Here is a 56,072-nt window from a genome sequence, read left to right on the forward strand (position 1 = left end):
CAGCTTGGTGGCGTCCACCTTGGCCTCGCTGAAGCGCACGGCCAGCGTCAGCAGTTCCTGCGAAAGTCCGGCCAGGTCACGCGTGGCCGCCGAGGCCTGCACCGCGCCCGTTTCCGATTCACCGGCCACGCTGGCGATGGCCTCCACCGCGCCGGTGACCTCTTCTGCCGAGGCGGACTGCTGTTCCGCCGCCGTGGCGATCTGGGCCACCCGCTCCACCATGTCCTGTATGCGCACGGTAATGCGGCTGATGGCCTGCCCCGCCTCGTTGGAAAGGCGCGTGCTTTCCGTCACCTGCCCGCCCGTGACCTGCATGGACTGCATGGCGTCGTGCGAGCGCTGCTGGATGGTGCGCACGGCCTGTTCCACTTCCTTGGTGGCGGACATGGTCTTTTCGGCCAGCTTGCGCACCTCGTCGGCCACCACGGCGAATCCGCGCCCGGCGTCACCGGCGCGCGCCGCCTCGATGGCGGCGTTGAGCGCCAGCAGGTTGGTCTGGTCGGCTATGTCGTTGATGACCCCGATGATGCGGCCTATCTCGCCAGCCTGCCCGTCCAGCTGGTCCAGTTCCGCGGCCAGCCGTTCGGCGGACTCGGCCACGGCGTTGATGCCCTCCACGGCATGCTGCACCAGCGCCGCGCCCGCCGTGGCATCGTCACGGGCGCCCCGCGCGGCATCGGACGTGGCAGATGCGTTGCGGGCGACCTCCTGCACGGTATGGCGCATCTGCTCCATGGCCGTGGCCACCGACGAGGCTTGCTCCTTCTGGCGCCCCGCGCCCCGCGCCTGCTCGTCGGCCGAGGCGGAAAGCTCTTCGGAGGCGGACGCCACCCGCTGGGCCAGCCCGCTGATGTCGGCACCCGTGGCCAGCAGTTCCTGCTGGCGCAGTTCCAGGGCCGAACATTCGCGGCGGGCGTCGCTATGGTCGAACAGGGCCACCACCGCGCCGGTCAAGGTGCCCGCGCCATCAACAAGGGATTCGGAATGCGCCTGCAACGACAGGCTCACTCCGGACGTGGTGGCCAGTTCCACGTCGCGATGCATGGAGGTCGTGGGCGGCACGGGCATGAAATCCAGCGCGGCCCTGGTGGCGCCGCTGCCGCCCCCACTGCCCGCAAGGGCCTCTGCCGGGCTGCGCCCCACCATCCGCCCCTCTGGCAGGCCTGCCAGCGTGACCACGCCCTTGCTGGCCCTTGCGATGCGGCCCGAGGCATCCAGCAGCAGCACCGGGGCGGTCATGAGTTCGAAGGCCTTGTGCAGTTGGGTGGCATCCGCCTCCAGCCGGGCGGCGACCTCCAGTGCCGGATGAGGAACCGCGCCCCGGGCGCGCTGGTCGTCACGCACTCGCACCGGCCCCTGAGCGGCCAGGTCGGCCCGCAGTTGTTCCAGCAAGACTGCGCTGGCCCGCAGATCGTACGCCACGGCCACCGCGGTGAGCGCAAGGCCGCAACACAGGGCGATGACGGCCCACATGATGCCGCCCGGCAGCGCAAGACCTGCGGCAAGAAGGGTCAGTGCGGTGCCAAGTACGGCCAGGACGAAGGAAAATGGCGGGCGCGGGTTTTCCATGGCAGCCTCCGGAGGGCGGTGGTGTTGTGCCGGACAGTAGCGCCGAATGTACCGTGTTGCGCCGCGCAAGCAAGCGGGATTGCCAGATTATCATGCGACGGCACAAGGATGCCCCAAGTCTGTTCCCAGCCTGGGCAGGGCCAGGCACGCCTGCCGGCACCGGGGGCGGATCCGCTTGCCATGGCAGGACAACAGGGAGAGACAGGTCGCACCAGACCAAAGCCGCACCGTCGGGCCTTGGCGCGGCGCATTTGCTCGGTGCACGGGCACCCTCTGCCTATCGGCAGGAAATGTGAAAAGACAGGGGGAAAAGCGAAGGCGCACCATAACGGACACGCCACGACAAAGAGTGGCGCAGGTGCGCGGGAGCGCGGCGAAGGGAAGCAGGAGGGACAGACACGGCAAGCGGGCTTGCGGCGGCAAGGCAGGGCAAGGGCACCCCGCCGGGGTCAGACGTCGTCGTCGCCGCCATAGTCGGAGCCGGAATCCGCTGTGTCGGCGGGGCCGCCGAAGGCGGAGGGGGTGCCGCCCCCCTGTGCGCGGGGGCCGTTACCCGCCGGATCGGCGTACGAGGGACGCCGGGCACGCCGGAACAAGGCATCCTGCAAGGCGGCCACGGTGGGCACGCCGCGCGCGGCATCGTCGGCGGGGTGGAGAATGGGGGTGTAGCCAAGCCTGCGGGCCTGGTCGCGGCGGATGGTATGGGCCGCCACCGGGCGGACCTGGCCATTGAGATCGACCTCGCCCCAGAACACCGCCCGCTCGGGCAGGGGCAGGTCGTAGAACGACGACAGCACGGCGGCCACCAGCCCCAGATCCATGCCGGGATCCTGCAACTTCATGCCGCCGCCGATCTTGGCGTAGATGTCCACCTGCCCGAAGTTGAGGCGCAGGCGCTTTTCCAGCACCGCCAGCAGCAGGTGCAGGCGGTTGACGTCGAACCCCAGCCCGGTGCGACGGGGTATGGCCAGGTAGCTGCGGGTGACCAGGGCCTGCACTTCCACCGCCAGCGGGCGCTGCCCGTCCACGGCCATGACCAGCGCGGTGCCCGACAGGGCCGGATCGCGCGCGCCCAGGAAGAAGGTGGAAGGGTCTTCCACCACTTCCATGCCCTGCTCCACCATGCGGAAGACCAGCAGTTCCTGGTTGGGACCAAAGCGGTTCTTGAGCACCCGCAGCAGGCGGAACATCTGCCGCCGGTCGCCTTCGATGGAGATGACCGTGTCCACCAGGTGTTCCAGCAGGCGCGGCCCGGCCAGCGCGCCGTCCTTGGTCACGTGGCCCACCAGCAGCACGGTGGTGCCGCTGCGCTTGCAGGCTTCCACGATTTCCGTGGACACGGCGCGCACCTGGCTGACGTTGCCGGGCAAACCTTCTGCCCTGTCGGAACTGACGGTCTGCACGGAATCGACGATGAGCAGCGCGGGGGCTTCGGGGCCTTCAAGGTGGGGCAGCACGTCGTCCAGCCGGGTGGTGGCCACGGCCATCAGCTCGTCGTGCAGCACGCCGAGGCGGGCGGCGCGGGCCTTCAACTGGGGCAGCGATTCCTCGCCCGAAAGGTACAGCACGCCGCGCCCTGCGGCGGCCACGGCCCCGGCCACCTGCAACAGCAGCGTGGACTTGCCGATGCCCGGCTCGCCCCCCACAAGGATGGCCGCGCCCGGCACAAGGCCCTTGCCCAGCACGCGGTCCAGCGCGTCCAGCCCGCTGCCGAAGGGTTCGGCACCGTGGTCGACCACGTCCTTGAGCGGTTGCGCCCTGCCCTGCGCGCCAACGGACGAGGCGCCGGGGCGCGCCCCGGCCTTGCCCGCGCGCGGGGCCACGGTCAGTTCAAGGGTGTTCCATTCCTTGCAGGCGGGGCACTGGCCGCGCCATTGCGGCGCGCGCGCCCCGCAGGCGGTGCAGACGTAGGTTTCGCGCAGCTTCACGGGCGCACGCTACTTGCTGTCGGGCGGGGTGCGCGCCTCTACCACCTTGACGCCGAATTCGGCCACGGAGGCGGGCGGGTTGTAGAACACCACCATGAACGGCACTTCGCCGCCGGGGGGCACGTTGGTGTTGTTGGTGAGGATTTCGATCTTGTTGTTGAGGGCCGTTTCCAGCTCCTGCTCGCCCAGCACCTGCAACTGGAACAGCGACACGGTGACGCCGCACAGTTGCTGTTTGGTGACCACGGCGGCGCCTGCCGCGTCGTACAGCGAGGCCTCGATCTTGATCAGTTCGCGCGGCGAGGAAAAGTTGTTCACCACCTTGCCCTCGATCACCGCGACCTGGCCCACCTTCTCGTTGTTCACGTAGTACTGGCGGTAGTTGCGCAAGGCGATGTTCTTGATCTGCTCAGTGCCGTTGACCACCGGCGGGGGCGTTTCCGCCGCCTTCTCGCCGGGCCAGATGCCCGTGAAGCGCAGGGTGACGCCCACGGCAACGGACAGCAGCACGGCCACGAACCCGGCGATGACCGGCCAGCCGTACTTCTTGGGCGGCACGGCGGGCGGGGCGTCGTCCAGGTTGTAGCCCTTCATGGAGCCGATGATGTCGCTGACATCCGGCCCGTCATCGGGGCCGCGCTTGCGGGCATCGGCCTGCACCTTGGCGCGCACGGCGGCGGCAAGGTCCGCCTCCGGGTCGGAGGCAACGGCGAAGGGGCCGTGGTCCAGTTCCGTGCCGTTGGGCGACACGGCTCCGGGCTTGCCGGGGGCGGCGTCATCCGCACCGCCCATCCCTAGCCCGCCCATCCCGAGCCCACCCATGACGGCGTCGAAGTCGGGCGCGCCAGCGGAAGGCGGCGTGGCCGATTCGATGGGGAAGACGGACTTGCACAGCGTGCATTTCAGCTTCGCACCGGGGCGGGCGCGATCGTCGGGCAGGTTGTACTTGGTCGAGCAGCTGGGGCAAATGACGATCATCGGGCACCTCGGACAGGGGATCTCGGCGAATGGCCGGGGCGCGACGACAGGCTGGCGGCGTGGCCCACCCTACGCACCCTCGGGTTCGATGACGGCTTCGTAGATACCGGGAAGTTCGCGATACCGTTCGGCATAGTCGAGGCCATACCCTACAATGAAGCCACCGGGCAACGCAAACCCCGCGAAATCCACGCGCACGGGCACGGCGCGCCGCTCCTGCTTGTCCACCAGCGCGGCCAGTCGCAGGCTCTTGGCACCGCGCGCCGCAAGCTGCCGGAACAGGAAGTCCACGGTGTGGCCGGTATCCACGATGTCTTCCACCAGCAGCACGTGCTTACCCTGCAAGGGCACTTCCACGTCCTTGGTGAAACTGACGGTGCCGCAGGTGGAGGTGGACGAACCGTAGCTGGCCACGCGCACGAAATCGAGTTCCGGGCGCATGTCCAGATGCCGCACCAGGTCGGCAAAGAACATGAACGCGCCCTTCAGCACACAGACCACCACCAGTTCCTCGCCCGCGTACAGGCGATTGATCTCCTGCCCCATCTCGGCCACGCGCGTGGCAATGGCCTGCGCGTCGTACACCACCTTCAGGTCCTTGATCTTCATTGTCGTCCGGCCTCCGGGCCCGTGTATCGCAGGGTGCCGGGTACACCGCGCGTTGCGCGGCATGCCCGGCCCGTGGGGTTGTCATGTCCTGGCTCACGCCACCGCAAGCGGCGGCAAACGGCGTCAGTCACGGCACGTGCGGCAGCGGGCCGCGGCGCGCCCCGCCCGCTACATTTCCAGCAGCACCGCCGTTTCGTCGCAATCGGGAAACTTGGGGCAGTGGATGCAGTCCGCCCAGATCTTCTGGGGCAACACGTCCTTTTCCACCACCCGGAATCCCATCCGCAAAAAGAACTCCACCTGGTAGGTCAGCGCGAACACCCGGAAGATGCCCAGGGTCACGGCATCGCTCAGGCAGGCATCCACCAGCTTGCGCCCCCAGCCCTTGCCGCGCAGGTCGTCGGCCACCACCAGCGAACGCACCTCGGCGATGTCGTCCCAGGCGATGGACAGGGCGCAGCAACCCACCAGCGGGCCGCCGTCGTCGGGGTCGATGACCAGAAAGTCGCGCAGGTGGCTGTACAGCTGGTTCAGTGAACGCGGCAGCAGCAGCCCCTGGCCGGAGGTATGCATGAGCAGGGCGTGGATGGGCTTGACGTCCTGCACACGGGCCTTGCGGATGTACGGCTGGCCCATCTAGTTGCCCCCCAGCAGGGTATCCACGAACTTGCCCAGTTCATCGGCCTCGACAAGGCCCACGTGGTTGGCCACCAGCTTGCCCTGCCGGTCGTAGACCAGCAGTTGCGGAATGGAGGACACGTTGAAGAACCGCTGCAACTCCTCCTTGCCCTTCCACACCGGATAGTTGAACGGGGTGCGGGACATGAAGGCCGCGAGCTGCCTGGGATTCTCGTCCAGCGAGATGCCGTACAGGGCCACCTTGTCTTCGGAGTAGCGGGCGCGCACGTTGATCAGGCCGGGAATTTCCTCCAGGCACGGCGGGCACCACGAGGCAAAGAAATTGACGATGACCACCTTGCCCCTGGCGGCGGTGACGCGGCGCAGCAATTCGCCGGAGCCCATCTCTTCAACCGCCGGAGCGGCCACAGCCACGCCGGACACGGCGACGAGCAGGGCGACGAGCAGCAGGGGAAGAAGCATGAGCGATGTCAGGCGTTTCATGTACAAGCCTCCGATGGGATAAAGCCACTGCGCCCGGAATGCCACGGGCGGTTGCCCACGGCTGTTCCAGGGTCCGCCACGGGGGCGGAGCGCATTCTTACCGCCGAACGCGCGCCGGGGCAACCGGCACGGACGGGGCGGCCATGCGCAAGGCAAGGGGGAAGGCGGGCGCCGGAACGACGAACCCGCCACATGCAAGGGCGGTTGCCAAACGGGGCTACTGCACCGTCAGCAGTTCCTTGGCCACCCGCACGGCCTCCACGGCGTCGGCGGAATAGCCGTCCGCGCCGATGGCCTCGGCGTAGGCGGGCGTAACCACAGCCCCGCCCACCATGACCTTGACGGACAGGCCGCGCTCGCGCACCAGGCGCACGGTGTCTTCCATGCGCACCATGGTGGTGGTCATCAGGGCCGAAAGCCCGATCACCCGCGCGCCGTGGCGTTCCGCGGCCTCCACGATGTCGGCGGCCTTCACGTCCTTGCCCAGGTCCACCACGTCGAAGCCGTGGTTGCCCAGCATCAGGGTGACGATATTCTTGCCGATGTCGTGGATGTCGCCCTCCACCGTGGCCATGATGATCACCGGGCGCGTTTCGTGCCCCCGCTGGGCTTCAAGCAACGGTTGAAGTTTGCGGAAGGCGTGCTGCATGGTCTCTGCCGAGCGGATGAGCTGCGGCAGGAAGTATTCGCGCCGCTCGTAGCGGCGGCCCACCTCGGTGATGCCGGGAATCAGCTTTTCCTGCACCAGCGAGAACGGGTCGGCCCCTTCGGACAGGGCGCGTTCCACCAGGGCCAGCGCGCCGTCGCGGTCGCCCCGGATGACGGCCTCTTCTAAGGTGGCGGCCTTGGCCTTCACGCCGCCCGCCCCACCACCGGTGCCGCCAGATGCCCCACCGGCAACCGTTCCCGTGGCGTCACCGCCCGGCGTCCAGCCGGAATAGCCTTCGATGAACGACTCGGCGTTGGCGTCCAGCCCCAGCAGCACGCTGGAGGCGGCCACCGCCTCGCGGATGCGCGCGTTGCCGGGGTGGGCGATGCACGAGGAAAGCCCCGCGCCCGCCGCCATGGCCAGAAAGGTGGAGTTCAGCAGTTCGCGCGCGGGCAGGCCGAACGAGATGTTGGACAGCCCGATGGTGGTGGGCAGCCCCTGCGCCGCGCACCAGCGGATGGTATCCAGACAGTGGCGCGCGGCCTCTGCCTTGGACGACACGGCCAGGGCCAGCACGTCCACCATGACCAGGCGGCGCGGAATGCGCAGGCTGTCGGCCTGTTGCAGCAGTTCCTCTATGATGGCGATGCGTTCCGCCGCCGTCACCGGCAGCTTGCGCCCCTTGAGCGGCAGCAGGATGAACGGTGCGCCGTGGTCGCGGCACAGCGGCCCCAGGTGCTCCATGCGGCCCGGTTCGCCACTGATGGAGTTGACCAGCGGCGAGCCGGGATGGAACGGCAGGGCCGCGGCAATGGCGTCGGCATTGGACGAATCCAGCGACAGCGGCAGCGAATGGCGGGCCACCAGGCGTTCCACCAGTGCGGGCAGCAGCGCCGCCTCGTCCACCATGGGCGCGCCCACGTTCACGTCCAGCAGCGGCGCGCCCGCCTCCACCTGTTCGTCGGCAAAGCGCAGGGCCTGGGCGAATTCGCCCGCCTGCAATTCCGCCGTCAGCAGCTTCTTGCCGGTGGGGTTGATGCGTTCGCCGATGATGCGGATGGGGCTGCCCGCCCCGATGTGCACGGCCTGGGCGCGGGTGGTCAGGACGATGCCGTCGCGCCGGGCCGGATCGGGAACAAGGCCGCCGGAAAGGTTGTCCAGTGCGCCGCGCAGGGCGGCGATGTGGTCGGGCGTGGTGCCGCAGCAGCCGCCCAGCATGCGCACGCCGGACGCGGCAAAGCGCGCGGTGTGCCGGGCGAAGTCGTCCGGCCCCAGGCGGAACACGGTCTTGCCGTCCACCAGTTCCGGCAGGCCGGCGTTGGGTTCCACCAGCACGGGCACCTCGGAGATGGCCAGCAGTTCATCCGCCACCTCTGCCATCTGCTCCGGCCCGGCGCTGCAATTGGTGCCCACAAGGTCCACGCCCATGTTGAGCATGGACTGCACGAACACTTCGGGCCGCGTGCCGGTAAGGCTGACGCCGTTCTCGAAGGTCATGGAAACGCCCACGGGCAGGTCGCACTCTGCGCGCACGGCCAGCACTATGGCCCGTGCCTCCGCCAAGTCGAACTGGGTCTCGGCCAGGATCAGGTCCACCCCGCCCTGCACCAGCCCCCGTATCTGGGCGCGGAAGGCGGCCACCAGTTCGGCGGGGTCCAGATCGCCCAGCGGGCGCATGAAGTGGCCGGACGGCCCCACGCTGCCCGCCACGAAGGCCTCGCGACCACTGGCAAGCACGGCCTCGCGCGCGGCGCGGGCCATGGCCCGGTTGAACTCCACCACGTCGGGAGCGCCGGGGCCCGTGCCTAATTTATGGATGCAGCCGCCAAAGGTGTTGGTGGTCAGCACGTCGGCCCCGGCCCGCAGGTAGTCGGCATGAATGCCCACCAGCACGTCGGGCCGGGCCAGGCAGAACAGTTCCGGGCTTACGCCGGGCGGCAACCCTCGTGACTGGAGCATGGTACCCATGCCGCCATCGAAGACCAGCCGACGACCTGACCGAAGCGCTTGACGAAAATCTGGCACAGCCTGTACTCCTGAAACTTGGCTCGCAGGCGATGAAGAATCCGTGCACCGCGAGTGTTCCGAAAACATGTCCGACCGGCGCGTACCGCCGCATGGGAAGGCCTGTGTACCGGAAAGCCTTGTAAAGGACAAACAAAAATCATACCATCCCGGCCTGTACGGCCCTGTCACGCATGGTGGGACCCCGCTACACGACGCACGAACCGGCGCGGCCTGCTCCGCGCCTTGACCGGATACCATGACCGATACAGTGAAAACGCCGCGCCGCGCCGCGCGCACGCGCGGTGCCAAGGCCGCCCAATCAGCACAATCCGCACAATCCGTCGGACACGCAGGGGTGACCGGCGCCCTCTCCTCTGCCCCTGAATCTTCCGAAGCGCCCGTCATGCCGGAAGTCGTGCTTGAGGCCGAGGTGCTTCTGGATCAGCAGCCGGAAGTTGCCACCAGGGCCCGCGCCAAGGCGGGCTCCGGCAAATCCTCTTCCGGCAAGTCCGCACGGGGCCGCCGCGCCGCAGCCTCTCCCGCTGGCGACGGCGACGAGGGAGCCCCGGCCTCTGCCCCCCTGTCCGACGAAGCCCCCGACGAAGCGGACGACGATGAAAGTTCCGACGACGAACTGGACATCGACTTCGACGGTCCCGGTGACGACGCCATCGACGTCGACCTGCTGCACGGCGACGACGATTCGTCGCATGCCCGGCATGACGCACATGACGGGGCGGGCGCATCTGACGAGAGCGCAGGCCGCCACCGTTCCCTGCCCGTACTGCGCCCGGCCATGCCCGGCGCCTCCACGCGCGACTCGCTGCACCTGTACCTGCGTGAAATCAGCCGGTTTCCGCTGCTGAAGCCGGACGAGGAATTCGACCTTGCCCGGCGCGTGCAGGAACAGGGCGACAGCGATGCCGCCTTCCGGCTGGTCACCTCGCACCTGCGCCTGGTGGTCAAGATCGCCATGGACTTCCAGCGGCGCTGGATGCAGAATGTGCTGGATCTGATTCAGGAAGGCAACGTGGGCCTGATGCGCGCGGTCAACAAGTTCGACCCGGAAAAGGGCATCAAGTTCTCGTACTACGCCGCCTTCTGGATCAAGGCCTACATCCTCAAGTTCATCATGGACAACTGGAGGATGGTCAAGATCGGCACCACGCAGGCCCAGCGCAAGCTGTTCTACAATCTCAACAAGGAACGCCAGCGGCTCATCGCGCAGGGGTACGATCCTGACGCCACCATCCTGTCGGAAAAGCTCAACGTGACCGTCGAGCAGGTCATCGAGATGGAACAGCGCCTCGATTCGTCCGACATGTCGCTGGACATCACCGTGGGCGAAGATTCCGGCGGGGCCACCCGCATGGACTTCCTGCCCGCCCTGGGCCCCGGCATAGAGGAAACGCTGGCCAACAGCGAAATCGCGCGCATGGTGCAGGACAGGGTGCAGACCATCCTGCCGAAGCTGTCGGACAAGGAGGCGTACATCCTCCAGCACCGCCTGCTTTCGGAACAGCCGGTCACCCTGCGCGAAATCGGCGAGAAGTACGACATCACCCGGGAACGCGTCCGCCAGATAGAAGCGCGCCTGCTGCAAAAGCTGCGCGACCATCTGTTCAAGGAAATCCGCGACTTCTCCTCGGACTGGATATCACAGTAGCCGCCCGGCCCGGTCAGGCCGTTGCACGAGCCCTCCATGCCATCCATACTCCGCTTTTTCCCCCGCCGCAGCGCCACGGTCGCACAGGCGGCCAGCCGGCTGCCGCGCAGCCGCGTGTCCATCCGGACATCCGGCCCTACATCCGGCCCGGCCCCCGGACGTTCGCGCGTGGGGTCGCTTTCCCGCGTTGCCGCGCTGCTGGCGGCGGTCTGCCTTGCCTCCGGCGTGTCCGGCTGTGCCACGCGCCAGCCCGCGCCGGACCAGCCCGTCGCCCCCGTGGAATGGCGGCTGTCGCCCGACGCGGCCACCACCTACTACTATCTGCTCCTTGAGCAGGCGGCGCGCAACGGCAACATGCGCGATGCGCTGACGGCCATCGAGCAGTTGGTGGCCCTCGACCCGTCGCCCAGGGTGTTCATCGACGGTGGCTCGTTCCTGCTTTCGCGCAAGGAAGCGACCCTGGCCCGCCAGGTGTTGCAGGAAGGCGTGACCCGCTACCCCGACGACCTGGACATCACCCTGCTGCTGGTGGAAACCTACCTCGAGGAAAACCGCACCGGCGATGCGCTGTACACCCTGCGCAGCTTCGTCGGCGCCCATGGCGAAGACGAGCAGGCCCGCCAGGAACTGGCCCTGCTGCTGGTGAAGACCCGCAACTTCGCCGAGGCCGACAAGCTGCTCTCCGGCATTGCCGAGCGCAACCGCACCCCCGTGCTGCGCTACTACCACGCTCGCGCCCTGGTGGGGCTGAACCGCCATTCCGAGGCGCTGGGCCAGTTGCGCAAGGCCGTCAAGGCCGCGCCCGACTTTCTGGAAGCCTGGGCCGAACTGGCCTTCATCTACGAGTTGCGCAAGGACTACGTGGAAGCCGAGCGCACCTACGAGCAGATCATCACCCTGGACGAAGGCAACCAGGACGTGTGGCTGCGGCTCATCGCCATCAGCCTGAAGCTGAACAACCCGGCCAAGGCCTACGAACTGGCCCGACAGGGGCCGGAAACCTTCGGCTTTCTGCTCACGGCGGCCACCCTGTTCCTGGAAGAAAAGTTCTACGAACAGGCCGACGCCCTGCTCACCGTGGTCAAGGACACCCCCGGCGCGCCCGAAGAGGTGTACTTCTACCTGGCCGTGCTGTCCTTCGAGGGCAAGCGCGACCCGGCAGGGGCCCTGCACTGGCTGTCGGAAATCACCCCGTCCAACAAGTACCACGACCGCGCCCTGCGCCTGAAAAGCCAGCTGCAGTACGAAAGCGGCGACCTTACCGGGGCGCTGGCCACGCTGAAGGAAGGACAGAAGACCTACCCCGGCCAGAAGGAATTCTGGCAGATGGAGGCCCAGCTGTACCTGAACAGCGACAAGCCGGAAGCGGCCCTGGCCGTCATGGACGAGGCGCGCAAGTTCTGGCCCGACGACGCCGAAATCGCCTTCATGCGCGGCATCATCCTGGACGAGCGCGGCCAGAAGGCCGAGGCGTTCACCATGATGGAGCAGGTCATCGCCGATCACCCGCGCCACGCCCAGGCCCTGAACTACGTGGGCTACACCCTGGCGGAACAGGGGCGCGACCTGGACCGCGCGCTGGAACTTATCACCCGTGCCCTTGAAGAATCGCCCGACAGTACCTACATCATCGATTCGCTGGCCTGGACGCACTACCGCCGGGGCGAGTTGAACGAGGCGTGGCAGGCCATCAGCCGCGCCGTGGAACTGGGCGCCAGCGACCCGACCATCTGGGAACACTACGGCGACATCGCCGCCGCCCTCGGCAAGAAGGCAGAGGCGCGCAAGGGGTACCGCAAGGCCCTGGAAATGTCGCCCGCCAACGCGGCGGACGTTACCGCCAAGCTCAAGAACCTGTGATGCACCTCTTTCGTCTTTCTCACGACCGATCCCTGGCGCACGGCACTGCCGTGCGCCATCGCGTGTGGTCCCGGCCGGCCCTGCCCGTCTCTATCCTGCCCGTCCTGCTCCTGCTTGTCCTGGCCGCCCTGCTTCAGGGCTGCGCCTCGCGCGTGGTCCCCGGCGTGCCCGCATCCACCGAGCAGGCCGACGCCGCCTGGCATGCCTACCGCAGTTGGGCGCAGACCAACGACGCGGATGCGGGGCCCTTCCGGGTCAACGCCAGCCTGCGCTACAAGACCGGCGAACACGACGGCAACCGCGTGGTGGCCCTGCTGTGGTCCAACGGCGACGTGCCGCTGCGCCTGGACATCATGGCGGGCATCGGCGCCACCGTGGCCCGCATCCGCGAGGACGACACCACCTTCCTTGCCTATGCCCCCAACGAGAACCGCGCCTACTACCATAGCGGCGACCTGAACCATGGCGGGCGGGCCCTGCTCTCGTTCGGCGTGCCGGTGCCCTTTTCCGTGCCGGATCTGGCCAACCTGCTGAATGGCCGGTTCGCCCGGGTCTTCGACGATGCCCGCGCGGATGCACGGCTTGTGGCCGACGGGGGAATCGCCTACACTCTGCCGCGCGGCAGGGTTCGCGGAATGCTTGAACTTTCTCCCGAAGGGCTGCCTCGCCACTGGACGGATACGCCCCCCGGTGAAAAGCAGGCTGGCTGGGACATGCGCATCGACTACGACGAGGCCGTGCCCCCCCTGCCCCGCAAGATCACCATCACCCACGCCAAGGGGTACTCGGCCATCCTGCTGGTGAAGGAACGCGAACGGCCACAGGCCTTCACCGGCGAGCAGCTGGGGCTGGAACTGCCCGAAGGCACCGAGGTTTTGCCGCTGCGCGAAGGAGCCCGTCGCTAAGGGGGCATCCCTTGCCGGTCCAACCCGGCCCACGGGCTGCCCGCACGCTTCACCAACTGTTCCGACCGGCCCGACCGATCTGCCAGGCCCGACCGATCCGGCAGGCCCGACCGATCCGGCAGGCACGGCAGGCAGACGGGCACGGCGGGTTGACCAGTCTGGCTGTCCGGCTGGCCTGACCATCAAACCGGCCCGACCATTCCACCAACGGACACACCACGCAGCACCATAACGCGACGGAGACGTTCATGACCGCACCCGATACCCAGACCTCCTTCTCTCTTTCGGCCGTGCTGTCCAACCTCAAGGTGGGGCTGTGCGTGCTGCGCGGCGAACTGGGCCGCGTGGCCTCCGGCGTGCTGCGCGGCATGGAGGCGCGCCAGTTGCGCCGCCGCCTGGACGAGGAACACGCAGCCCTGGGCCGCCGCGTGGCGGAACTGCTGGAAGCGGGCAGCCTTGATGCCCAAGGTGCCTGTGGCCTGACTGATGACGCCCGCCTCCGCGAACTGGCCGGACGCGCCGCCTTCCTGCGTGACGAACTGGCCCGCCATGCCGCCGGTGCCGCTGCGGACCGCGAGCGCCACATGGGCCGCATGGCCCGGCGTTGCGGCTCGAATGGCCCGGGTGCCTAGCCCGGCGGGAATCGGCTTTCAGGCCGCGTAACCGGCTGACACCGCCAGGACAGGCGTTTTCCGTCTTGCCCGGTCACGGCTCCGTCTTGACAAGCGGCCCTCGGAACAGCACATTCCCAGCGCCAGCCGGACCCGCCCCGCATCCGGGACGCACGACCGGCATCAATGCCACGGCATACCCGGCGCCCGCCACGGGCGCGCATTCCGTATTTTCGCCAGCACGCAGCAAGGAAACCACATGTCCGCACCCGCCAGTCACGCGCCCGCCAGCCACGCATCCGCCATGTCCGCCCCGGTCATCATCGGCTCCGACCACGCCGGTCTCGCCCTGAAGCAGGTCATCGTCGCCCACCTCAAGGCTGCGGGCCGCCAGGTGGAAGACCTTGGCCCCCAGACCGCCGAAAGTTGCGACTATCCGCTCTACGCCGCCAAGGTGACCGAGCGGGTGCTGGCCACCGGCGGCTTCGGCATCCTGGTCTGCGGCACGGGCATCGGCATGTCCATGGCCGCCAACCGCTTTCCGGGCATCCGCGCCGCGCTGTGCACCTGCGAATTCCACGCCCGCGCCACCCGCCAGCACAACGACGCCAACGTGCTGTGCCTTGGCGAACGGGTAACCGGTCCCGGCGTTGCCATGGGCCTTGTGGACCTGTTTCTGGACACCCCCTTCGAGGGTGGCCGCCACCAGCGCCGCATCGACCAGTTCGACGGGCCTGCCTGTACCGGCGGTTGCTAGGCAGGACATCGGCCTTGCAGGCCGAATGCCTGCACCACGCTTCTTCATTAGCCTGTCCACCGTGCCGGGCGCATCCGGCATACGGCGTTCATTCGCCGACGCACCACACCGCATTCCCACGGGAGCATCAATGCAACTGTACAATACCCTGACGCGCAAGAAGGAACACTTCGAGCCTGCCGTGCCCGGCAAGGTCAACATGTACGTCTGCGGCATAACCGCGTACGACCTGTGCCACATCGGCCACGCCCGCTCCGCCGTGGTGTTCGACGTGCTGGTGCGCTACCTGCGCCACACCGGTCTCGACGTCACCTTCGCGCGCAACTTCACCGACGTGGATGACAAGATCATCACCCGCGCCAATCAGGAAGGCCTGACCAGCCAGGAAGTGGCGGAAAAGTACATCGCCACCTTCTACGAGGACATGGACCGCCTGAACGTGCTGCGGGCGGATCTGGAACCTCGAGCCACCACCCACATCGAAGAGATGATCTCACTGTGCGTGCGGCTCATCGAGCAGGGCAAGGCCTACGCCACCCCCTCGGGCGACGTGTACTTCCGCGTGCGCGCCTTTCCCGGTTACGGCAAGCTTTCCGGCCGCGACGTGGACGACCTGCGCTCCGGCGCCCGCGTGGCCCCCGGCGAGGAAAAGGAAGACCCGCTCGACTTCGCCCTGTGGAAGGCGGCCAAGCCCGGCGAACCCTTCTGGGAAAGCCCGTGGGGCAATGGCCGCCCCGGCTGGCACATCGAATGCTCCGCCATGAGCGAAAAGCATCTGCCCCTGCCTCTGGACATTCACGGCGGCGGGCAGGATCTGGTCTTTCCGCACCACGAGAACGAAATCGCCCAGACCGAGGCGGCCCTTGGCAAGGATTTCGTGCGCTACTGGGTGCACAACGGCTTCGTGCAGGTGAACGCCGAAAAGATGTCCAAGTCGCTCGGCAACTTCCGCACCATCCGCGACATTCTTGAAAACTACCTGCCGGAAACGCTGCGCTACTTCCTGCTGACCAAGCACTACCGCAGCCCCATCGACTTCACCTTCGAGTCCATGGACGAGGCGGAAAAGAATCTCAAGCGCATCTACGAGGCGCTGAGCCTGCTGCACGCCGAACTCGAACGAGAAAAGTGGACCTCCGGCCCCCTGCCCAAGGACGTGACCGAGGAATTCGAAGGGCTGCGCCAGGCCTTCGCCGACGCCATGGAAGACGACATGAACACCGCTGCCGCCCTTGGCCACGTGTTCACCATGGTCCGCCTGGCCAACCGCATCCTGGACAACAAGGGCCAGCGCAAGACCGAGGGCGCCCGCGCCTTCTTCCGGGCCGTGCTGGACGAAGCCGCCACCTGGTTTGCCGTGCTGGGCGTGTTCGGCCGCGAGCCCGCCGGGTTCCTGGCGGAACTGCGCGCCTGCCGCGTGGCACGCAAGGGCATTGACCCGGCCAAGGTCGAAGAACTGTTGCAGGCCCGCATCAACGCCCGCGCCGACAAGGACTTTGCCCGCGCCGACGCCATCCGCGACGAAATCGCCGCCCTCGGCATAGAGGTGCGCGATACGCCTTCCGGCGCGGTGTGGGACGTGCTATAAGCCGCTCCATGACCCACCGCATGACCAACGGTTTCCGCCATTCTTCCGCGCCCCGCACCGGCAGGCTTCGCGCCCGCCTGCGGGGCGCGCTTGCCCTGTGCCTGTGCGGGCTCATGCTGCTGGGCCAGGCCCTGCCCGCCTTTGCGCCGCCCGCCGGGGCCTTCCTGGGCGACTTCACCGTCAAGGACGAGGTGGAGCTGGGCAAGAAGTTCAACGTGCTCATCAAGGCCCGCCTGCCGCTGGTGGAAGACCCGGAGGTGAAGGAGTACGTGCGGTCCATCGTCGAACGGCTGAAGGCGGTGGTGCCGCCGCAGCCCTTCGAGTTCGAGACCAACGTGCTGCTGCACAACGCCGTCAACGCCTTTGCCAGCCCCGGCGGCTACATCTTCGTGCACACCGGCCTGCTGATGGCCATGGAGCATGAAAGCGAGGTGGCGGGCGTGCTGGCCCACGAAATGGCCCACGTCACCCAGCGCCACATCGCCAGCCGCATCGAAAAGTCGCAGCGCATCACCCTGCTCAGCCTTGCCGGGGCGCTGGCCGGTGCCTTCGTGGGGGGGGGCGGCAGCAGCAAGGGCGCGGCCATGGCCGGTTCGCTGGCGGCGGGGCAGACGGCCATGCTCAACTACAGCCGCATCGACGAATCGGATGCGGACCAGGCGGGCATGCAGTATCTGGTGGCCGCGGGATTCCGGCCCGACGGCATGGCCGGGGCCTTTGAAAAACTGCGCAGGCAGAGTTGGTCCACCGGCACGGACGTGCCCGCCTATCTCAGCACCCACCCCAACATCACCGAGCGCATCAGCGAAGTGCGCCTGCGCGTGGAACAGCTGGCCGCCAGCGTGCGCAACCGGCAGGACGACGACGAACGCTTTCGCCGGGTGCAACTGCTGGTGCGCGCCCGCTACGCGGACGCCACCACCGCCCTGCGCACCTTCGAACAGGCCAAGCCAACCGACTGCATGTCCCAGTTGGGGCTGGCCATCCTGTATTCGCGCCTGAACCGGATCGGCGAGGCCACGACGGCCTTCGACCGGGCACTGGCCTGCAACCCCAAGGACCAGCTTGTCTGGCGCGAGGCCGGACGGTTCCACTACACCAAGGGCGATCGCAACCGCGCCGCGCAGATGCTGCAACGCGCCGTGCTGATGAATTCGCGCGACTACATGGCCCTGTTTTTCTACGCGCGGCTGCTGTTCGACGCCGGCCAGCGCAACGAGGCCTACACCTACTACAAGGAAGTGCTGCGCCACCTGCCCGAGGATTCCGAGGTGCACGACTATTACGGACGCGCCCTGGGCACGGACGGACAGGTCTTCAAGGGCTACCTGCACCTTGCCTACAGCGCGCTGTATTCCAACGAGAAGGAAAAGGTGGAACAGCTGCGCGACAAGGCGCGGGCGGTCATCCGCACGCCAGAGGACCAGACGGACCTGGAACGCTTCGACACCCGGTATCAGGAGCGCAAGGCGGTCTGGTAGGGGCGCCCGGCTTCGGCGGTGTGGTGCGCGCCGTACCGGATAACGTGCGCTTCGCTGCGCGCCCTGCGGCCCACTGCCCCGGAATGTTTGCCCAACGTTTTTCAGGACGGCCCTTGTGGACGATCTGTCCCTGATCATCACCGCCCCTACCGGTCACGGCCTGCTGGTGGTGTCCACCGGCGACCTTGCCGCCACGGCGACCGACGCGGTGGTCAACGCCGCCAATGCCGAACTGCGCGGGGGCGGCGGTGTGGACGGTGCGCTGCACTGCGCCGCCGGGCCGATGCTGCTGCCCGCCGGACAGGACATCGTGGCCCGGCGCGGACCGTTGGCCGCCGGAGAGGCCGTGATAACCCCCGGCTTCAACCTGCCTGCCCGCCATGTCATCCACGCCGTGGGCCCCATCTGGCGCGGCGGCACGCACGGCGAGCCGCAGGCGCTGGCCGAGGCCCACGCCAACAGCCTGCGCCTGGCGGCGGAGCACGGGCTGGCACGGGTGGCCTTTCCGGCCATCAGTTGCGGCAGCTACGGCTATCCGCCGGAACTGGCCGCGCCCATCGCCCTGGCTGAAGCCGTGCGCGGCCTGCGGGCCGGGCTGGTGCGCGAGGTGCGCTTCGTCCTGCACGGGCTGTCCATGCTGGCTGTGTGGCGCACCGCGCTTCAGGCCCTTTCCGGTCCGCGTGCCCCCGTCCCCGAGGCGGGCGACGACCAGAGCAGCACGTGATCTGCACCCGGCTGGCGCCCGACTGGCACCCGACTCGCACCGGACCAGCGCAAGGCCCACCGCAGCCCCAACCCGCGCCCACCCCTTGCGCAACCGGCGCACCTGCGCCGAAGGAACAATCATATGGAACTGAAGGGAACCACCATCCTTGCCGTGCGCGACGCGGACGGCGTGGCCATGGCCGGTGACGGCCAGGTGACCATGGGCCAGAGCGTGGTCATGAAGCACACCGCCCGCAAGGTGCGCCGCCTGTACCGCGACCGGGTGCTGGCGGGCTTTGCCGGGGCCACGGCAGACGCGTTCACCCTGTTCGAGCGCTTCGAGGCCAAGCTGGAGGAATTCGGCGGCAACCTTACCCGCGCCGCCGTGGAGCTGGCCAAGGACTGGCGCAAGGACAAGTACCTGCGCAGGCTGGAGGCCATGCTGCTGGTGGCCGACGCGGAAACCATCCTCATCCTGACCGGCACCGGCGATGTCATCGAGCCGGACGACGGCATCGCCGCCATCGGCAGCGGCGGCCCCTATGCCCTGTCCGCCGCACGCGCCCTGTCGCGGCACACCACGCTGGACGCGGAAACCGTGGTCCGCGAGGCCATGGCCGTGGCCGGGGAACTGTGCGTGTTCACCAACGGCCACCTGACCGTGGAAACGCTGCGCCGCAACGGGGGCGCCACCGCGTGAGCACCCACGCCACGCCCGCGCCCGGCGCCGTCACCCTGCACGCGGGATGCAAGGTCAACCTGTACCTGCGCATCACCGGCGTGCGGCCCGACGGCTACCACGAACTGGACACCCTGTTCCTGCCCCTGCCGGAACCGTGCGACCTGCTGCACGTGTCGCCCAGGGCGGAAGCGGGCATCGTCTTCACCTGCACCGAACCGGACGTGGATCCGGCCCGCAACACCGTGGTCACCGCGTACGAGCGGTTCGCGACGGCCACCGGGTTTCGCCCCGGACTTGCGGTGCACCTGGAGAAACACATTCCGCACGGGGCCGGCCTTGGCGGCGGCAGCGCCGACGCCGCCGTGCTGCTGCGCCACCTTGCCGCGCTGTGCGCGCAGCAGGCCCCCGGCGCTGCCCCCACGCCCGAAGTACTGCGGGCCATGGCCGCCGGGGTTGGCGCCGACGTGCCCTTCTTTCTGATGGATGGCCCCGCACGGGCCAACGGCATCGGCGAGGTGCTCACCCCGCTCGCCCCCGGCGAACTCGCCGACCTGGGGCTGGCGGGCATGCATCTGGTGCTGGCCTGCCCGCCCGTGCGCGTTTCCACGCCGTGGGCCTATCGGGCCTGGGATGCCGCCAACGTCACCACCCCGGATGGCAACGCCCAGACCAGTACCCGGACCAGTGCCCAAACCAGTGCCCGGATCATGACCGGGCAAAGCGCGAAATCATTGCGTCCTTGCTTGACATCGGAAAGTCTAGAAGATAGAAATCCACTCTCTCGCGGACCGTGGCTGACCAACAGCTTTGAACCGGTTGTTTTTCAGACACATGCAACCCTGCGCCGGACCAAGGAATTTCTTCTTCGACGCGGGGCCTGTGCCGCGCTGATGAGCGGGAGTGGCGCCAGCCTGTTCGCCCTGTTCAGAAAGCACGGCACGGCGCGCGATGTGGCCGAAGCACTGCGCAACGACAACATCGCGGCCTTTTTGCACGCACTGTGAGACGCGCGCCGCAAGGCGCACGCAGGCCAGCCCCTGCGTCACGAACAAGATTTCCCTCATGCTGGGGTGTCGCCAAGTTGGTAAGGCAACGGGTTTTGGTCCCGTCATCCGAGGGTTCGAGTCCTTCCGCCCCAGCCACTTTTTTCCCGATGACGCTTGCCATCGCAACCACAAGCCGGAAGTCGAAACATGCACGGTGATCTGAAGATTCTTACCGGCACCTCGAACCCCGCCCTTGCCAAGGCCATCTGCAACCACTTGGGGTGCCAGCTCACCCCGGCCCTGTGCGAGACGTTCAGCGACGGCGAGATTCGCATCGAGATCGGCGACAACGTGCGCGGCGACGACGTGTTCGTCGTTCAGGCCACCTGCTCGCCCGTGAACTACAACCTGATGCAGCTGTGCCTGATGCTGGATGCGCTGAAGCGCGCCAGCGCCGGTCGCGTCACCGCCGTGGTGCCCTACTACGGCTACGCCCGCCAGGACCGCAAGGTCAGCCCGCGCGCGCCCATCAGCGCCAAGCTGGTGGCCGATTTCCTGACCACCGCCGGCACCGACCGCGTGGTCACGGTGGACCTGCACGCGGGCCAGATCCAGGGTTTTTTCAACGTGCCGGTGGACAACCTGTACGCGCAGCCGGTCATTCTCGAATACCTGCGCCCGTACGCCGGTGACATCGTCATCGTTTCGCCCGACGCGGGCGGCGTGGAACGCGCCCGCTCGTTCGCCAAGAAGCTGAACGCGGGCCTGGCCATCATCGACAAGCGCCGCGACCGTCCCAACCAGGCTTCCGCCATGCACGTCATCGGCGACGTCCGGGACAAGATCGCCATCGTGGTGGACGACATGATCGACACCGCAGGCACCATGTGCGCCGCGGGCGAGGTGCTGCTGAAGAACGGCGCCAAGGAAGTGATGGCCTGCGCCACGCATCCCGTGCTGTCCGGCCCGGCCATCGAGCGGCTGTGCAATTCCACCTTCTCGCAGGTCATCGTCACCGACACGGTGCCGCTGGGCGACAAGCTGGCCGCATGCAGCAAGCTGAAGGTGCTTTCCGTGGCGGGCCTTCTTGCAAAGGCCATCCACAACATCCACACCGAATCCTCGGTGAGCGTGCTTTTCGTATAGCAATTCACATTCCGACGCGGGGCGGGATGCTTACGCGGGAATGAATTTAAGGAGAACTGCAATGTCCGAATTGAAGACCCTGAGCGTGCGCAAGCGCGACGGCCTCGGCAAGGGCGCCAACCGCAAGCTGCGGGCCAAAACCCTGGTTCCCGGTGTGTTCTACAACGCCGAAGGCCTGAACGTGTCGATCGAAATGGACACGCTGCCCGTCGAAAAGCTGTTCGAAGCCGTTGGCCGCACCACCGTCTTCAACATCGAGGTCGATGACAACGGCACCAAGTCCACCCACCCGGCGCTGTTCTGGCAGATCCAGTACCACCCGGTGAAGAACCGCTTCTCGCACATCGATTTTCGCGGGGTGGACCTGGAAAAGCCCGTCAAGATCCGCGTGCCCCTCGAATTCACCGGCACCGCCAAGGGCGTGAAGGTGGGCGGCAAGCTGGAAGTGTACCGCGAAGCGCTGGACATTTCCGCCAAGCCCCTGCTGATGCCCAGCAAGATCACCATCGATCTGACCGACCTCGAAATCGGCAAGACCATCAGCGTGAACGACCTGCCCTTGGGCGAAGGCGTCTGCGCCGTTGCCGACCGCAACTTCGCCATCGTGGCCGTTGTTTCGCCCAAGGGCGAAGAATAGCGCCTGAGGCCGGGTACGCCGCTGCCGTCCGCCGCATCCTGATGCGGTGCATGCTCCTATGTGGGGTTGACGCGCGGTTTCCCAAGGTTCGGACCGCGGTTTCCCTCCGGCCCCGCGCACCTCGCGCGGGGCCGGTTTCCGCGTTTCCGGAACCCGGCCCGTTTGTCACCATCACCGCCCGCGAAGCCTGGCCACAGGCGCCCGCAAGCGCCTTCGCGCGACTGCCTCCCTGTGCCGTGACGGCCCCGTTTTTCCGCCGCCTTTCCCGCCCCGCAGAACTCCAACCCCACCTCCGCGCATGAACGTCGCCGGTCTCATCGTCGGCCTGGGCAACCCGGGCAAGGAATACGAACGCACCCGCCACAATCTGGGCTTCATGGCCGTGGATGCGCTGATGGAGGCTGCCGCCCGCGAGACGGGCGGGGGCTGCGACCAGCTTTCCGGCGGCAAGAAGAAGTACGACCTGTGGCGGTGCCGCATCACTCCCACCGGTGACCCGTGGCTGGTGGCCAAGCCGCAGACCTTCATGAACCTGAGCGGCGAGGCGGTGCTGGCCATTGCCTCGTACTACCGCATCAAGCCGGGCGCCATCCTGGTGGTGCACGACGAGTTGGATATCCCCCTCGGTCGCATGAAGTTCAAGACCGGGGGCGGCAATGCCGGGCACAACGGCTTGAAGTCCATCACCCAGTTGCTCGGCACGCCGGATTTCCACCGCCTGCGACTGGGCATCGGGCGTTCGCCGCATGGCGGAGAGACCACCAACTGGGTGCTGGGCAGGCTTTCCGGGCCGGAGCAGACCCTGCTGGATACGCTGCTGCCTGCCGCCGTGCAGGCCATGACCACCTTTGCCAGCCAGGGCGCCGCAGCCGCCACCCAGTTCGCCAACGCCTACAAGCCGGACTGACTCGCCTGGCACGACGGGCGTGACCGAAACGACGGGCACGACTGACTCGACAGGGGCGCCAGCCAGCACGACAGACGAAGCAGCCGTGGCACCGGGACCCCGTGCCTGTCGTGCAAATGACGTCGGCACCCGGGCCGGTCGCCATCTCCAAACCCGCGCGATACGGGCTTCTTGCCCGGCACGTCACACGCCCCGGCGCTCTGCGCCCCTGCAATTGCCCTTCACGCCGCTGCGAGACCCGCTCGCGGAATACTCCGGCAATGCCATGGACAATGCTGCGGACCGGCAGCGGGATGGACTCTTGCTGCGGATTGGGATAGACTGTCTTTTCCTGCCGAATTCAACCTTGTTTTCCCCGCATGGAGTTCCGAGTGTTTGCCCAGGATCAACTCGTCGTCTACCCGGCTCAAGGCGTCGGCAAGGTCGAACGCGTCGAGTCGCAAGTGGTTGGCGGCGTTGCCACGGACTTTTACATCGTCCGCATCCTGGGCAACAACGTGACCCTCATGGTGCCCGTACGCAATGCCGCCAACGTTGGGCTGCGCTCGCTGTGCGCGCCGGAACTGGGGGCGGAAATCCTTGAATCGCTGCGCGACCGCTCCGGCTTCACCGGGTATACCGGCCAGAACTGGAACCGCCGCTACCGCGAATACTCTGAAAAGCTGAAAAGCGGCGATTTGGCGGACGTGGCCTACGTGCTGCGCGAACTGCTGCTCATCGGCCGGGACAAGGAACTGTCGTTCGGCGAACGCCGCCTGCTGGAACAGGCCATGGGGCTGATTACCCTGGAACTGGCCTGCGTGCTGGACCGGACCCAGGACAACGTGCGCGCCGAAATCGAAGAGATGTTCCAGGATGTCCTGCAAGCCAGGGAAAAAAGCGAGTAGACCACTTGCCATCCCGTGTCGAATGGGCTAGGTAGCCCCTTGTACGGCGGGTGGAAGCAACCAGACATTGCAACACCTCTCTTGTGGGTCCCCTCCCCTCCTTACCGGGCAACGAAAACCCGGATCCGGACCCGGCACAGTGTTCCCGCCCGTCCATCACAACGATTTTCCATCATACCGTCACTCCGACAACAGTCTACGCTTGCGAACCGATCGCCATTGTGCGGTCTTTCGTGCCGTGCGGACGACTGTGACTACATTCTTCCATACACCCCCACACCCTTCCAAAAGCAGTCCCCACCACGCCTATGAGGAAAAAGAAGAACGTCCAGGGTTCCGAGACGGCCATGAATCTTTCGGAACTCAAGATAAAGAGCATGGGCGAGCTCATGGAGCTTGCCGAGCAATACAACGTCGAAGGCGCCAGCGGCATGCGCAAGCAGGAGCTGATCTTCGCCCTGCTTCAGGCCTGTGCCTCGCAGAACGGCGCCATCTACGGCGACGGCGTGCTGGAGATACTGCCCGACGGTTTCGGCTTTCTGCGGTCGCCGCTGTGCAGCTACATGCCCGGCCCCGACGACATCTATGTGTCGCCGTCGCAGATTCGCCGCTTCAACCTGCGCAAGGGTGACGTGGTTTCCGGCCAGATCCGCCCGCCCAAGGAAGGCGAACGCTACTTCGCCCTGCTGAAGGTAACCGAGATCGGCTTCGAGCCGCCGGAAAACGCCAAGAATCTCGTCCTGTTCGACAACCTGACGCCCATCTACCCCGACCGCCAGTTCATCATGGAGAACGGGGACAAGAACTACTCCAGCCGCGTCATAGACATGATGGCCCCCGTGGGCCGCGGCCAGCGCGGCCTGATCGTGGCGCCCCCCCGCACCGGCAAGACCATCCTGCTCCAGACCATCGCCAACTCCATCAACGCCAACCATCCGGATGCGTACCTCATCGTGCTGCTCATCGACGAGCGGCCCGAGGAAGTGACCGACATGGAACGCACGGTGAAGAACGCCGAAGTGGTCAGCTCCACCTTCGACGAGCCGCCGCAGCGCCACGTACAGGTCTGCGAAATGGTGCTGGAAAAGGCCAAGCGTCTGGTGGAACGCAAGCGCGACGTGGTCATCCTGCTCGACTCCATCACCCGCCTGGGCCGTGCGTACAACGCCGTCACCCCGTCCTCGGGTCGCGTGCTGTCCGGCGGTCTCGACGCCAACGCCCTGCAACGCCCCAAGCGCTTCTTCGGCGCGGCGCGCAACATCGAGGAAGGCGGCAGCCTGACCATCATCGCCACCGCCCTCATCGACACCGGCTCGCGCATGGACGAAGTGATCTTCGAAGAGTTCAAGGGCACCGGCAACATGGAAATCTACCTGGAACGCCACCTTGCCGAAAAGCGCGTGTTCCCGGCCATCGACATCAACCGCACCGGCACCCGCAAGGAAGACCTGCTGCTGTCGGACGAGGTGCTCAACCGCGTGTGGATCCTGCGCAAGATTCTGGCGCCCATGTCGCCCATCGACAGCATGGAATTCCTGCTGGACAAGATGCGCGCCACCAAGAGCAACCGCGAATTCCTGAACGTGATGAACAAGTAGCGCGCAAGCGGTACGGTTCCCGATACGGAAACACGAAGCCCGCCGCTCCCTGCATGGGAACGGCGGGCTTCTTTCATTGCGCGGGAACAACAATGGTCCGGCAGGCGCGACATGCGTCGTCGCCAAACGCCCCCTGTGCCGGCGCCTACGGCAGGCGCACGTTGACCATCATCCCCTGGTCCTCGTGCTCCAGGTTGTGGCAGTGGAACAGGAATATCTGCTCGCCGGGGTAGGCGGGGCTGCCGAAGTCCACGTCGGCCAGCACCGTCTCGCCGGGCCACACCAGAACGGTGTCCTTCAGGCCAAGGTCGGTGGGCAGTCTGCCCGTGCCGTCCACGGCCAGTGCGCGCACCTGGGCCGGACTGCCCCTCCGCTCGCGCACCCTCAGGAAGTATCCGTGCAGATGCATGGGGTGCGGCATGCTGCGGGCCGCATTTTCCATGGCCCATGCCTCGCGCCGTCTGTCCGGCACGGTAATGGGAAAACGGTCCATGGCAAAAGTCTCTCCGGCTATGGTCCACCGCTTGCCGTCGGCTTCCAGCCGCAGCGCACGGGTGAAGGCGGATTGCCCATCCGTGGCGGGCACGGCTTCGTCCGGTGCGGGCAACCTCTCGGGCACCTTGCGGTCGTAGCGTTCCGCACGATCCACCGACACCCTCAGAATGGGGTAGTCGCCGCCCTCGGCCAGCCCATCGGATTCCCCATGCGCTCCGCTGCCCATTGACGCGCCGCCGTGCCCTTCGTGCTGACCGCCTTGCCTGACAGGGGGTGCCGTCACGGCTGGCATGGTGGCACGGTTCATGCCGTGATGCATGGAGCCGTCATGCCCCATCTCCATTCCATCCATGGTGCCTTGCGCTGCGCCCCCCCCGCTGTGACCATCGCCACCGGCCCCGTGCCCAGCCCCGTCGCTGCCGTGCTCCATCTCGTTGTGCATGGGATCGAAGGGAAGGTTGCGCAGCCACACCTGATCACCCGGCTCCATGTCGCGCAGATCCAGCAGCACTTCCGCCCGCTCACCCGGCGCCAGGAACAGCCCCTCCACCCGGCGTGGCGCGGGCAGGAACCCGCCATCGTTGGCGATCACCGTCACGGGCACCCGTGCTCCCGCCTTTCCCGCGCTGCCGCCCGTGAAGGCCAGATTGAAGATACGCGCCGTGCTGCCGTTAAGCAGGCGGAACCTGTACAACCGGGTGGAAGCGGACAGCGTGGGCAGGTGGGCGCCGTTCACCAGAACCCGGTCGCCCAGATACCCCATGAACAGTTCGTCCTGCGTGGGCGCGTAGACCAACTCCCCAGCCTGCCCGATGCGCTTGTCCTGCAATACCAGCGGAATGTCCGTGGCACCCAGGGTCAGGTCCAGTTCACGGGCAAAGGCCCGTTCCTCGTCGTCACGCACGATGAAGAACGAGGCCAGCCCCAGATACGCCTGCCGGGCCGTGTCGCCGTGCGGGTGCGGATGGTACCAGTAGGTGCCTGCCCGGTTGGTGATGGGGAATGCGTAGTCATAGTGGGCGCCGGGCCCCACGGCATACATGGGGTGCCCGGCCTGTTGCCACGGGCAGTCCACGCCGTGCCAGTGGATGATGGTGTCCGGACCGGACGGCGTTGCACCGGCGGAGCCCCCGTGGGAGGCGTGGGCGCCGTGGCCTGCGGGCATTGGCCCCAACGGGCCGAGGCCGTTGACCAACCGCACGGCGAAGTCCTGCCCCTTGTCCAGCACCAGTACCGGGTTGTGATAGACGCGCCCCTGCTGTTCGACCGTGTAGGCCAGCATGGGACCGCCCGTTGCCGGCAGCAATCCGGCTTGCGGCATGGCGGAAAGGGTGAACGGCCCCGTGGGAGCAAACAGCCCGAACAGACCGGATTGACCGGGCAGGGGCAGCGGTCCTCCGGACATCAGGCGGGGCGTTTCCGCGCGGAGACCGCCCAACCATGGCGGCAGCCCGGAGGCAATGCCCAGCGCCAAGGCCGTACCGCCGGATAGCAGCAGAAAATCCCGGCGGCTGAGGCGCAAAGGCGCATCGGTGCGGGGCGGCCTGATGTTCTTGCAATAACCGTTCGTGGACATGGCGTGCCTCCCTGGCGACAGGTATACAGGAACAGCAGCATCGCGGACGACGTGCGTGGCAGGGGGATGTTTCAAGGATACACGATTCCCTTCGCGCCGCAATCCCGTACATGTTTGTGGTTGCACGGTGCAGGACCGTCGCGGTCAGCCACAATGAAGGAGCCCCGACCTTGCGGTCGGGGCTCCTTCACACGGGCATCGCATGAGGCGGAAAAACGGGTTGCCTGGCCCGCACCCTCCGGATGATTCAGACAAGACATCGAGGCATGCCCAGTGGCGCGGTGATGCCGCACCCGGGCACCCGGACGCCTCCCGCCTAGATGGGGCCCGCCACCACCCGTACCCGGTTGCGGCCTTCACGCTTGGCCTCGTACAGGGCCTTGTCGGCCAGATCGAACAGGGCGTCCGCCAACGGTTCCGCCATGCCGGGCCTGGCATGGGCCACGCCCGCGCTCAGGGTCACGCGCACGCCATGCTCCACCACATGCCCCTGCCCGTCGCGTATGGCAAAGTTGACGCTCTCCAGACCGGCCCGCACCGACTCGGCAATTTCGCCTGCGCGCTGCGCGCCCGCTCCCGTCAGCACCAGCGCAAATTCCTCACCGCCAAAGCGCGCCACCACAGAGGCGCATTCCCCGGCTCCCTCGGCCTCATCATTCAGGCTGCGGTTGCAATCGTCCACCTTGCGGCGCAGTACCTCGGCCACGGTGCGCAGCACCTGGTCGCCGATGCGATGGCCGTGCTGGTCGTTGATGCGCTTGAAGCGGTCCACGTCGAACAGCACCAACGCCAGGGCCGTGCCGCCCTTCCAGGCAGCCTCGCCCGCCGCCAGCGCCGAGTCGAAGGCGCGCCTGTTGCCAAGGCCGGTGAGCGGATCGGTGACCGTCAGTTCGCCCACCCGGATGGCGTCGTTGTCCATCTGCTCGCGCACCTCGCTGAAGGTGGCCCGCAGCAAGCGCACCACTTCGGCGGGGTCCAGGCCGCTTTCCACGGCGCGCACGCTGTCCTGCTCCAGCTTGTCCATGTCGCCCCGCCGCTGGTGCAGCATGGCGCGGAATTCGCGGGCCAGACGCTCGGTTTCCTGCAAGGCGTCGCGCATGCGGCATTCATAGGGCTCCACGCGGATGTCGCGGTCTGCCCGCAGCACCTCGTGGTAGCTCTGCTCGCTGAAGTCGCGCCTGTGCAGCACATCCACCAGCAGTTGCTGGATGCGGGCCTTCTGGTCGTCGTTCATGGTGCTGAACTCGCCCAGCCCACGCATGTAGAAGACCAGTGTGCGCCACTTGCTGTCGTGCGGCACGCCCGCGCGGTCCAGTATTTCGCACAGCCGCTCCCCGCCCGAAAAGGTGCACTGGCGGCGAGAACAGTTGCAGGTGTTGTCGGCCATGGGTTCTGTCCTTCCTACCGGAATATCCCGTCCGCGCATCGCCCGGCCGGTATGGAGTTGCACCGTGCATATGCGCCGCTGCGTGAGGACAACGGCTGTCCGTTGCCCCCCAACACGCGACAGGGGCGGCCTGCTGGCCGCCCCTTATGTTATCAGCGAATGCGTTGCGCCGCCATGGGGCGCCGCGCGAATTCTAGCTTTCGTAGTAGGAACGCAGCATCTGGCTACGCACGGGGTGGCGCAGCTTGCGCAGCGCCTTGGCCTCGATCTGCCGGATGCGCTCGCGGGTAACGTTGAACAGCTTGCCCACTTCCTCGAGGGTATGGTCCGACTTTTCGCCGATGCCGAAGCGCTTGCGCAGCACCTGCTCCTCGCGCGGGGTAAGGTCGGCCAGGACGGAGGCGATCTGCTCCGACAGCTTGGTGTTGACCACCTCTTCCGCCGGGGCCACGGCCTTCTTGTCCTCGATGAAGTCGCCAAGACTGGAATCTTCCTCGTCGCCGATGGGCGTTTCGAGCGAGATGGGTTCCTTGGCGATCTTCAGCACCTTCTTCACCTTGTCGATGGGGTAGTCCATGCGCTCGGCGATTTCCTCGGGGGTGGGGTCGCGCCCCAGTTCCTGCACGAGGTAGCGGGAGGTGCGGATGAGCTTGTTGATGGTTTCGATCATGTGCACCGGAATGCGGATGGTGCGGGCCTGATCGGCAATGGCGCGGGTGATGGCCTGACGTATCCACCACGTGGCGTACGTGGAGAACTTGTAGCCGCGCTGGTATTCGAACTTGTCCACGGCCTTCATCAGGCCGATGTTGCCTTCCTGGATCAGGTCCAGGAACTGCAGGCCGCGGTTGGTGTACTTTTTCGCGATGCTGACCACCAGGCGCAGGTTGGAGCGGATCAGCTCCTGCTTGGCGCGCATGGCGTGGGTGTTGCCGCGCTTGATGCGCCACAGCACTTCCTCGAGGTCCGTCACGTTGTGGCAGCACTTGTCCTGCAACCGGTTCAGGATCTCGATCTTGCCGATGATCATTTCCTTGAACGAGAACAGTTCTTCCACCGTCATGCCCAGCGCCGCGGAGGCGGCCACGGGGTTCATCTCGCGCGCTTCCAGCATGCGGAAGATGTCCTGAATCTCGACCTGGGTCTTGCCCGTGGACAGGATGTAGGCGGAAAGGTCGCGCTGGCAGTTGTGCATCTGTCGCACGTAGTCTTCCACCGTTTCGATGATCCGGTCGATGAGGGTCTTTTCCAGCTTGATGTCGCGCAGGCGGTTGACGATGTCTTCCTTGAAGCCGAGGATTTCCTTCTGGATGGCGGTCACCCGGCGTTCCAGGGTGCAGCAGTCGTCCAGCTTGGCGTAGACCTTGCGCTTCTTCTTGTAGGTATGCTTGATTTCGTCCAGCAGCAGGATGACCCGCGAACGCTGGTTCATTTCGTCTTCGCTGGGGTCGTCTTCCTCTATGGTCTTGACGACGTCCTTCAGCTTGATGCGGTTCTGCTTCAGATCTTCGCCGACGTTGATCAGTTCCTCGACCGCCACCGGCACTTCCACCAGGGCGTACAGCACGTCCTGCTCGCCGAGTTCGATCTTCTTGGCGATCTGCACTTCGCCGTCGCGGTCCAGCAGCGGCACGGCGCCCATTTCGCGCAGGTACATGCGCACCGGATCGGTGGAACGCGACGAATAGTCCGCAGACTCCTCGTCCTCCACCAGGTCCAGCCCCGGTTCGCCGGAAGGTTCCTCTTCCGACTCGCCGGGCGACACGGAGATCTTCTTGCCGTCCTTCTCGGTATCGACAATGGCGATCTCCAGCTGGTCGAAGATACCGATGATCTCCTCGATCTGCTCGGGCGTGTTGACCTCTGCCGGCAGGGCCTTGTTGACCTCGTCGAAGGTCAGAAAGCCGCTTACCTTGCCTTTGGCGATGAGCGACTTGATCTGCTGAATATCCTTGATGTTACCCATTCGATCTCCCCAACGTTTCCTGAAGGGCCCTGAGCAATTCAATGCCTGCGGCAGGGTCGGTGGAAGTCGCCGTCTGGCGAAGGGCGGCCATCATGCTTGATGTGCCGAGTTCCCGTGTGGTCACCGATTCGATGCCGGAAAGCAGATCCTGCAATTCCTCGAGTTCCTTGTCGCGGGGCGGGACATCGCCCGTCCTGCACCTGATCCAGAATTCCTTTTCGCGTTCCGAAAGATTGGGCAGCAGCTGTTCCGGCTCCGCGCCGTGGCGGGCCATCTTGGCCCACAGCTCCCGTGCCCACGGGCTGGCCAGCACCAGTTCGGCCCCTGCCTCGCGCAGGCGGGCGAAATGGTGCGGGTAGCGCACCAGAAAGAACATCACCGCCCGGTCGCGCTTGGCGGGGGCGTCGCCGCTGGTGTGCACCGCGTCCACCTGGCGTTGCGGGGCGGGGTTGCGCGCCTCTCGCGCACCGGGTGCGGCAGCCGCCGCGCCCTTGTAGAAATCTCCGGAAAGCCCTTCGCGGATGGCTTCCTCGCGGATGCCGAGGCCGGAAGCGATGCGCGACAGAAAACGCGATGCCAGCAACTGGCCGTCCGCATGCCCCGCCCCGGCCTGCCGCAGCAGGTTGCGCGACCACTCCAGCGCATCGCCGGGCGAATAGAGCGTGCGCAGGGTGTCGATGCAGAAATCCAGCCCGTCGGGCGCGCTCTTGCGCAACGCCTCGAAGGCATCCTTGCCCTGGTCGTGCAGCAGGCTGTCGATGTCCTCTCCGTCGGGCAGCAGCACCACCTTGCAGCGCATGCCGCGCGTCAGCAGCATCTCGCAGGCGCGCATGGCCGCCTTGCGGCCGGGGTTGTCGCCGTCGAACAGCAGTTCCACCGTGGAGCAGAACCCGCCCAGCCGCTTGACCTGTTCCGGCGTCAGCGCGGTGCCAAGCACGCCGCAGGCCATGTTGTAGCCGTACTGGTGCAGGGTCAGCACGTCCATGTACCCTTCGGTGAGCATGGCCGTCTTGTGCTGGGTCATGGCCCGGCGCGCCTGGAACAGCCCGTAGAGGTGCTCCCCTTTCTTGTAGATGGCCGAATCGCTGCTGTTGATGTACTTGGCCTGGTCCTCGTCGGCGATGATGCGCCCGCCAAAGGCGATGACCTGACCGGCCAGGTTCTTGATGGGAAAGATCATCCGCCCGCGAAAACGGTCGAACATGCGGCCCGCGTCGTTGCGCGAAAGCAGGCCCGCCTGCGCGGCGTCCGCCTGCTGAAAGCCCCCCCGGCGCAACGCATCCGCCAGGGCCGACCATTCACGCAGGCTCCAACCGAGTTCGAACCCGTTCACGATCTCCGGCGAAAGCTGGCGCCGCGCGATGTAGTCGCGGCACTCCTGCCCGGCGGGGATGGTCAGGTTGCGCCGGAAATGCTCGCGCGCCACGTCGTACATGCGCAGGCACTGCCGCTTGAATGACTGCTCGCGCTGCACCTTGGGGTCCGGCTTCCAGTCGTCCTCCAGCGAAACGCCCGCCTCTTCGGCCAAGGCTTCCAGCGTCTCGCGAAATTCCAGCCCGTGAATGCGCCCGTAGAAATCGAAAATGTCGCCCGAGGCCTGACAGCCGAAGCAGTAGAAAAATCCTTCCTCCTCATTGATGGAGAAGGAAGGCTTGGTCTCCTGATGGAACGGGCACGGGGCCATCCAGCGCGGGCCGCCGGTATGGCGCAACTCGACGTAGCGGCGCGCCACCTCCACGAGGTTCAGGCGGGCCTTGATGGCCTGCACGACCGAGCCGTCCCTGCGTTTCATGCCGCCGTTCCGGTGTTCCGGGTGCGCGAAAGGGAGGACCGCGTGGTGCGCGGGCCGCCCTGCTCCATTTTCACCGTGTTCTGCAACTGGACCAGCTACTTCAGTTCGATGACGGTCACGCCGTCGCCGCCCTGGTCTTCCGGGGCCAGGGCAAACGACCGCACGGCCGGGAATGACTTCAGGAACGCGTGGATTTCCTTGCGCAGGGCCCCGGTGCCGCGACCGTGGATGGCCTCCACAGCCGACATGCCCGCGAGCAGGGCCTTGTCCAGCGCACGTGAAAGTTCGCTTACGGCAACATCAGCACGCATGCCGCGCAAGTCAACCCTCATGGATGCGGTTGCGTCCGAAATGGTGCGGGTCACCGCGCCAACGACCACACGAGGCTTTTCGTCCAATGCGGCAAGGTCTTTAGCCTCGGCCCACATGGTCACGCCGCTCAGGTCCACGCGCACCCTGCCGCGCCGGGCGTCCACCTCGACCACCGTGCCCTTCTTGCCCCACGGCACATAGCGCACGGCCTGCCCGGTGCGCAGTGTTTCCACCTGCAACGCGGGCGGGGTCGTGTCGGCGGATCCCGGCGTGCCCTCGGCATCGCCGTTGCCCGCCGCGCCGGGAACCAGCCGGGCGCGGGTTTCCGCCAGCGCCTTCAGGGCCTGCTTGTGGCTGACCTTGCCGGACTTCCATTCATGGAGCACGGCCTTGGCCTGCCCCTGCACGGTTTCGAACAGGGTGCGGCGCTCGCGCTCGAAGCGCTCGTCGAGCTTGGTGCGCTTGTCGCGCAGGCGGGCTTCTTCCGCCCGCAACGAGGAAATTTCCGCTTCGCGCTGCACGGCCAGGGTGTTCAGGCGGTCCACAAGGGCGCTGGTGTCCTCGCCGTCCAGCAGCAGATACTGCTCGGCGCGGCGCAGCACCGCTTCCGGCAGGCCGTGCTCTCGGGCCACGTCCAGGGCCTGGCTGGCCCCCACCTGATCGTAGGCCAGGCGGAACAGCGGGCGCTTGGTGACGGGGTCGAACAGCACCGAGGCGGCGCGCACCTTGTCGCGGGTAAGGGCGTAGGCCTTCAGCGCCGGAAAGTGGGTGGCGGCCACCACGGTGGAGCCTGCGTCCATCACCTCGTCCAGCACGGCCTGGGCCAGGGCCGCGCCCTGCGCCGGGTCCGTGCCCGCGCCGAATTCGTCCAGAATCACCAGCGCGCCGGGGCCAAGGCGGTCCCACACGCCGCTCAGGTGGCGGATCTGCGCGGTGAAGGTGGACACGTTGTCCTCAAGGCTCTGCTCGTCACCGATGAAGGCGAAAATGTCGGACCAGAACGGCAGCGAACTGCCGGGGCGCACCGGCACGGGCAGCCCCGCCAGGCCCATCAGCGCGATGAGGCCCAGCGTCTTCAGGCACACGGTCTTGCCGCCCGCGTTGCCGCCGCTGATGACCAGGCCAAGCTGGCCGGGCAGCAGTTCGATGTCCACTGCCTGCGGGCCATGCTGCGCACCATGCCCGGAGGCGGACTTGCCCTTGCCCGTGGCGTGCGGGGCGCGGGAGGCAGACGGCACAGCCTGCGCGGCTGCCGCCCCGCCCTTCTCGCCGCGCGCGGCGGACAGGGCCAGCAGCGGATGGCGCGCGCCCAGCAGCGAAACATGGCCGCCCTCGGTGACCGAAACGGCCCCGGCATCGCCGGATTCCTCGAACCGGGCGGACAGGGCGCAACGCGCGCACAACACGTCGCCCTCCACCAGCAGGCCGTAGGCGCCGCGCACGGAGGCCAGTTCGTCCCGCACGAGGTCGGTGAGATAGCGCAGCACCTTGCGCTCTTCCTCGCGCTCCTCGCGCTTCAGTTCCTGGAGGCCGTTGTTCAGCTCCACCAGGAACATGGGCTCGAAGTAGCAGGTTTCGCCGGTCTGCGAATAGTCGTGGATGATGCCCTGCAGGCGGCCCTTGAAGTTGGACTTCAGGGGCAGCACGTACCGGTCGGACGAAAGGGTCATGAACTCGTCCTGCAGGTAGTGGGCGATGTTGTAGCGCTGGGCGTATTCCTTGACCTTGCGGGTGCACTGCTGGTGGATGCGGCGGATTTCGCCGCGCACCAGCGAAAGTTCGGGCGAACTTTCATCGCGCAGCATCCCGTCGTCGGACACGCAACGGTCAAGGCCGGACACGGTGCGCTGCGGCAGCGGGTGGCTGTCCACCAGGGCGGCCAGCAGATCCCAGCGGCCACCGGTGGACTGGCCCTCGCGGATGGACGCGGCCAGCTTGCGGGCCAGCCCCAGGGTCTGGCGCAAGGCCCACAGCGCGTCCAGGTCCAGCACCGTGGCCGGGGCGTCCAGCGCGCGGAACACGCCGTCCAGCGGGGGGAAGGAGGAAAGGCGGAACCCGGTGTGCCCGGCCCAGCGCCGCGCCTCGTCGAACAGGGCGGCGGCATGGTGCACGGCGTCGATGCCGGTCAGCGGGCGCACGGCAAGGGCCGCCTCCGCTCCGGCTTCGGAAACGCACAATCCGGCAAGATGCGTGAGCACCTTGCCGAATTCCAGCACCTGAAGGCTGCGGGATTCCATGTGAAAGGCTACCCCGCCAGGCGCGCGCGAACGGTGGCGGAAAGCGCCTTGCCGTCCACCCGGCCCTTGTGGGCGTTCATGATGGCCTGCATCACCCGGCCCATGTCCTGCGGACCCTTGGCGCCGGTTTCGGCGATGGCGGCATCGATGGCGGCGGCAAGTTCGTCGCCTTCCAGCGGGGTGGGCAGGTATTCGCGCAGGATGACCAGTTCCGCCTGCTCCTTGTCGGCCAGGTCGGTACGGTTCGCGGCGGTGAACTGCTCGATGGAATCCTGCCGCTGCTTGGCCTGCTTCAGCACCACGTCCAGCAGTTCCGCCTCGGTCACGGGGCGCATCAGTTCCACCTGCATGTTCTTGGCGGCGGTCTTCAGCATGCGCAGCACGCCCAGGCGCACCGCGTCCTTGGCCTTGTAGGCCGACACGTAGTCCTTCTCGATGCGTTCGGAAAGATTCATGGGTGCCACCAGAAGCGGAAGGATGGGGTTCCGGAAATACGGAATACGGGAAACCCGGAAGACCTCCGGGTTTCCCGTTCCAGGCATGTCGCGGCTGCGTGAGGGGCAGTGCCCCGCGCAGGCGAAGCGGCTTACGCCATGTTCATCTTCCTGATCTTCTTCAGGAGACGCTTGCGGGCGGCCGCCTTCTTCTTCTTGCGCATCACGCTGGGCTTTTCGTAGTGCTGACGCTTCTTCATTTCGGAAAGAACGCCGGCCTTTTCGACCTGCTTCTTGAAGCGACGCAGCGCGATGTCGAAGTTGTATTCGTCGTCGTTAAGATACACACCGGGCAAAGAAATCACCCCCTTCGCCAGAAATCCCCTTGCGGGGTGGGTGCGAACGGGGTTGTTTACACTGCCCGCACGCAAAAGGCAAGCCCTGTCCGGGCCCGTCAAGGATCAACCTGACTGGGCCATGCCGGACAGGGCCGAAAAAGTACCCGTTGGCACGCCGCGCAAGGCGGTCGAAACGGGTGGAAAGCTGGCGCCTAGTGGTGCCCTTCGGAATGGCACCCGCCCTTGCAGGTTTCCATCACCGACTTCAGGACCACGTAGCCCACGCCGCTGCATATCACGAACAGGACAGCGTACAGCACGCCGAAGAAAATGAAGTGGTCGGGCATCCACCACGGAATGTCCTGCGGCAGGGGGCTGTGAATGGTTTCACCGTGTAACATGTTGTTCCTCCAACCCTACTTGATCGAGTCCTTCAGGGTCTTGCCGGGGCGGAACTTGACCACCTTGGACGCGGGAATCTTGATTTCCGCGCCGGTACGGGGGTTGCGACCCTTGCGCGCCTGGCGATCTTCGACCGCGAAGGTGCCGAAGCCGGTCAGGGTAAGCTTGCCTTCGGCGGCCAGAGCATCCTTCACCGCGTCCAGGAACGCGTTCAGCGAGCGCTCGGCGCTGGCCTTGGTCAGGTTGGCCTTTGCCGCGATCTTGTCGACCAGATCAGCCTTGGTCATCTGCCTTTCCTCCTCTCGGGTTAGCTGCGGCCAGGTTGCCTGGGGACTTCAGCGGCAAGGGCGCTACGACACCCTCTTTGCGCCTTTTTTCTCAAGCCGCCCCGAAAAAACCAGAGGCGCACCCGGCACGCAACGGAACAACGGTACACTCCGCATCGACAAACATGATTCCCGGCATAAAGTCAAGGCTGTCAGGGGATTTTGACGGATTCCGAGAGCATGTGAAAATCTTCCGGAGCAAGGCTTTCCGGCCGCACCGCCGGGTCCAGTCCCAGCCCCGTCAGCAGCGCGGGCACATCATCCTGCACGTAACCACGTAAAATCCTTTGCAACTGCTTGCGGCGCTGCTGAAAACACACCTTCAGCAGGCGCGAAAGGCGCGCCGGGTCGAACCGGCCCCGCGCCGCGCCCAGCGGCACGAAGGACAGCACGGCGGAATCCACCTTGGGGCGGGGCACGAACACCTGCGGCGGCACGATGAATTCCATGCGCGGCGTGACGAAGCTTTGCAGCCACACCGAAAGTGCACCGTATGCCCCGCTGCCCGGTGCGGCCACGATGCGTTCGCCCACTTCCTTCTGGATCATGAACACCGCCCGCGCAAGGCCGGGGGCCGTGCTCAGGATGTCCCACATCAGCGGCGAGGCCACGTTGTAGGGCAGATTGCCGATGACCTTCCACGAGCGGGCCGGGGTCAGCCTTTCCCACGGGAACAGCAGCGCGTCGGTGAGCACCGGGGTGATTACCGGCGGTTCCGCCGGACGGGTGCGGCCATGCTCGGTCGCCCAGTGGTAGTCCTTTTCCAGCAGGAACAGCTGGGCGGGAACGGCGGCATGGATGTGCCGGGTCAGCGCGCCCGGACCGGGGCCTATCTCTATGACCCGGTCCTCCGGCCCGATGCGCAGGGCCGCCACGATCTTGGCGGCGATGTTGCGGTCGCGCAGGAAGTTCTGGCCCAGGCTCTTCTTGGCGCGCGGCCCCCCTGCCCCGTCGGGCGGGGGCATGGTGTCGTCCGCGCCCGTTCCGTCAATTGCGGTGGCGGGCATGTCCGCGTCCCTGTCGTTCGCATCCGGCGACAGGCCGTCGAAACGGTTGTGGCCCCGGACGAAACGTCCGGAGGACCGATCGGACGCACCAGCCCCCGAACGGTTCTGGCGTGGCCGGGAATGGCCGGGCTTGCCGGAATGCTTGCCGCGCTGGGTCATGAACGGTCTCCGTCATGGCCGCCGGTTGCCTCGGCGTCCACGGTTCGGTCAGTCTGTGAAGGCGGGGTGGCCCGGGGTGCAGCCAGGCCTGTCTGCCCGGACGGGACAACCTCGGCGTCGCGCCGGGCCTGCCAGGCGTGCAGCAGCTTGATGGTCCTGCGCTGGCGGTAGGCGTTCACCCCGCGAAAAGTCAGCACGTAAGTGGCCAAGGCGGCGGGAATGCCCAGCACCACCCCGCCCAGGCACATCACCAGAAAGAAATCCAGCCCCAGTTCCAGCATGTGGGTCATGTCCAGATGGGACGGGTCGAAGGCCACGGTGGTGTGCCAGAGCAGACCGCCCACCCAGTACAGCATGGCGTAAAAGGGTATGACGTTGAGCGGATTGGACACGAACGTGCCGATGGCCGCGCCCACGGGGTTGCCCCGCAGCACGAAGGCCAGCGCCAGCGAAACCACCGTCTGGAACGGGATGATGGGCAGAAAGCCCACGAACACGCCCACGGCCAGCCCCATGGCCAGCGAATGGGCCGACGCGGACTGGCGCATCAGCCGCAGATACTGAAAGCGCACGAAGCGCCGCAGCCTACCCCACCATTCCATCGTCGATCCCCGACAGGCACACCGCCGGGCGACCCGTCACAGTGCATGCAAAGCGCATCACTCCATCCTGTCAAAGCGTTCGAAGCGCATCACCAGCCCGGCCCGGCCCTGGGTGGCCGAACGCAGGGCAGTGGAAAAGCCGAACAGCTCGCGCAGCGGGGCCAGGGCCTGCACCACCTTCTGGCCGGAATGGTCGAACATGTTCTCCACCTTGCCGCCGCGCGCGCCCAGCAGGCCTATGGCCGAACCCACGTGTGCCTCGGGCACGCCGATCTCCACGAACATGATGGGCTCCAGCAGCACCGGATCGGCCTTGGACAGGGCATCCTTGACGGCGGCCACGGCGGCCATGTGGTAGCCCGCCGGGCTGGAGGCGCCGTCGCGGCGGCGCAGTTCGGTGACGGCAATCTCCACGTCCTGCACGGGGTAGCCCTTGACCACCCCGCTCTGCAGGCTGTCGGTGATGCCCTGTTCCACGGCGTCCACCCACTGGCGGGGCCACAGCTGGGTGTCCACCTCGAAGCGGACGCGGGTGCCCGCGTCGCGCGGGCGGGGGGCCATGGACAGGGTCACATGGCCGTAATGCGGCTGATCGCCCAGTTCGCGGTCGAATTCGCCGCTGCCCGTGGCGGCGGAAAGAATGGTCTCCTGATGCACCACCTGCGGGTTGCCCACGCGGGGCGACACGCCGTATTCGCGGCGCATGCGTTCAAGCACCACTTCAAGGTGCAGTTCGCCCATGCCCGACACGATGCGCTGCCCGGTGCCCTCGTCCAGTTCCACGGCCAGGGTGGGGTCTTCCAGGGTGACGCGCTCCAGCACCTCGTCCAGCTTGGCGCCTTCCTCGGTGTTGCGCGGCTCCAGCGCCAGCGAGATCACCGGGCGGTACGCGGCAATGTTTTCCAGCAGCAACGGTCGGGCCGGGTCGGACAGGGTGTCGCCGGTGCGGACCGAGCGCAGCCCCACGGCGGCCACGATGTCGCCCGCCACGGCGGTTTCGATCTGCTCGCGCCGCCCGGCGTGCAGCCGGTACAGCTTGGAGAAGCGCTCGTCCTTCTCGCGGGTGACGTTGCGACAGGCATCCCCTTCGGACGCCGCGCCCGCGTACAGGCGCAGCAGGGCATACTTGCGGCTGCCCTCCATGACCACCTTGAACACCAGCGCGGACAGGGGCGCATCCGGGTCGAACGGCACGGGCACCTTGCGGCCCTGCGCGGTGTCGTAGCCCAGCACCGGAGCGGTTTCGTCCGGTCCGGGCAGGTACGCGCACACCCCGTCCAGCACGGGCTGCACGCCCGTGTTGCGCAGGGCGGACCCCGAGAACACCGGCACGGCCCGGCGGGCCAGGGTGGCCCGGCGCAACGCGGCGCGGATGACCTGCGGGTCCATGTCGCCGCCGCCCAGATACACGTCGATGAAGGTATCGTCGGCCTCGGCCAGGGTTTCCAGCATCCTGTCACGCCATGACGCGGCGGCGTCCAGCAGCGCCGGGGCCGGGGCATCCGGCAGGGATGCGGCCTCCGCCACGGGGGTGCGGGTGTACTCGCGGCCCTGGGTGGACTGGTCGAACGAAAGATATTCCATGGTCACCAGGTCCAGCAGGCCCTCGAAGTCCTCGCCCTCGCCCACCGGGGCCATCACCGGCACCACCACCGCGCCCAGGCGGGTGCGCATGGCTTCCAGCACCGCGCCAAAGTCCGCCCCGGCACGGTCCATCTTGTTGACGAACGCCAGTTTGGGCACCCCGAACTTCTCGGACTGCCGCCACACCGTCTCCGACTGCGGCTCCACCCCGCCCACCGCGCAGAACACGCCCACCGCGCCGTCCAGCACGCGCAGCGACCGCTCCACTTCTATGGTGAAATCCACGTGGCCGGGGGTGTCGATGATGTTCACGACATACCCGTCCCACGCGCAGGTGGTGCAGGCCGAGGCGATAGTGATGCCGCGTTCCTGTTCCTCGGGCATGAAGTCCATGGTGGCGGTGCCGTCGTGCACCTCGCCCATGCGATGGATGCGGTCGGTATAGTACAGGATGCGCTCGGTGAGGGTGGTCTTGCCCGCGTCGATGTGCGCGATGATGCCGATGTTGCGCAGCGGTGCCGCCTTTTCGCGGGGATGGGGGCGTTTGCCGCCGGTGGCTGCGTGAGACATGGAGGGCTCCGGGGATTGGCGTGCGTGGAAATGAGGAACCGGAGAACGGTACGGGCGGATGAACAGCGGGTGCCGCCCAGGCGATCAGGAACGATCAGAACGATCGGGAATGGTCAGGGCGTGCCCGGCAAATCGGCAGGAGGCGACGCGGGCAGCAAGGCCACGGCACGCCGCGCGAACCAGGCCGTGAAAAGGCCGGGGTGCATCCAGCACCATTCATGGTCAGGGCCCAGCACCAGACCGGCATGGTTCAGCCAGGCCGATGCATGGGCCGGGGCGCAGGCGACTGCGGACAAGGGGCCAGGCGGCACGGCGGATGTGGAGGATGCGGCACCGCCCGTGGCTCGCGGCAGGGCCGGGACATCCACGAAGGTGGCATCCGGGTGGGCGGCGCGCAGGACAGCATTATCCGGGCAATCTGACTCGTCGATACCATCGCGGCGCGATGCAACCCCGATGATCGGTGGAAGTGCGTCGCGCCAGACGGGCACACCGTGCGCGCGGGCCAGGGCACATGTCTGCTCTAGATGCTCGCCGAGCAGCAGCAGGCGGCCCCCGGCACCCGTCGTCCCACCTGCCCCGCCCGCCCCGGCGGAAGCGCCCAGCGCCTTCAGCAGCGCGGGCAGCGCCTCGGGCGCGACGTCGGCAACCACCTCCTGCCCGGCCAGTTCCAGCGCGGCCAGAACAGGCGCGGGCCACGGTCCGTTGCCGCCCACGCGCAGCACGCCAACGGCGCCAACCCCTGCGAACAGCGCGGGCAGCACGGCGGCCAGCAGGCGCGGGGCCGATGCCCACGCCGCGTCCACGCAGACCAGCGCCCACGCGCAGGGGGCGACATGCTCCAGACTGGTGAAGCCCTGCCGCCAACGCGTGGCGGTGCGTCCCTCGCGCACGTCGCCAGCACCAGCCCCCCCTGCCGCCCCGTACAGCACATGCAGGCGGGCGATGCAGGTCTTCAGGCGGGCGCGGGCCGCGTCGCCAGTGGCCTCGTAGGCACCGGCAAAGGCGGCATCGTCAACGGGGATGCAGCCGGGCGTGGAGGCCAGCATCTCGCCCAGATCAGGTCCGAAATCATCTGGCGTGTCAGCACTCCCGGCGCTGGCCGAAAGGAAGGAGGAAAGGTCGCTGGCTGAAGACATGCGGTTCCTGCTGTTGCGGTATGAAAGCGATGCGCACGGCATGCATGCCATGCCCGCGCCGCACGTTGGACGCACTATAGCCGCTCGCCGGAAACGAGGCAACGCGCGACGTTGCGCCGCGCGTTGCCGTTGTTGCCAATGGGCGTGATGGCGTGGGGAAAACGGGCCGGGCTACGAACCCAGCGCGGGCTTGCCCAGCCGTTCCTTCATGTAGTGCTTGAGCAATGCGCTGACCAGTTCCTCGCGGCTCAGGTGGGTGGCGTAGGCGCCATCCTTGATGATCTTCCAGAAATCGTCGCGGGAAAGGATGGAATCGTCCTTGGCCACCACGGCCAGCCGCACGCTGTAGTCGGCCAGCGCCGTGCGCAGGGCGTCCTCGTTCATGCCGTCGAACTCGCCGGTGCGCGCGGCGATGGTTTCCGCGGGGGGCAGCCGGTCCGATTCCAGCACCTGGCGGAACCCGGACAGAAAGCGTTCCGCCCCGGACCGGATGTGCTTGCGTTGCACCACGTTCAGGTTGGCCCACCCGGCCTTCACCCACTTGAACAGGGCGTAGCCGGTGGCCCTGGCGCCGGGCTGTTCCTCGAAGAACACGGTGATGGTGGCGGAATCGTACATGTAGGTGTCCATCCAGCTGATGCCGCGCGTGGTTGCGCCGGGCACGCCGGAATAGACGTATTCCCAGTCGGTGTCCTTGCCCACGATGGCGCCCTTGCGGCCCACGGTGGAAGGTTCGGCCTGGCGCGACACGGAAACCAGCACCGCCCGCCCCTCGTGCCGGGTGAGAATCAGCAGGCGGTTCAGGGTGTAGGCGTAATAGCAGCCGCTGAAGGTGTCGGGGGTGATTTCCTCGCGCTCGGCGCCGTGCAGCACCAGCGGAGCATCGGCCAGCCCCTGGTCGGCGGCGCGTTCCCACAGGCGCAGGCCGTTCTTCATGATGTCGCTGCCCGGCTGCCAGCGGCTGCTGCGGATGGACGCGGGAAACACCGCTTCCTGCGGAATGGCCGGGTCGTAGCAGTAGCGCAGCAGCTTTTCCAGCTGGGCATTGATCTGGCTGCGGTAGAAGATGCCGTAGCCGGGGTCGCGCTTGGCGGGCAGGGCCTTTTCCGTGGCGGCGGCAGGCTGCATGGCGAAATCGAGCAGCGTGTTCAGCGCGGCAAGGTCCAGGCCCTTGCCGGGTGCGGCGCTGCGGTCACCCACGGCGCCCAGCAGCATGGTGACGGCGCTCTCCACCGGTTCGGGCAGGTTGCCCTTTTCACTGGCCTTGTCGGCGTTTTCGTCGGAGGCCAGGGCCGCCGGGGGCAGGGCCAGGCCAAGAACAAGGACGCAGGTTGCGGCAAGCGCAAGCACGGCGCGGGAACTGGTACGGACAGCGGCGCAAAGGGCCGGGACGCGGCAATGCGAAAGAAAACACATCGGCATGGGGCGAAAAGACCTCGTGACGGATGGCGTGTCGGCAGGGGTGGGCGGCGCAGGCGGACAGGGCCGGAGAAAGCGCCGCGGAAACGCGGTATGGAATGGCCCGGCGGCACGGCGGATGGCACAGCGCCGCATGGGGTTCGGCCTGTCAGGCGAATCGGGCCTGTCAGGCATACCGGGCAAATCAGGCATACCGGGCATATAGGAAAAATCGGGCCAGACGTTCCGGCAAAACGGGGCCGGTCGTACCGGCGATCATGATGGCCGCATGCAGAACGCCCGACCCGGTCCCGTGCCCGCCCGGCGGGCACGGCAAGGGGAGCGCGACGGGCGGTGCCGGGCAATGGCCGGTCATGCTTGTCCGGTAAACAGTAATTGGCTACTCTGGTCACGTCAAGACAACCCGCACGGCGACGGGTGCATGCCCTTCCCGCGCCGCATTTCTCCCCCACGAGGCCCGCGCATGTCCCTGCTGCTGGTGCCGCTGTGCATCGCCCTGACAATAGCCGTCATCAGCTACCTGCTGTTCTTCCGCGCCGCGCGCCGCGACACCGCCCCCACGCCCCCTGCCTCGCTGGTGGTGCGGGGCGTGATGTACAGCGTGGTCGGGGGGGCGCTGGCGCTGGCCCTGTATCCGTTCGGATCGTGGTTCCGGCGGCGCTGCCGCCCCTGCCCCTTTCCGCGCCGGGCCGCGCCGGAAGGCCGGCATCGCGCGGAGGCACCGTGTGCAGGCCCCACCGACGCACCCTCCCCGCTCCCCAACTTGCCGCAAGAGCGGCCACCAGTCCTGCTCATCCACGGCCTGTACCACAACGTCACGGCATGGACCCTGTACCGCCGCTGGCTGAACGAAGCCGGTTTCACGCGGGTGTACTGCCACGGCTATTCCAGCTGGCATACCGGGTTCGGGCTGCTGGTCGACGAACTGGACGAGACGATGCGCGACCTGCTGGCCGCGCATCCGGGTGAAAAGCCCCTGCTCGTGGGCCACAGCCTGGGGGGATTGCTGATCCGGGGTTGGCTGGCCGACGCGGCCAACCAGCAACTGGTGGCCGGGGCCGTAACCCTGGGCACGCCGCACCAGGGCAGCACCCTGGCCCGGCTGGGAGCCGGGCGGCTGGCTCGCAGCCTGACCTTCCGCGGGGCGCTGATCCGCGAACTGGAAGCCACCGAGGCCCCGTCCGACGTGCCCTGCGTGGCCCTGTATTCGCCCATCGACAACATGGTGGTGCCGCAGGAAGGGCTGCACGTGACCACGCCCGGCTGGACCACGCGCGCCTCGCCCGCCGTGAGCCACATCTGGATGCTTTGGGACCGGGCCACGGCGCGGCTGGCCATCGAATCGCTACGCGAACTGGCGGACCGGCACACGGCGCGGGAACGGCAGCGCCGCGCGTGCGACGACCCGGCGTCAGGCCAGACCGCATCGGGCCAGACTGCATCGGGCCAGACTGCGTCAGGCCACGCCGCATCGGGGCACGTCATGCCCGACGGGACGCCATGCGCCGCAACCACCCCGGAACAGGCAGCAGGCTCCAAAAATTCCGAACAGGAGAACCCCGGCTACAGCCGGGCGTAGATCTTCAGGTAGCCTTCCACCATCCGGTCCACGGTAAACCGTGTCCGCCAGGCATCCTGTCCGGCCCTGCCCAGGGTGCGGGCCAGGCGCGGACGTTCCAGCAGGCCCGCCACCGACGCGGCAAGGCCGCCCCAGTCGCCTTCCTCGGCCAGGGCGCCGGTAACGCCGTCCTCCACCTGTTCTGGCACCCCGCCCACGCGGAAGGAACACACCGGCACCCCGGCGGCCATGGCTTCCAGCACCACCAGGGCATGGTTGTCGGCCAGCGTGGGGTACACGAACACGTCCGACGCGGCCAGCAGGGTATCCAGCATGGCGCGGTCCACGTAGGGCCAGCGCAGCAGGTCGCCGTCGCGCTCGGCGGCGTCGCCGCCCACCATCAGCCCCACGGCGGCGGGCACGGCGCCCTTCACCTCGTTCCACAGGGCCATCCAGCGGTGCCCGCCCTTGAGCATGGCCTGCTCACCCCCGTGCGCCACGAAGATGGCCACCCGCGCGTCGGGGGCAATGCCCAGCGCGGCGCGGGCCTCTGCCTGCGCGGGGCCGCCCGCCGGTTCCACGCCGTTGGGCACCACGCTGCACGGCAGGTCGGGAAAGCGTGCCCGCATCATGCGGGCCAGCCAGCCCGAGGGGCTGACCAGCAGCGGCGCGGCGGCGCGCAACGCTCTGGCCCGGCGGTCCTGCAAGAGGGCCGCGCCGGGGTAGCCGCGCGGACATTCGCCGGGACAGCCGGTACGCCAGCCGTCACAATCGATGGGATACACGCAGCCGCCGGTCAGCAGCGAACAGTCGTGCACGGTGACGACCAGAGGAACAGGGAAAACAGGGGCAGCAGGAGGAGCAGGCGAAACGGGGGGCAGCGGCGGCGCGGTCTGGCCCGACGCGCCGGAAATTCCCGCCTGCCCAGACTTTCCCGCCTGTCCCGACCGTCCATCCGGGTCCGACCGCCCCACCCAGACAATGGAACCGAGACAGGCCGTCCAGTCCAGCGTGGCGTGCAGGTGCAGAGGCATGCCGGGCAGCAGGCAGCCGCCCACCCCGGCGGCGGGCACCACGCCGTGCGCGGCCCCGCACTCGGCGGAACCGCCATCGGGGCCGTCAGCGTCAGAAATATCGCCATCCAGGATTTCGCAGGTCCGGTGCACCACCACGCCGCGCCGGGCAAGCCCCCGCGCCAGCATGTGCGCCACCCGCGTGGCCCCGCCCCGGTGGGAAAGCAGGGTATGAAAGTGCAGCGCCGCCGGAAGCGTGTCGGTCATGTGCCCTCCCCGCCGCCATTGTGCGTGGCCGGTGCCGGAGTCTCGCCAGATGGGGCTTGCGCAAGGGGGCCGGAATCCTCGGCCGTGCCGGAAACCGGGCGCACCCGTTCCAGCAGGTCCTGCTTCAGCGCCCACAGCAGCAGGAACCCGGCGGCCTCGTCGTCCATGCCCTCGCCCGTCAGCACGTCCAGCAATTGGCCCGCGTCCACGGGGTGCCGCGCGGCAAACAGCAGCCGCTGCAACCGGGCGGGCGGCACTTGCCGCTCCACCCCGGTGTACAGCACGGGAAACTCCTGCTTGCGGTACACGGCCTCGCCCGCGCGGGTCCAGCGCACTGCCATGGCGCGGTCAAACTGCGCCGTGGGGTAGCCGCCGAACACCTCGCCGTAGGGCATGTGCAGCGGGTGGACGGCCTCGCGCAGTTCGCGCAGGGCGTCGGCGTCCGCGTCGCCAGCGGGTTCCGCATACGGTTCGGCGCCGGGGGCGGACCGGGACGCCCCGTCACCGGGCCTTCCGGTCACACGTTCGCCATGCCCGTCCGCCCGAAATGGCGCGGGCTGGCGCCACAGCGCCTCCCACAGGTCCAGCCAGCGGGCCACCACGCCGTCCCAGGTAAATTCCGCCAGCACCCTGGCGCGCGCGGCGGCCCCCATGCGGGCGCGCAGTTGGGCGTCGGTGGCCAGCCGAGCAAGGGCATCGGCCAGGGCGGGCACGTCCACCACGGTCTGCTGGGCCAGCAGCAGGTGGTACTGGCTGTCGAAGAACACAGGCGCCAGCATGTCCACGTCGGGCGTGGCCAGCGGGGCCAGGGTGGGCACGGTGAACCCGGTTTCGCCGTGCGCGACGATGTCGCGGTAACCGTCGTAGTCGGAAACCACGGCGGGCAGCCCGGCGGCCCCGGCCTCCACCAGAGTAAGGCCGAAGGTTTCCTGCATGTTGTCCACGGGAGAGACGAATACGTCGGCCGCCGCGAACAGCGCGGCCCGCTCAGCGTCGGACGGCGATGGCACCACCCGGATGCGGATGCCCAGCCGTCCGGCCAGTTCGGTGATGCGGGCGGGGGTGTCGTCGCCGGGTTTCACGAACCCGGCCACCGTCAGCAGATAGCCGCCACGGGCCAACCCCAGCCCTTCGGCGCGCTGCAAGGCGCGCAGCAGGGGCAGCAGGTCCATCTTGGAATAATGGGCGATGCGCGCGAACACCAGCAGCACCGGCTCTGCGTCCACGCCCAGCCGCTGGCGCATGTCCGCCCGCAGCGCCGCCTGGGCCGCCAGCCCGTCCTGCTGATTGGCGACGCCGGAAGCCACGTTCAGGAAATCCGCGTCCACGCCCAGGGGAATGCGCTCCACGTGCGGCGCGGGGTATGCCTCCTCGTCCAGCCCGTAGGCGCGGCGCAGGTGCTCGAACAGGCGCAGCACCACCTCCTGCCCCGCCGTGGAGGTTGCCACCACGGCATCGCGCGCGGTGGTGCCCGGCCACAGATGCGCCAGAAACCGCGCGGGGTAGCGGGCGTAGCTGAGCGAATGGGTCACGCCGGTCACCGGAAACAGCACCGGCGCATGCGCATTGCGCAGGCGGGCCAGGTGGGGCTGGTCGGTCACGCTGTCCGACAGATGGAAGCAATGGTAGGGCTTGCGCGCCAGCATCCAGGCCAGATCGTTGCGGGTGGACACCCGGAACCCGTTGCGCGCGACGATGGCGGGAAATTCCTCGCGCAGCCGGGCCTCCGTTGTCCGGGCAACATCCACTCCCGGCAGAAAAAAATGGTACTCCGGAAACGGGTCGGCCCGCAGCAGCGCCCGCATGAAGCCCGCATTGGCCACGGGGCGGCCCATGATCTCGCCGGATTCAAGGAAGGGGTGCAGTGTGCCCCAGGCGCGTTTGGTGCTCATGGTGCAGCAAAGACACAACTTGTCGTGGCTGTCAAACCGCCTGTGGGGGCCGCTGCCGACCTTGCGCCCCGGTTCGGCCCAGCTCCGTGCTTGTCCGTTGCCGCACGCCCCCCGCCATGGCCCGGCCCCGCATACGGTCCGGCCCACACTCGGCCCGTTGCCGACCAGTTTCAGCCCTGCCCCGGCAAAGCTTGCCGCCGTCGACCCGATCCGCCCGCGCCAGCCCCGCACCCCGCGCAACATGGACCGATTCTTGCTTTCACCTCGTGCAACGTCGCGTTTCCGACGCCTGCCGCCCCGGCGCCGCACCCGGCGCGGGCCGCGCTGTGCATGACCATGCCCTTACGCCGCATACCCCTGGGGGGGGAGACCGGACCATGAAGAAGACACCGCAACACACCATGTGGACCATGGGCCTTTCCGAGGCCGATGCGGGGCTGCTGGCCGCCCACGCGGGCAGCGACTACCGCATCATCGCCCTGCCTCCGGGGCGCGCGCCGTCCGCCCTTGAAATGGAGCGTGACGACCCGTGCCTGTTCTGGCTCACGTCCGACGCATGGACCGCCATCGCCAGCCAGCGCGAAGGCAAGTCGCAGCATCTCGACCTTGTCCCGCGCGTTCTGGTGCTGGAACCCGGCTACTCGCGCGAGGAAATAGAACGGGCGCTGGACAGCAGCTTCACCGATGTCATCAAGCCGCCGCTCACCCGCGCCCGCGTGCTTGACGTGCTGCGCCGCGCGGTGGAAACGCGCAACCTGTACCACGACATCCTGCGCATGACGCGCGAAATCTTTCTTGAGCGCGAAATGCTGGCCCGCAAGAACGACACCCTGTCGTTCCTGGTGACCTTTCTGACACGGGCCACCGAAAGCCTGGACCCTGCGGAAATCCTGGGCAAGGTGCGCGAAGACCTTGCGCTGCTGCTGCCGGTGACGGCGGTACACGGCATCTTCTGGCCTCCGGTGCCCGAAGGAGGCGCGCTGGAGGCGGAACTATTCGTGGCCACCGCACCCGACTGCCCGGTGAACGTGCAGTGGGTGGACCTGTTGCTGGAATCGGCCCGGCGCCTGGGCAACGCACCGGTGGCGGGCTATCGCGTCAACCATGTGCCCGGCATGGCCGAACTGCTCGACGCCACCGGCTGCTCCGTGGACCCCGGGATGCCCCCCGTGCCTGGCCGGGTGATCCTGATGCCGCTGCGCACCGGCACCGAAGCCATGGGGGCGCTGGCCATCCTGACCGACGGCACCCAGACCATGGGCAAGGACCAGGCCCAGGCGCTGGATTCGGCCATGAAGCACCTTGCCCTGGCGCTGAAGAACGCCATGGTCTACCGCGAGGTGAAGTTGCAGGCCGACCACGACGCCCTGACCCGGCTGCACAACCGCCGCAGCCTCGACGAGCGCCTGCGCACCGAGTTCGAACGGCACCGCCGCTACGGCCACTCCATGACCCTGCTGCTGCTGGACCTGGACCACTTCAAGGCCATCAACGATACTTACGGCCATCTTGCGGGCGATGCGGTGCTGCGCGAACTGGCCGACGTGCTGCGCCATTCCGTCCGCACCACGGATTTCGCTGCCCGCTACGGCGGCGAGGAATTCGTGGTCATCCTGCCGCATACGGAAGAAGCGCAGGGCCACATGCTGGCCGAACGGCTGCGCCACCGCATCGAGCAGTGCCGGGTGCAGCACCACGGGGTGCAGCTTTCCGCCACGGTGAGCATCGGCGTGGCGGGCTTTAGCCCCGGCGCCTTCGCCAATGTGGAGGAACTGGTGCGCGAGGCCGACCGGGCGCTGTACCTGGCCAAGGCCAATGGCCGCAACGTGGTGTGCACCATGTCCGGCTGCGAAGACGCCAAGGCCGCCGGGTAGCCGGACCAGATCACGCAACATGACGCGGGGCGCTCCCAACGGGGCGCCCCGCTTGCGTCGTGGCCGTGGCGGCAGGGATCAAGCCCCATGTCGGCGCAGTGCATCCGCCAACCATCGGATTCCGCAATCGGACGGAGTGCCGATTCTCCTGGCCGATCAGGCTAGCGCAAGACCCGGCGGGCCAGCGCGCCGTCTGGGGCCAGCACACCGTCTGGGGCCAGCGCGCCGTCCGGGGCCAGCACGCCGTCCGGGGCCAGCACGCCGCCAGCCACGGACCGCATTGCCGCAGGCGGCACGAACTCCCCGTCGTCGCGGGCCTGCCGTAACCGCGCCACCACCTGGCCCGCGACCATGGCGGTAAACCGGATGCAGGCCTGCATGCCTGCCTGCTCGCCGAAGGCGTGCAGCAAATCGCCACAGCGGATGCTGCCGTGCTCCGCCAGTGCATCCTCGCGCACCGCGCGGGCCAGCCGCGCTGCAAGGTCCCAGTCGGCTCCGGGCCGTTCGCGTCCGCACAGTGCGCCTACGGCCAGCACCGCTCCCGCCACGGCCCCGCACATTTCCTCCTTGCACCGGCCCACGCCGCCCCCGAAGGCGGTGGCCAGCCGCACCTGCTCCGGCACATCAAGGCCGAATTCCCGCGTGGCGACCAGAAAAACGGCCTCGGCGCAATTGAACCCGGCCTCGAACGTCGCCTGCGCCTGCTCCCGCGCCGCATCAGCTTTCATGAAGGTATCCTCTGTTTTCGTGCGTTGTCCGCGTATCGCGCCGCCACCAAATATCTAATGTGCCGCATACACGTTGCCCAAAATCGAATCCAACGATACCTTTCGATGCGGTCAATCGCGGTTTCCGAACGATCAAGGGGACGGACATGGAACTACGCGACCTCAGAACCTTTGCGGCAGTGGCGCGCCTGCTCAGTTTCCATCGTGCGGCGGCGGAGCTGAACGCTGCGCAATCCACGGTTTCCGCGCGCATCGCCGCGCTGGAAACGGAACTGGGCGTCCGGCTGTTCGAACGGCTGGGCCGCCGCGTGGCCCTGACGGAAGCGGGCGAACGGCTGGTGCAGTACGCGGCCAAGCTCATCGACGTGGAAGACGAGGCCAGGGCCTGGGTCACCGGAGAATCGAGGCTGCGCGGCCTGCTTACGGTGCGCGTGCCGGAATCGCTCTGCGCGTATCGCCTGCCGCCTGTCATTGCCGCGTTTCGCCGCCGCCACCCGGAGGTGGCCCTGCAGCTGACCGCATGCACCCTGAACGGCCTGGAAAAGGACCTGCGCCAGGGCATCACCGATCTGGCCTTCGTCATGGCCGACAGCGTGCGCGGCGGCGACCTGAACGTGGAAGCCCTGGGCGTGGAGCCGCTGGTGCTGGTGGCTGCGCCGCATCACCCCCTGTCCGCGCGCGACCGGGTGGTGGCCCGCGACCTGCACGGCATCACGCTGGTGCTGTCCACGACGGATTGCGCCTACCGCACGGTGATTGAAGAGGCACTGGCCGCCGAAGGCATACAGCCCGCCGCCGGGCTGGAATTTTCCAGCGCGTCGGCTCTGCGCGGCTGCGTGGCATCCGGCGTGGGGGTTACCCTGCTGCCCGAGGCCGCCGTGCGCGACGAACTGCGCGCGGGCACCCTGCGCGCGCTGGCCTGGGCGGACCAGCCCTTTGAAACGGCGGTGCTCATGGTGCGCCACCGCGGCAAGTGGGTGTCTCCGTACATGGACACCTTCATGGAACTGTGCCGCGTTGCCTGCGCCGACGCCGCCGGGGCCAAGGCCTGCCCGGATGCCATCTGGGATTTCCCCTGTCCCATGGCGGACGTGGCAACCATCCTGGAGCCGCCCAGATCCGCCCCCGGCACCGACGAGAAGCCGGAGGCCAACGAGCAGCCGAGGACGGCGGACACCGTGCCTCCGCCCCCCGCGCCTTCCGCGCCGCATATGCCGGACACGCCGGAAGCCGAACCGCATAGCGCACCAGACGACATGCCGCAGGACATGCTGCCTGACGAGCTCCCCGGCATGCTGCCCGGCATGCCGCCTGACATGCCAGCCCGCAAACGCGATGTCGCACCAGACGACGGCCAGGATGATGGGCCTAACGATGAGCCTGACAATGGGCATCTGCCCCTCCTCACGAAGGCCACCCCCGACATCGTCCCCGGCCACCCGGCAGATTTCGTTGATCTGGCGGATCTGACGGCCAGCCTCCCCGCTGACGAACCAGCCACCCTTTCGCAGGACCAGCCCGACTCCGACGTCACGCCCGTGCCCGACCTCCTGCCCGATCCGTGGTCCGATCCGTGGTCCGATGCGCGGGGCACCGACGACGCGGACACCGACCCGGAAACGGTCTGGGGCAACCCGCCGGACATGACGCCGGAGATGGATCCCGCAATGCCCTCCCATATGGAGCAGGTGATGGAGCCGGAGATGGATCCGGACACGTTGCTTGCCCTCATGCCGGAGGCATCAGCAGAGATGTCGCCCGAGGCGTTCACGGACCTGCCCTGGGCCGGTCCGGACGATTGCAGCAACCTTGCGCTGGCCGATGCCCCCTGCCCTTCCTTCGGGGATGACGCGCCGGACCGCCACGAGGAGACCGCACCGGGCGGCGGGGAAGACATGCCCCGGTACACCCCGGAGTTGTTGCCACCGACTGGAGACGAGGCGGAAGCCCCCCCGTTCGCCGTGCCTCCCGTGGCAGACACGCCACCGGAAACCCGTCAGCCGTCGCTGTGGGACATGCCGGAACCGCCCGTCCAGCCGCAGGCATCTGCCGCGCCTGCTTCCGAAACCGCCGGGGCGGAGCAATCGGAAGCCCTGCTCGCGTCCCCTGAACAGGCGAAACCGGAGCAGCAGGACGCAACGCCGCAGCCGTCCGCCCGGCCCGCCCCGCCGGAACGCTTGCCAGAGGCGGCACCAGAGGCGCCGCAGTGGCTGTCGCTGCTGCCCCCCAAAAGCTGAGCCCTCCGACGTTCCGCACCGCCGGAAACAAGGAACATCCCATCCCCCACTGCCGTCCGCATCCGGCGGACGGCACAGGCCATACACACACCGGTCCGCCCTGCGTGCCGACACATCCCGGCGCACGCCGTGCGCCGGGCGGGCGGTGCGGCTTGACCCGGCGCGCGGCGTGGCGTAAGCCCCCCGTTCCGCCGCCCACCTCCCGCAGCCCGCACCCTTCTCCGCCTTTCGCGCCGCCACGTGGCTTCGCGGGCTTGTCTCGCGGCCCATTTCCTTTCCGGAGTTTTGCATGAACGAACTGCTCTGGTTGTGCTTCGCCCTGTTCGACATGGGCATCACCGTGCTCATGCACCGCCTGTTCGGTGCCGCCGGGCTGCACGCCCTCATCGTGCTCAACCTGATGGTGTGCAACATCCAGGTGCTGAAGACCGTGACCCTGTTCGGCATGACCACCACCCTCGGCAACATCGTGTACGCCGGGGTGTTCCTGGCCACCGACATGCTGGGTGAATTCCACGGCAAGGCAGAGGCGCGCAAGGGCGTGCTGCTCGGCTTCGTCACCCTGCTGCTGGGCACGGCCTACATGCAGGCCTCGCTGCTGTACGCCCCGGCACCCTCGGACTTCGCCCATCCGCACCTGGAAGCCCTGTTCGGCCTGCTGCCGCGCCTGGCCGGGGCCAGCCTGCTGGCCTATCTGGTTTCGCAATACCACGATGTGTGGGCTTACCACTTCTGGATGCAGCGCACCGAAGGCCGCCACCTGTGGCTGCGCAACAACGCCAGCACACTGGTCAGCCAGATGCTCGACTCCTCGGTGTTCTGCCTGGCGGCGTTCATCGGGGTGTATCCGTTCGAGGTGGTGCTGGAGATCATGCTGACCACCTACCTGTTCAAGGCCGTTGTGGCTTTGCTGGACACCCCGTTCATCTATCTGGCCCGCCGGATGCACCGCGCTCGCCCGGCGGATGCGCACGCTGCCGCCGCTCCGGCGGCGGGCTGATGCCTGGCTTCGCACTGCGCGCACGACCGAAAGGATGGTGCCCACCCGGCGGCACGCAATCCCCCTCGCCGAACGTGAAAAGGCCGGACTCCCCAGGGAGTCCGGCCTTGTGCATGTCCGTCCGTTGCGTGTGCGTATTCAACCCTTGACCTGTCCGGACCGGCTGGCCGGGCCTTGCCCCCCGTTCGGGCCTGCCGCGCCAATACCGCCAGCCTCGCCCCCGCCGGAAGGATCCACGAAGAAGCCTGCAAGCGGCGTCTGCCCGGCGGTGCCATCCTTGTCGTACACGTACCCGCCGATGGCGCAACGAAAACGGTACTTGTCGCCCCGGTGCAGGGCGCGGCTGTATTCCACGGCCCGGCCCGTATCGGTGTACACCACGCTCTCCACCCAGATGCACGGGCAGTTGTCGCCGATCTTCAGGTGCTTGCGCTCGCTTTCCGTAGGCATCACCGCACCCAGTTCCTGACGCGAATACAAGAGGCGCATGCCGTAGTCCTCGTGCAGCACCTTGTAGAGCACGGTATCCAGCTTCTTTTCCAGAAAGTCCGGCACCATGTCCGTGGGCAGGATGGACCGTTCCAGCACCAGCGGCACGCCGCTGGCCAGCATCAGCCGGTACAGGAAGATCACCGGCTGCCTCTCGGCAAGGTTCAGGTGCGCGGCTACCTCGGCATCGGCATACTCTATGCCCGCCGCGATGGTCTTGTAGTGCGGCGCAAGCCCGGCGCTGACGATGTCATCATAGTACGTGGTGATGCTTTCCAGCGAACGGGTGAGCACGGGACTCTTTTCCGAAAGCAGGAACGTGCCCTTGCTGCGCTTGCGCACCAGCATGTGATCGTTGACCAGCTTGTCGATGGCCTGGCGCACGGTCATGCGATGCACACCGAACATGGCGGCCAGATCGCTCTCGTTGGGAATCTTGTCCCCCGGCTGGTACACCTTGTTCCGTATCTGTTCGGAAAGCCATTCATAAATGACGAGATATTTCGATTTTCCCATGTCCTTTCCGTGGCCGGGCTTGGTGCGGAGACCGCGCCAGGCATATTCCCCCTCATTTCCCTTGTTGCAGTCCGCAGGGAGGCAAACAGACGCGCCCTGCACCAGCAGACCCAGCCCGCCTATCACGGAAGCGCTTGTCCGGCCAGCCCCAGGGCACATTTTGTCCATTTTCATCCGGCATCTCCCGGCATGGCGTGTCCGAACGCGGCGGCCTCAGGCAGGATATGGCGTATCGCCACGGGCAAGGCGTGCCTCTATGGCCTTGATGACGGAAAAGCAGTCGGCAATGGAATCGACCACATAGTGCGCCCCGGCCTCGCGCAGCCGGGCGGCGGCCACAGCCATGCGGGCGGCCAGTTGGTCCGGGGGCATGCGGGCGGCGTCAACCTCTGAAAGCCCCACGTCGTTGCCGGTGCGCACCACGCCCACGGTCCACATGCCCGCGTTGCGGCCCTCGTGCATGTCGGCCACCGTGTCGCCGATCTTGACCATGGACTCCATGGGATGCACCCCCAGCCGCATGGCGTTCAGGTAGCACATCCACGGATACGGGCGTCCGGCGGGCACCTCTGACGCATGCACCACCACGTCGGGGCTGTAGCCCTGGCGGGCCGCCTCGGGCACCAGCACATCCATCATGGGGCCGGTGTAGCCGGTACACGAGCCCAGCCCCATGCCCCGACCCCGCACCCTGTCCACGAATTCCGCAAGGCCGGGCACCGGCGCGGCATGGGCGGCGATGGTTTGCAGCATCAGGGGCTCCACGTCGCTGTACACGGCATCCACGTCCGCCTCGTCGGGCACGTGCCCGTGCACGGCGCGCCAGCGGGCCGCCACGGAATCCATGGCCAGCATGCGGCGCACGTGTTCGCGCTTTTCGCTGCCCATGGGTTCGCGCGCTTCGGACACGGCCACCTCTACTCCATGCAGGGCAAAGGCCTGCACGAAAACCGCCGCGGGGCCCAGGCAGCCGTGGTCCACGGCGGTGCCTGCCCAGTCCAGCACCACGGCCCGCACCGGGCCGGCATACACACGGGTGCGAAGGAAAGGCTTCATGCTCACCTGCCTGTCTGATGGGGAAGGGGAATGTCCGCAGGAGCGCGGGCGCCGACACGCGGAAATGGCGGCATGCCGTGCCGTGGGCCGGGAACGGGACCGGCACCCCATGCAAGGGTGCCGGTCCGCTTTCTGTCACCGGGAAAGGGGGGCGCACCCTGCCTTCCCGTCAATCCTTGGATGGCGCTGGCGGCGCGCCGGTTCCGGGCTTGGCCATGGCCTGTCCGGGTTCATTGCTGCGCACCGTCCGGCGCGCCGCCCATGCCGTATCGCCTTTTCGTCTTGTTGGACGGCTACTTGGGGAAGTGCCGCTTGTCCAGGTGGTCGTACTTGGGCAGGTGGCGGGTGGGCAGGGCCAGGGCATCGCGCCGGAAAGGCGGGGCCAGTCGCGTGCCGTCGGTCATGATCTCGATGACCGA

The 56,072-nt window shown here is 67.5% G+C and carries 45 protein-coding genes and 1 tRNA gene (1 of these 46 only partly in view); 20 read left to right on the forward strand and 26 right to left on the reverse strand.

Annotation, left to right across the window (positions count from 1 at the left end):
• The 7 genes from K6142_RS07360 to K6142_RS07390 form a co-directional block, all read right to left on the reverse strand.
• Positions 1 to 1,569: the 5' portion of a methyl-accepting chemotaxis protein gene (locus K6142_RS07360; RefSeq protein ID WP_190244379.1), read on the reverse strand. Its footprint begins 537 nt before the window's first position; only the first 1,569 of its 2,106 coding nucleotides appear in the window; its start codon is at positions 1,567 to 1,569; its stop codon lies beyond the left edge, outside the window.
• A 449-nt stretch (positions 1,570 to 2,018) separates the two neighbouring features.
• Complete coding sequence (gene radA / locus K6142_RS07365) at positions 2,019 to 3,497, reverse strand: DNA repair protein RadA (RefSeq protein ID WP_190244380.1); 1,479 nt, start codon at positions 3,495 to 3,497, stop codon at positions 2,019 to 2,021.
• A 9-nt stretch (positions 3,498 to 3,506) separates the two neighbouring features.
• On the reverse strand, positions 3,507 to 4,475 hold the full coding sequence (locus K6142_RS07370) for a DUF3426 domain-containing protein (RefSeq protein WP_190244381.1): 969 nt from the start codon (positions 4,473 to 4,475) through the stop codon (positions 3,507 to 3,509).
• A gap of 69 nt (positions 4,476 to 4,544) precedes the next feature.
• A complete protein-coding gene (gene hpt / locus K6142_RS07375; protein ID WP_012611622.1) occupies positions 4,545 to 5,084 on the reverse strand; it encodes a hypoxanthine phosphoribosyltransferase in 540 nt (179 codons plus the stop codon).
• A gap of 168 nt (positions 5,085 to 5,252) precedes the next feature.
• Complete coding sequence (locus tag K6142_RS07380; RefSeq protein WP_012611623.1) at positions 5,253 to 5,720, reverse strand: N-acetyltransferase; 468 nt, start codon at positions 5,718 to 5,720, stop codon at positions 5,253 to 5,255.
• Positions 5,721 to 6,206, reverse strand: a complete 486-nt coding sequence (locus K6142_RS07385) for a TlpA family protein disulfide reductase (RefSeq protein WP_190244382.1) — start codon at positions 6,204 to 6,206, stop codon at positions 5,721 to 5,723.
• Positions 6,207 to 6,423: 217 nt separating this feature from the next.
• On the reverse strand, positions 6,424 to 8,880 hold the full coding sequence (locus K6142_RS07390; protein WP_190244383.1) for a homocysteine S-methyltransferase family protein: 2,457 nt from the start codon (positions 8,878 to 8,880) through the stop codon (positions 6,424 to 6,426).
• Positions 8,881 to 9,265: 385 nt separating this feature from the next.
• Between K6142_RS07390 and K6142_RS07395 the strand changes: the two genes are divergently transcribed.
• The 16 genes from K6142_RS07395 to rho all read left to right on the forward strand — a co-directional run bounded on the left by K6142_RS07395 (position 9,266) and on the right by rho (position 25,278).
• Positions 9,266 to 10,528, forward strand: coding sequence for an RNA polymerase sigma factor RpoD/SigA (locus K6142_RS07395; protein ID WP_411722697.1), 1,263 nt, complete (start codon positions 9,266 to 9,268; stop codon positions 10,526 to 10,528).
• 36 nt (positions 10,529 to 10,564) lie between these two features.
• A complete protein-coding gene (locus K6142_RS07400; protein WP_223290287.1) occupies positions 10,565 to 12,388 on the forward strand; it encodes a tetratricopeptide repeat protein in 1,824 nt (607 codons plus the stop codon).
• Positions 12,389 to 12,450: 62 nt separating this feature from the next.
• Positions 12,451 to 13,293 carry a hypothetical protein gene (locus tag K6142_RS07405; RefSeq protein ID WP_317846370.1) on the forward strand — a complete coding sequence of 281 codons (843 nt, stop codon included), beginning with the start codon at positions 12,451 to 12,453 and terminating at the stop codon, positions 13,291 to 13,293.
• 248 nt (positions 13,294 to 13,541) lie between these two features.
• On the forward strand, positions 13,542 to 13,925 hold the full coding sequence (locus K6142_RS07410) for a hypothetical protein (protein WP_190244386.1): 384 nt from the start codon (positions 13,542 to 13,544) through the stop codon (positions 13,923 to 13,925).
• 283 nt (positions 13,926 to 14,208) lie between these two features.
• Positions 14,209 to 14,661, forward strand: a complete 453-nt coding sequence (gene rpiB / locus K6142_RS07415; RefSeq protein WP_167123880.1) for a ribose 5-phosphate isomerase B — start codon at positions 14,209 to 14,211, stop codon at positions 14,659 to 14,661.
• A gap of 130 nt (positions 14,662 to 14,791) precedes the next feature.
• Complete coding sequence (gene cysS / locus K6142_RS07420) at positions 14,792 to 16,249, forward strand: cysteine--tRNA ligase (protein WP_190244387.1); 1,458 nt, start codon at positions 14,792 to 14,794, stop codon at positions 16,247 to 16,249.
• A 20-nt stretch (positions 16,250 to 16,269) separates the two neighbouring features.
• Complete coding sequence (locus K6142_RS07425; protein ID WP_190244388.1) at positions 16,270 to 17,730, forward strand: M48 family metalloprotease; 1,461 nt, start codon at positions 16,270 to 16,272, stop codon at positions 17,728 to 17,730.
• Between the two features lie 115 nt (positions 17,731 to 17,845).
• Positions 17,846 to 18,454 (forward strand): macro domain-containing protein, encoded by a 609-nt coding sequence (locus K6142_RS07430; protein ID WP_223380782.1) that lies wholly within the window; start codon positions 17,846 to 17,848, stop codon positions 18,452 to 18,454.
• Positions 18,455 to 18,577: 123 nt separating this feature from the next.
• Positions 18,578 to 19,135, forward strand: a complete 558-nt coding sequence (gene hslV / locus K6142_RS07435) for an ATP-dependent protease subunit HslV (RefSeq protein WP_190244389.1) — start codon at positions 18,578 to 18,580, stop codon at positions 19,133 to 19,135.
• Complete coding sequence (gene ispE / locus K6142_RS07440; RefSeq protein ID WP_190244390.1) at positions 19,132 to 20,121, forward strand: 4-(cytidine 5'-diphospho)-2-C-methyl-D-erythritol kinase; 990 nt, start codon at positions 19,132 to 19,134, stop codon at positions 20,119 to 20,121. Before hslV ends, ispE begins: the two co-directional genes overlap by 4 nt.
• Positions 20,122 to 20,183: 62 nt before the next feature.
• Positions 20,184 to 20,259, forward strand: a tRNA-Gln gene (locus tag K6142_RS07445).
• Positions 20,260 to 20,310: 51 nt separating this feature from the next.
• The gene (locus K6142_RS07450; RefSeq protein WP_012611636.1) at positions 20,311 to 21,249 is read left to right on the forward strand and encodes a ribose-phosphate diphosphokinase; all 939 of its coding nucleotides are present in this window, start codon (positions 20,311 to 20,313) and stop codon (positions 21,247 to 21,249) included.
• A gap of 61 nt (positions 21,250 to 21,310) precedes the next feature.
• Complete coding sequence (locus K6142_RS07455) at positions 21,311 to 21,886, forward strand: 50S ribosomal protein L25/general stress protein Ctc (RefSeq protein ID WP_190244391.1); 576 nt, start codon at positions 21,311 to 21,313, stop codon at positions 21,884 to 21,886.
• Positions 21,887 to 22,184: 298 nt separating this feature from the next.
• Positions 22,185 to 22,793: an aminoacyl-tRNA hydrolase gene (gene pth, locus K6142_RS07460; protein WP_190244392.1), complete on the forward strand. Its 609-nt coding sequence runs from the start codon at positions 22,185 to 22,187 to the stop codon at positions 22,791 to 22,793.
• Positions 22,794 to 23,164: 371 nt separating this feature from the next.
• A complete protein-coding gene (locus K6142_RS07465; RefSeq protein ID WP_012611639.1) occupies positions 23,165 to 23,680 on the forward strand; it encodes a CarD family transcriptional regulator in 516 nt (171 codons plus the stop codon).
• A 347-nt stretch (positions 23,681 to 24,027) separates the two neighbouring features.
• The gene (gene rho, locus K6142_RS07470) at positions 24,028 to 25,278 is read left to right on the forward strand and encodes a transcription termination factor Rho (RefSeq protein WP_007522003.1); all 1,251 of its coding nucleotides are present in this window, start codon (positions 24,028 to 24,030) and stop codon (positions 25,276 to 25,278) included.
• A 145-nt stretch (positions 25,279 to 25,423) separates the two neighbouring features.
• Here rho and K6142_RS07475 read toward each other — a convergent pair whose 3' ends face one another.
• The 14 genes from K6142_RS07475 to K6142_RS07540 form a co-directional block, all read right to left on the reverse strand.
• Positions 25,424 to 27,349, reverse strand: a complete 1,926-nt coding sequence (locus K6142_RS07475; RefSeq protein ID WP_190244393.1) for a multicopper oxidase family protein — start codon at positions 27,347 to 27,349, stop codon at positions 25,424 to 25,426.
• Between the two features lie 316 nt (positions 27,350 to 27,665).
• Positions 27,666 to 28,736, reverse strand: coding sequence for a GGDEF domain-containing protein (locus tag K6142_RS07480; RefSeq protein ID WP_190244394.1), 1,071 nt, complete (start codon positions 28,734 to 28,736; stop codon positions 27,666 to 27,668).
• A gap of 193 nt (positions 28,737 to 28,929) precedes the next feature.
• Positions 28,930 to 30,702, reverse strand: coding sequence for an RNA polymerase sigma factor RpoD (gene rpoD / locus K6142_RS07485; protein ID WP_012611643.1), 1,773 nt, complete (start codon positions 30,700 to 30,702; stop codon positions 28,930 to 28,932).
• Positions 30,695 to 32,494, reverse strand: a complete 1,800-nt coding sequence (gene dnaG / locus K6142_RS07490) for a DNA primase (RefSeq protein ID WP_190244395.1) — start codon at positions 32,492 to 32,494, stop codon at positions 30,695 to 30,697. The genes rpoD and dnaG overlap by 8 nt, the downstream gene beginning before the upstream one ends.
• Positions 32,495 to 32,589: 95 nt before the next feature.
• Positions 32,590 to 35,043 (reverse strand): endonuclease MutS2, encoded by a 2,454-nt coding sequence (locus tag K6142_RS07495; RefSeq protein WP_190244396.1) that lies wholly within the window; start codon positions 35,041 to 35,043, stop codon positions 32,590 to 32,592.
• Positions 35,044 to 35,051: 8 nt separating this feature from the next.
• Positions 35,052 to 35,498, reverse strand: coding sequence for a GatB/YqeY domain-containing protein (locus K6142_RS07500; RefSeq protein ID WP_012611646.1), 447 nt, complete (start codon positions 35,496 to 35,498; stop codon positions 35,052 to 35,054).
• Between the two features lie 131 nt (positions 35,499 to 35,629).
• The gene (rpsU, locus tag K6142_RS07505) at positions 35,630 to 35,833 is read right to left on the reverse strand and encodes a 30S ribosomal protein S21 (protein ID WP_012611647.1); all 204 of its coding nucleotides are present in this window, start codon (positions 35,831 to 35,833) and stop codon (positions 35,630 to 35,632) included.
• A 194-nt stretch (positions 35,834 to 36,027) separates the two neighbouring features.
• On the reverse strand, positions 36,028 to 36,216 hold the full coding sequence (locus K6142_RS07510) for a hypothetical protein (RefSeq protein ID WP_012611648.1): 189 nt from the start codon (positions 36,214 to 36,216) through the stop codon (positions 36,028 to 36,030).
• A 15-nt stretch (positions 36,217 to 36,231) separates the two neighbouring features.
• Positions 36,232 to 36,504, reverse strand: a complete 273-nt coding sequence (locus tag K6142_RS07515) for an HU family DNA-binding protein (RefSeq protein WP_012611649.1) — start codon at positions 36,502 to 36,504, stop codon at positions 36,232 to 36,234.
• A gap of 191 nt (positions 36,505 to 36,695) precedes the next feature.
• Positions 36,696 to 37,508, reverse strand: coding sequence for a 16S rRNA (adenine(1518)-N(6)/adenine(1519)-N(6))-dimethyltransferase RsmA (gene rsmA, locus K6142_RS07520; RefSeq protein WP_190244400.1), 813 nt, complete (start codon positions 37,506 to 37,508; stop codon positions 36,696 to 36,698).
• A 197-nt stretch (positions 37,509 to 37,705) separates the two neighbouring features.
• Positions 37,706 to 38,311, reverse strand: coding sequence for a DUF2062 domain-containing protein (locus tag K6142_RS07525; RefSeq protein ID WP_190244397.1), 606 nt, complete (start codon positions 38,309 to 38,311; stop codon positions 37,706 to 37,708).
• A 57-nt stretch (positions 38,312 to 38,368) separates the two neighbouring features.
• A complete protein-coding gene (fusA, locus tag K6142_RS07530; RefSeq protein ID WP_190244398.1) occupies positions 38,369 to 40,465 on the reverse strand; it encodes an elongation factor G in 2,097 nt (698 codons plus the stop codon).
• A gap of 113 nt (positions 40,466 to 40,578) precedes the next feature.
• Positions 40,579 to 41,604, reverse strand: coding sequence for a hypothetical protein (locus K6142_RS07535; protein ID WP_223380783.1), 1,026 nt, complete (start codon positions 41,602 to 41,604; stop codon positions 40,579 to 40,581).
• A 171-nt stretch (positions 41,605 to 41,775) separates the two neighbouring features.
• Positions 41,776 to 42,954 carry a hypothetical protein gene (locus K6142_RS07540; RefSeq protein ID WP_223290493.1) on the reverse strand — a complete coding sequence of 393 codons (1,179 nt, stop codon included), beginning with the start codon at positions 42,952 to 42,954 and terminating at the stop codon, positions 41,776 to 41,778.
• Positions 42,955 to 43,486: 532 nt separating this feature from the next.
• On the opposite strand from K6142_RS07540, the gene K6142_RS07545 reads away from it, so the two are divergent.
• Positions 43,487 to 44,602: an esterase/lipase family protein gene (locus K6142_RS07545; RefSeq protein WP_190246056.1), complete on the forward strand. Its 1,116-nt coding sequence runs from the start codon at positions 43,487 to 43,489 to the stop codon at positions 44,600 to 44,602.
• Here K6142_RS07545 and K6142_RS07550 read toward each other — a convergent pair.
• Positions 44,587 to 45,861 (reverse strand): glycosyltransferase, encoded by a 1,275-nt coding sequence (locus K6142_RS07550; RefSeq protein ID WP_223380784.1) that lies wholly within the window; start codon positions 45,859 to 45,861, stop codon positions 44,587 to 44,589. The genes K6142_RS07545 and K6142_RS07550 overlap by 16 nt on opposite strands.
• Positions 45,858 to 47,753, reverse strand: coding sequence for a glycosyltransferase family 4 protein (locus K6142_RS07555; RefSeq protein WP_190245874.1), 1,896 nt, complete (start codon positions 47,751 to 47,753; stop codon positions 45,858 to 45,860). Before K6142_RS07555 ends, K6142_RS07550 begins: the two co-directional genes overlap by 4 nt.
• A 377-nt stretch (positions 47,754 to 48,130) precedes the next feature.
• Here K6142_RS07555 and K6142_RS07560 point away from each other — a divergent pair, with 377 nt between their 5' ends.
• Positions 48,131 to 49,627 carry a sensor domain-containing diguanylate cyclase gene (locus K6142_RS07560; RefSeq protein ID WP_190245873.1) on the forward strand — a complete coding sequence of 499 codons (1,497 nt, stop codon included), beginning with the start codon at positions 48,131 to 48,133 and terminating at the stop codon, positions 49,625 to 49,627.
• 161 nt (positions 49,628 to 49,788) lie between these two features.
• Here K6142_RS07560 and K6142_RS07565 read toward each other — a convergent pair whose 3' ends face one another.
• Positions 49,789 to 50,355, reverse strand: a complete 567-nt coding sequence (locus tag K6142_RS07565) for a C-GCAxxG-C-C family protein (RefSeq protein WP_223290463.1) — start codon at positions 50,353 to 50,355, stop codon at positions 49,789 to 49,791.
• Positions 50,356 to 50,501: 146 nt separating this feature from the next.
• Here K6142_RS07565 and K6142_RS07570 point away from each other — a divergent pair, with 146 nt between their 5' ends.
• Together K6142_RS07570 and K6142_RS07575 are read left to right on the forward strand one after the other, a co-directional pair.
• Positions 50,502 to 52,592 (forward strand): LysR family transcriptional regulator, encoded by a 2,091-nt coding sequence (locus K6142_RS07570; RefSeq protein ID WP_190245872.1) that lies wholly within the window; start codon positions 50,502 to 50,504, stop codon positions 52,590 to 52,592.
• Positions 52,593 to 52,881: 289 nt separating this feature from the next.
• Positions 52,882 to 53,592, forward strand: coding sequence for a queuosine precursor transporter (locus K6142_RS07575; RefSeq protein ID WP_190245871.1), 711 nt, complete (start codon positions 52,882 to 52,884; stop codon positions 53,590 to 53,592).
• 138 nt (positions 53,593 to 53,730) lie between these two features.
• On the opposite strand, the gene K6142_RS07580 is transcribed toward K6142_RS07575, so the two are convergent.
• Complete coding sequence (locus K6142_RS07580; RefSeq protein ID WP_190245870.1) at positions 53,731 to 54,597, reverse strand: GntR family transcriptional regulator; 867 nt, start codon at positions 54,595 to 54,597, stop codon at positions 53,731 to 53,733.
• Between the two features lie 213 nt (positions 54,598 to 54,810).
• A complete protein-coding gene (phnX, locus tag K6142_RS07585) occupies positions 54,811 to 55,653 on the reverse strand; it encodes a phosphonoacetaldehyde hydrolase (protein ID WP_190245869.1) in 843 nt (280 codons plus the stop codon).
• Positions 55,654 to 56,072: the final 419 nt, after the last annotated feature.

Origin of the sequence: Nitratidesulfovibrio sp. SRB-5 (assembly GCF_019931275.1) — a bacterium.
In the GTDB taxonomy this organism is placed as follows: Bacteria; Desulfobacterota; Desulfovibrionia; order Desulfovibrionales; family Desulfovibrionaceae; genus Cupidesulfovibrio.

Excerpts from the sequence above, each read along its gene's own strand:
- K6142_RS07370 (WP_190244381.1), bottom strand. The coding sequence starts at position 4,475 with ATGATCGTCATTTGCCCCAGCTGCTCGACCAAGTACAACCTGCCCGAC.
- hpt (WP_012611622.1), bottom strand. The coding sequence starts at position 5,084 with ATGAAGATCAAGGACCTGAAGGTGGTGTACGACGCGCAGGCCATTGCC.
- K6142_RS07380 (WP_012611623.1), bottom strand. The coding sequence starts at position 5,720 with ATGGGCCAGCCGTACATCCGCAAGGCCCGTGTGCAGGACGTCAAGCCC.
- K6142_RS07385 (WP_190244382.1), bottom strand. The coding sequence starts at position 6,206 with ATGAAACGCCTGACATCGCTCATGCTTCTTCCCCTGCTGCTCGTCGCC.
- K6142_RS07395 (WP_411722697.1), top strand. The coding sequence starts at position 9,266 with ATGCCGGAAGTCGTGCTTGAGGCCGAGGTGCTTCTGGATCAGCAGCCG.
- K6142_RS07400 (WP_223290287.1), top strand. The coding sequence starts at position 10,565 with ATGCCATCCATACTCCGCTTTTTCCCCCGCCGCAGCGCCACGGTCGCA.
- K6142_RS07410 (WP_190244386.1), top strand. The coding sequence starts at position 13,542 with ATGACCGCACCCGATACCCAGACCTCCTTCTCTCTTTCGGCCGTGCTG.
- rpiB (WP_167123880.1), top strand. The coding sequence starts at position 14,209 with ATGTCCGCCCCGGTCATCATCGGCTCCGACCACGCCGGTCTCGCCCTG.
- cysS (WP_190244387.1), top strand. The coding sequence starts at position 14,792 with ATGCAACTGTACAATACCCTGACGCGCAAGAAGGAACACTTCGAGCCT.
- K6142_RS07425 (WP_190244388.1), top strand. The coding sequence starts at position 16,270 with ATGACCAACGGTTTCCGCCATTCTTCCGCGCCCCGCACCGGCAGGCTT.
- hslV (WP_190244389.1), top strand. The coding sequence starts at position 18,578 with ATGGAACTGAAGGGAACCACCATCCTTGCCGTGCGCGACGCGGACGGC.
- K6142_RS07450 (WP_012611636.1), top strand. The coding sequence starts at position 20,311 with ATGCACGGTGATCTGAAGATTCTTACCGGCACCTCGAACCCCGCCCTT.
- K6142_RS07455 (WP_190244391.1), top strand. The coding sequence starts at position 21,311 with ATGTCCGAATTGAAGACCCTGAGCGTGCGCAAGCGCGACGGCCTCGGC.
- pth (WP_190244392.1), top strand. The coding sequence starts at position 22,185 with ATGAACGTCGCCGGTCTCATCGTCGGCCTGGGCAACCCGGGCAAGGAA.
- rho (WP_007522003.1), top strand. The coding sequence starts at position 24,028 with ATGAATCTTTCGGAACTCAAGATAAAGAGCATGGGCGAGCTCATGGAG.
- K6142_RS07475 (WP_190244393.1), bottom strand. The coding sequence starts at position 27,349 with ATGTCCACGAACGGTTATTGCAAGAACATCAGGCCGCCCCGCACCGAT.
- K6142_RS07480 (WP_190244394.1), bottom strand. The coding sequence starts at position 28,736 with ATGGCCGACAACACCTGCAACTGTTCTCGCCGCCAGTGCACCTTTTCG.
- rpoD (WP_012611643.1), bottom strand. The coding sequence starts at position 30,702 with ATGGGTAACATCAAGGATATTCAGCAGATCAAGTCGCTCATCGCCAAA.
- dnaG (WP_190244395.1), bottom strand. The coding sequence starts at position 32,494 with ATGAAACGCAGGGACGGCTCGGTCGTGCAGGCCATCAAGGCCCGCCTG.
- K6142_RS07495 (WP_190244396.1), bottom strand. The coding sequence starts at position 35,043 with ATGGAATCCCGCAGCCTTCAGGTGCTGGAATTCGGCAAGGTGCTCACG.
- K6142_RS07500 (WP_012611646.1), bottom strand. The coding sequence starts at position 35,498 with ATGAATCTTTCCGAACGCATCGAGAAGGACTACGTGTCGGCCTACAAG.
- K6142_RS07510 (WP_012611648.1), bottom strand. The coding sequence starts at position 36,216 with ATGTTACACGGTGAAACCATTCACAGCCCCCTGCCGCAGGACATTCCG.
- K6142_RS07515 (WP_012611649.1), bottom strand. The coding sequence starts at position 36,504 with ATGACCAAGGCTGATCTGGTCGACAAGATCGCGGCAAAGGCCAACCTG.
- rsmA (WP_190244400.1), bottom strand. The coding sequence starts at position 37,508 with ATGCCCCCGCCCGACGGGGCAGGGGGGCCGCGCGCCAAGAAGAGCCTG.
- K6142_RS07525 (WP_190244397.1), bottom strand. The coding sequence starts at position 38,311 with ATGGAATGGTGGGGTAGGCTGCGGCGCTTCGTGCGCTTTCAGTATCTG.
- fusA (WP_190244398.1), bottom strand. The coding sequence starts at position 40,465 with ATGTCTCACGCAGCCACCGGCGGCAAACGCCCCCATCCCCGCGAAAAG.
- K6142_RS07535 (WP_223380783.1), bottom strand. The coding sequence starts at position 41,604 with ATGTCTTCAGCCAGCGACCTTTCCTCCTTCCTTTCGGCCAGCGCCGGG.
- K6142_RS07545 (WP_190246056.1), top strand. The coding sequence starts at position 43,487 with ATGTCCCTGCTGCTGGTGCCGCTGTGCATCGCCCTGACAATAGCCGTC.
- K6142_RS07550 (WP_223380784.1), bottom strand. The coding sequence starts at position 45,861 with ATGACCGACACGCTTCCGGCGGCGCTGCACTTTCATACCCTGCTTTCC.
- K6142_RS07555 (WP_190245874.1), bottom strand. The coding sequence starts at position 47,753 with ATGAGCACCAAACGCGCCTGGGGCACACTGCACCCCTTCCTTGAATCC.
- K6142_RS07560 (WP_190245873.1), top strand. The coding sequence starts at position 48,131 with ATGAAGAAGACACCGCAACACACCATGTGGACCATGGGCCTTTCCGAG.
- K6142_RS07565 (WP_223290463.1), bottom strand. The coding sequence starts at position 50,355 with ATGAAAGCTGATGCGGCGCGGGAGCAGGCGCAGGCGACGTTCGAGGCC.
- K6142_RS07570 (WP_190245872.1), top strand. The coding sequence starts at position 50,502 with ATGGAACTACGCGACCTCAGAACCTTTGCGGCAGTGGCGCGCCTGCTC.
- K6142_RS07575 (WP_190245871.1), top strand. The coding sequence starts at position 52,882 with ATGAACGAACTGCTCTGGTTGTGCTTCGCCCTGTTCGACATGGGCATC.
- K6142_RS07580 (WP_190245870.1), bottom strand. The coding sequence starts at position 54,597 with ATGGGAAAATCGAAATATCTCGTCATTTATGAATGGCTTTCCGAACAG.
- phnX (WP_190245869.1), bottom strand. The coding sequence starts at position 55,653 with ATGAAGCCTTTCCTTCGCACCCGTGTGTATGCCGGCCCGGTGCGGGCC.